Source organism: Alteromonas sp. ABH4_457 (genome assembly GCF_056160625.1).
Genome location: NZ_JBSWXN010000007.1, coordinates 346,029 through 403,699 on the forward strand (window position 1 = coordinate 346,029; position 57,671 = coordinate 403,699).

General features: G+C 49.1%; 51 protein-coding genes and 1 tRNA gene (2 of these 52 cut by a window edge). 32 read left to right on the forward strand and 20 right to left on the reverse strand.

Going from position 1 to position 57,671, the window contains the following annotated elements:
* The 8 genes from rodA to ACXAGR_RS19310 all read right to left on the reverse strand — a co-directional run.
* Positions 1 to 251, reverse strand: the beginning of a protein-coding gene (gene rodA, locus ACXAGR_RS19275; protein WP_119501118.1) for a rod shape-determining protein RodA. 865 nt of this gene lie to the left of the window's left edge; 251 of the gene's 1,116 nt are visible here — the first part of the coding sequence; the start codon lies at positions 249 to 251; its stop codon lies beyond the left edge, outside the window.
* Positions 248 to 2,161: a penicillin-binding protein 2 gene (gene mrdA / locus ACXAGR_RS19280; RefSeq protein WP_119501119.1), complete on the reverse strand. Its 1,914-nt coding sequence runs from the start codon at positions 2,159 to 2,161 to the stop codon at positions 248 to 250. The genes rodA and mrdA overlap by 4 nt, the downstream gene beginning before the upstream one ends.
* A 2-nt stretch (positions 2,162 to 2,163) precedes the next feature.
* On the reverse strand, positions 2,164 to 2,634 hold the full coding sequence (gene rlmH / locus ACXAGR_RS19285) for a 23S rRNA (pseudouridine(1915)-N(3))-methyltransferase RlmH (protein ID WP_474852002.1): 471 nt from the start codon (positions 2,632 to 2,634) through the stop codon (positions 2,164 to 2,166).
* A gap of 93 nt (positions 2,635 to 2,727) precedes the next feature.
* On the reverse strand, positions 2,728 to 3,045 hold the full coding sequence (gene rsfS, locus ACXAGR_RS19290) for a ribosome silencing factor (protein ID WP_119501121.1): 318 nt from the start codon (positions 3,043 to 3,045) through the stop codon (positions 2,728 to 2,730).
* A gap of 79 nt (positions 3,046 to 3,124) precedes the next feature.
* Positions 3,125 to 4,159, reverse strand: a complete 1,035-nt coding sequence (holA, locus tag ACXAGR_RS19295) for a DNA polymerase III subunit delta (RefSeq protein ID WP_474852004.1) — start codon at positions 4,157 to 4,159, stop codon at positions 3,125 to 3,127.
* 9 nt (positions 4,160 to 4,168) lie between these two features.
* Positions 4,169 to 4,687, reverse strand: coding sequence for an LPS-assembly lipoprotein LptE (locus ACXAGR_RS19300; RefSeq protein ID WP_119501123.1), 519 nt, complete (start codon positions 4,685 to 4,687; stop codon positions 4,169 to 4,171).
* A complete protein-coding gene (gene leuS, locus ACXAGR_RS19305) occupies positions 4,687 to 7,293 on the reverse strand; it encodes a leucine--tRNA ligase (protein ID WP_474852154.1) in 2,607 nt (868 codons plus the stop codon). Before leuS ends, ACXAGR_RS19300 begins: the two co-directional genes overlap by 1 nt.
* Before the next feature lie 117 nt (positions 7,294 to 7,410).
* Positions 7,411 to 7,938 carry an SRPBCC family protein gene (locus tag ACXAGR_RS19310; protein WP_474852006.1) on the reverse strand — a complete coding sequence of 176 codons (528 nt, stop codon included), beginning with the start codon at positions 7,936 to 7,938 and terminating at the stop codon, positions 7,411 to 7,413.
* 231 nt (positions 7,939 to 8,169) lie between these two features.
* Here ACXAGR_RS19310 and ACXAGR_RS19315 point away from each other — a divergent pair, with 231 nt between their 5' ends.
* Both ACXAGR_RS19315 and ACXAGR_RS19320 read left to right on the forward strand, forming a co-directional pair.
* Positions 8,170 to 10,575 carry a Lon protease family protein gene (locus tag ACXAGR_RS19315; RefSeq protein WP_474852008.1) on the forward strand — a complete coding sequence of 802 codons (2,406 nt, stop codon included), beginning with the start codon at positions 8,170 to 8,172 and terminating at the stop codon, positions 10,573 to 10,575.
* On the forward strand, positions 10,568 to 11,755 hold the full coding sequence (locus tag ACXAGR_RS19320; RefSeq protein ID WP_474852010.1) for a DUF2891 domain-containing protein: 1,188 nt from the start codon (positions 10,568 to 10,570) through the stop codon (positions 11,753 to 11,755). The genes ACXAGR_RS19315 and ACXAGR_RS19320 overlap by 8 nt, the downstream gene beginning before the upstream one ends.
* A gap of 5 nt (positions 11,756 to 11,760) precedes the next feature.
* On the opposite strand, the gene ACXAGR_RS19325 is transcribed toward ACXAGR_RS19320, so the two are convergent.
* Positions 11,761 to 12,552, reverse strand: a complete 792-nt coding sequence (locus tag ACXAGR_RS19325) for an SDR family NAD(P)-dependent oxidoreductase (RefSeq protein WP_474852012.1) — start codon at positions 12,550 to 12,552, stop codon at positions 11,761 to 11,763.
* A 92-nt stretch (positions 12,553 to 12,644) separates the two neighbouring features.
* Entirely contained in the window at positions 12,645 to 12,941 is a 297-nt protein-coding gene (gene yhbY, locus ACXAGR_RS19330; RefSeq protein ID WP_119501126.1) for a ribosome assembly RNA-binding protein YhbY, read from the reverse strand.
* A gap of 457 nt (positions 12,942 to 13,398) precedes the next feature.
* On the opposite strand from yhbY, the gene ftsH reads away from it, so the two are divergent.
* The 7 genes from ftsH to ACXAGR_RS19365 all read left to right on the forward strand — a co-directional run bounded on the left by ftsH (position 13,399) and on the right by ACXAGR_RS19365 (position 19,301).
* A complete protein-coding gene (gene ftsH / locus ACXAGR_RS19335) occupies positions 13,399 to 15,348 on the forward strand; it encodes an ATP-dependent zinc metalloprotease FtsH (RefSeq protein WP_119501127.1) in 1,950 nt (649 codons plus the stop codon).
* A 91-nt stretch (positions 15,349 to 15,439) separates the two neighbouring features.
* The gene (gene folP / locus ACXAGR_RS19340) at positions 15,440 to 16,282 is read left to right on the forward strand and encodes a dihydropteroate synthase (RefSeq protein ID WP_474852014.1); all 843 of its coding nucleotides are present in this window, start codon (positions 15,440 to 15,442) and stop codon (positions 16,280 to 16,282) included.
* A gap of 1 nt (position 16,283) precedes the next feature.
* Complete coding sequence (gene glmM / locus ACXAGR_RS19345; protein WP_474852016.1) at positions 16,284 to 17,627, forward strand: phosphoglucosamine mutase; 1,344 nt, start codon at positions 16,284 to 16,286, stop codon at positions 17,625 to 17,627.
* 94 nt (positions 17,628 to 17,721) lie between these two features.
* Positions 17,722 to 18,468: a triose-phosphate isomerase gene (tpiA, locus tag ACXAGR_RS19350; RefSeq protein ID WP_474845790.1), complete on the forward strand. Its 747-nt coding sequence runs from the start codon at positions 17,722 to 17,724 to the stop codon at positions 18,466 to 18,468.
* Positions 18,469 to 18,478: 10 nt separating this feature from the next.
* On the forward strand, positions 18,479 to 18,865 hold the full coding sequence (gene secG / locus ACXAGR_RS19355) for a preprotein translocase subunit SecG (RefSeq protein ID WP_119501131.1): 387 nt from the start codon (positions 18,479 to 18,481) through the stop codon (positions 18,863 to 18,865).
* Between the two features lie 7 nt (positions 18,866 to 18,872).
* A tRNA-Leu gene (locus ACXAGR_RS19360) sits at positions 18,873 to 18,957 on the forward strand.
* Positions 18,958 to 19,142: 185 nt separating this feature from the next.
* The gene (locus ACXAGR_RS19365) at positions 19,143 to 19,301 is read left to right on the forward strand and encodes a YqaE/Pmp3 family membrane protein (RefSeq protein WP_119501215.1); all 159 of its coding nucleotides are present in this window, start codon (positions 19,143 to 19,145) and stop codon (positions 19,299 to 19,301) included.
* Between the two features lie 2 nt (positions 19,302 to 19,303).
* On the opposite strand, the gene ACXAGR_RS19370 is transcribed toward ACXAGR_RS19365, so the two are convergent.
* The gene (locus ACXAGR_RS19370; RefSeq protein ID WP_474852018.1) at positions 19,304 to 20,608 is read right to left on the reverse strand and encodes a DUF2254 domain-containing protein; all 1,305 of its coding nucleotides are present in this window, start codon (positions 20,606 to 20,608) and stop codon (positions 19,304 to 19,306) included.
* Between the two features lie 28 nt (positions 20,609 to 20,636).
* Positions 20,637 to 22,256 carry a diacylglycerol kinase family protein gene (locus ACXAGR_RS19375; protein WP_474845795.1) on the reverse strand — a complete coding sequence of 540 codons (1,620 nt, stop codon included), beginning with the start codon at positions 22,254 to 22,256 and terminating at the stop codon, positions 20,637 to 20,639.
* Between the two features lie 148 nt (positions 22,257 to 22,404).
* Here ACXAGR_RS19375 and ACXAGR_RS19380 point away from each other — a divergent pair, with 148 nt between their 5' ends.
* On the forward strand, positions 22,405 to 22,935 hold the full coding sequence (locus tag ACXAGR_RS19380) for a DUF2878 domain-containing protein (RefSeq protein ID WP_474845797.1): 531 nt from the start codon (positions 22,405 to 22,407) through the stop codon (positions 22,933 to 22,935).
* 57 nt (positions 22,936 to 22,992) lie between these two features.
* On the opposite strand, the gene ACXAGR_RS19385 is transcribed toward ACXAGR_RS19380, so the two are convergent.
* Entirely contained in the window at positions 22,993 to 23,544 is a 552-nt protein-coding gene (locus ACXAGR_RS19385) for a hypothetical protein (RefSeq protein WP_474845799.1), read from the reverse strand.
* Positions 23,545 to 23,947: 403 nt separating this feature from the next.
* On the opposite strand from ACXAGR_RS19385, the gene ACXAGR_RS19390 reads away from it, so the two are divergent.
* The 5 genes from ACXAGR_RS19390 to ACXAGR_RS19410 all read left to right on the forward strand — a co-directional run bounded on the left by ACXAGR_RS19390 (position 23,948) and on the right by ACXAGR_RS19410 (position 30,157).
* Positions 23,948 to 24,946 (forward strand): DNA topoisomerase IB, encoded by a 999-nt coding sequence (locus ACXAGR_RS19390; RefSeq protein ID WP_474852020.1) that lies wholly within the window; start codon positions 23,948 to 23,950, stop codon positions 24,944 to 24,946.
* A gap of 345 nt (positions 24,947 to 25,291) precedes the next feature.
* The gene (gene putP / locus ACXAGR_RS19395) at positions 25,292 to 26,791 is read left to right on the forward strand and encodes a sodium/proline symporter PutP (protein ID WP_474852022.1); all 1,500 of its coding nucleotides are present in this window, start codon (positions 25,292 to 25,294) and stop codon (positions 26,789 to 26,791) included.
* 14 nt (positions 26,792 to 26,805) lie between these two features.
* Positions 26,806 to 27,915 (forward strand): glutamate 5-kinase, encoded by a 1,110-nt coding sequence (gene proB, locus ACXAGR_RS19400; RefSeq protein WP_474845805.1) that lies wholly within the window; start codon positions 26,806 to 26,808, stop codon positions 27,913 to 27,915.
* On the forward strand, positions 27,912 to 29,159 hold the full coding sequence (locus ACXAGR_RS19405) for a glutamate-5-semialdehyde dehydrogenase (RefSeq protein ID WP_474852024.1): 1,248 nt from the start codon (positions 27,912 to 27,914) through the stop codon (positions 29,157 to 29,159). The genes proB and ACXAGR_RS19405 overlap by 4 nt, the downstream gene beginning before the upstream one ends.
* Positions 29,160 to 29,269: 110 nt before the next feature.
* Positions 29,270 to 30,157, forward strand: a complete 888-nt coding sequence (locus ACXAGR_RS19410) for a mechanosensitive ion channel family protein (protein ID WP_442858461.1) — start codon at positions 29,270 to 29,272, stop codon at positions 30,155 to 30,157.
* A 2-nt stretch (positions 30,158 to 30,159) separates the two neighbouring features.
* Here ACXAGR_RS19410 and ACXAGR_RS19415 read toward each other — a convergent pair whose 3' ends face one another.
* Positions 30,160 to 30,714 (reverse strand): HNH endonuclease, encoded by a 555-nt coding sequence (locus ACXAGR_RS19415; RefSeq protein ID WP_303574229.1) that lies wholly within the window; start codon positions 30,712 to 30,714, stop codon positions 30,160 to 30,162.
* Between the two features lie 261 nt (positions 30,715 to 30,975).
* Between ACXAGR_RS19415 and pnp the strand changes: the two genes are divergently transcribed.
* Entirely contained in the window at positions 30,976 to 33,096 is a 2,121-nt protein-coding gene (gene pnp, locus ACXAGR_RS19420; RefSeq protein ID WP_474852026.1) for a polyribonucleotide nucleotidyltransferase, read from the forward strand.
* Positions 33,097 to 33,203: 107 nt separating this feature from the next.
* Positions 33,204 to 33,494 (forward strand): DUF1244 domain-containing protein, encoded by a 291-nt coding sequence (locus ACXAGR_RS19425; protein ID WP_119501227.1) that lies wholly within the window; start codon positions 33,204 to 33,206, stop codon positions 33,492 to 33,494.
* Between the two features lie 22 nt (positions 33,495 to 33,516).
* Here ACXAGR_RS19425 and cdd read toward each other — a convergent pair whose 3' ends face one another.
* Complete coding sequence (cdd, locus tag ACXAGR_RS19430; RefSeq protein ID WP_474852156.1) at positions 33,517 to 33,960, reverse strand: cytidine deaminase; 444 nt, start codon at positions 33,958 to 33,960, stop codon at positions 33,517 to 33,519.
* 109 nt (positions 33,961 to 34,069) lie between these two features.
* Here cdd and nlpI point away from each other — a divergent pair, with 109 nt between their 5' ends.
* Positions 34,070 to 34,960, forward strand: coding sequence for a lipoprotein NlpI (gene nlpI / locus ACXAGR_RS19435; protein WP_474852028.1), 891 nt, complete (start codon positions 34,070 to 34,072; stop codon positions 34,958 to 34,960).
* A gap of 12 nt (positions 34,961 to 34,972) precedes the next feature.
* Positions 34,973 to 36,457 (forward strand): SEL1-like repeat protein, encoded by a 1,485-nt coding sequence (locus ACXAGR_RS19440; protein ID WP_474845812.1) that lies wholly within the window; start codon positions 34,973 to 34,975, stop codon positions 36,455 to 36,457.
* Between the two features lie 8 nt (positions 36,458 to 36,465).
* Here the strand turns inward: ACXAGR_RS19440 and cysZ are convergent, their stop codons facing one another.
* Positions 36,466 to 37,209: a sulfate transporter CysZ gene (gene cysZ / locus ACXAGR_RS19445; RefSeq protein WP_474852030.1), complete on the reverse strand. Its 744-nt coding sequence runs from the start codon at positions 37,207 to 37,209 to the stop codon at positions 36,466 to 36,468.
* Positions 37,210 to 37,469: 260 nt separating this feature from the next.
* Here cysZ and smc point away from each other — a divergent pair, with 260 nt between their 5' ends.
* The 3 genes from smc to ligA are packed head-to-tail and all read left to right on the forward strand — an operon-like array spanning position 37,470 to position 44,234.
* On the forward strand, positions 37,470 to 40,940 hold the full coding sequence (smc, locus tag ACXAGR_RS19450; protein WP_474852032.1) for a chromosome segregation protein SMC: 3,471 nt from the start codon (positions 37,470 to 37,472) through the stop codon (positions 40,938 to 40,940).
* 19 nt (positions 40,941 to 40,959) lie between these two features.
* Positions 40,960 to 42,138, forward strand: coding sequence for a cell division protein ZipA (gene zipA / locus ACXAGR_RS19455; RefSeq protein WP_474852034.1), 1,179 nt, complete (start codon positions 40,960 to 40,962; stop codon positions 42,136 to 42,138).
* A gap of 50 nt (positions 42,139 to 42,188) precedes the next feature.
* Positions 42,189 to 44,234, forward strand: a complete 2,046-nt coding sequence (gene ligA / locus ACXAGR_RS19460; protein ID WP_474845820.1) for an NAD-dependent DNA ligase LigA — start codon at positions 42,189 to 42,191, stop codon at positions 44,232 to 44,234.
* A 110-nt stretch (positions 44,235 to 44,344) separates the two neighbouring features.
* Here ligA and ACXAGR_RS19465 read toward each other — a convergent pair whose 3' ends face one another.
* Positions 44,345 to 44,878 carry a DUF2062 domain-containing protein gene (locus tag ACXAGR_RS19465; RefSeq protein WP_474845822.1) on the reverse strand — a complete coding sequence of 178 codons (534 nt, stop codon included), beginning with the start codon at positions 44,876 to 44,878 and terminating at the stop codon, positions 44,345 to 44,347.
* Positions 44,879 to 44,913: 35 nt separating this feature from the next.
* Here ACXAGR_RS19465 and ACXAGR_RS19470 point away from each other — a divergent pair, with 35 nt between their 5' ends.
* From ACXAGR_RS19470 to ACXAGR_RS19500, 7 genes are all read left to right on the forward strand, one after another.
* Positions 44,914 to 47,289 (forward strand): DNA internalization-related competence protein ComEC/Rec2, encoded by a 2,376-nt coding sequence (locus ACXAGR_RS19470; protein WP_474845824.1) that lies wholly within the window; start codon positions 44,914 to 44,916, stop codon positions 47,287 to 47,289.
* Between the two features lie 110 nt (positions 47,290 to 47,399).
* Positions 47,400 to 49,148, forward strand: coding sequence for a lipid A export permease/ATP-binding protein MsbA (gene msbA / locus ACXAGR_RS19475; protein ID WP_474852036.1), 1,749 nt, complete (start codon positions 47,400 to 47,402; stop codon positions 49,146 to 49,148).
* Between the two features lie 2 nt (positions 49,149 to 49,150).
* Complete coding sequence (lpxK, locus tag ACXAGR_RS19480) at positions 49,151 to 50,167, forward strand: tetraacyldisaccharide 4'-kinase (protein WP_474852038.1); 1,017 nt, start codon at positions 49,151 to 49,153, stop codon at positions 50,165 to 50,167.
* Positions 50,157 to 50,351: a Trm112 family protein gene (locus ACXAGR_RS19485; protein ID WP_119501239.1), complete on the forward strand. Its 195-nt coding sequence runs from the start codon at positions 50,157 to 50,159 to the stop codon at positions 50,349 to 50,351. Before lpxK ends, ACXAGR_RS19485 begins: the two co-directional genes overlap by 11 nt.
* Complete coding sequence (gene kdsB / locus ACXAGR_RS19490) at positions 50,351 to 51,109, forward strand: 3-deoxy-manno-octulosonate cytidylyltransferase (RefSeq protein WP_474852040.1); 759 nt, start codon at positions 50,351 to 50,353, stop codon at positions 51,107 to 51,109. The genes ACXAGR_RS19485 and kdsB overlap by 1 nt, the downstream gene beginning before the upstream one ends.
* 3 nt (positions 51,110 to 51,112) lie before the next feature.
* Positions 51,113 to 51,772, forward strand: coding sequence for an SDR family oxidoreductase (locus ACXAGR_RS19495; RefSeq protein WP_119501241.1), 660 nt, complete (start codon positions 51,113 to 51,115; stop codon positions 51,770 to 51,772).
* Positions 51,769 to 52,764: a Kelch repeat-containing protein gene (locus tag ACXAGR_RS19500; RefSeq protein WP_474852157.1), complete on the forward strand. Its 996-nt coding sequence runs from the start codon at positions 51,769 to 51,771 to the stop codon at positions 52,762 to 52,764. The genes ACXAGR_RS19495 and ACXAGR_RS19500 overlap by 4 nt, the downstream gene beginning before the upstream one ends.
* A 17-nt stretch (positions 52,765 to 52,781) precedes the next feature.
* Here the strand turns inward: ACXAGR_RS19500 and rimO are convergent, their stop codons facing one another.
* Positions 52,782 to 54,227: a 30S ribosomal protein S12 methylthiotransferase RimO gene (gene rimO, locus ACXAGR_RS19505; RefSeq protein WP_474852042.1), complete on the reverse strand. Its 1,446-nt coding sequence runs from the start codon at positions 54,225 to 54,227 to the stop codon at positions 52,782 to 52,784.
* Positions 54,228 to 54,401: 174 nt separating this feature from the next.
* On the opposite strand from rimO, the gene ACXAGR_RS19510 reads away from it, so the two are divergent.
* Positions 54,402 to 54,947 (forward strand): DUF2919 family protein, encoded by a 546-nt coding sequence (locus tag ACXAGR_RS19510; protein ID WP_474852044.1) that lies wholly within the window; start codon positions 54,402 to 54,404, stop codon positions 54,945 to 54,947.
* Here ACXAGR_RS19510 and ACXAGR_RS19515 read toward each other — a convergent pair.
* Both ACXAGR_RS19515 and tcdA read right to left on the reverse strand, forming a co-directional pair.
* Positions 54,898 to 55,305, reverse strand: coding sequence for a hypothetical protein (locus ACXAGR_RS19515; RefSeq protein WP_349586040.1), 408 nt, complete (start codon positions 55,303 to 55,305; stop codon positions 54,898 to 54,900). The two genes, ACXAGR_RS19510 and ACXAGR_RS19515, sit on opposite strands and share 50 nt — an antisense overlap.
* A 46-nt stretch (positions 55,306 to 55,351) precedes the next feature.
* Positions 55,352 to 56,125, reverse strand: coding sequence for a tRNA cyclic N6-threonylcarbamoyladenosine(37) synthase TcdA (tcdA, locus tag ACXAGR_RS19520; protein WP_119501246.1), 774 nt, complete (start codon positions 56,123 to 56,125; stop codon positions 55,352 to 55,354).
* Positions 56,126 to 56,337: 212 nt separating this feature from the next.
* On the opposite strand from tcdA, the gene ACXAGR_RS19525 reads away from it, so the two are divergent.
* Positions 56,338 to 57,297, forward strand: a complete 960-nt coding sequence (locus ACXAGR_RS19525) for a glutathione S-transferase family protein (protein ID WP_474852046.1) — start codon at positions 56,338 to 56,340, stop codon at positions 57,295 to 57,297.
* A protein-coding gene (locus ACXAGR_RS19530) for a pirin family protein (RefSeq protein WP_474852048.1) crosses the window boundary here: on the forward strand, positions 57,297 to 57,671 show its beginning. The gene runs 459 nt beyond the window's last position; the window shows 375 of its 834 coding nt (coding positions 1-375); the start codon lies at positions 57,297 to 57,299; its stop codon lies off the right edge, out of view. The genes ACXAGR_RS19525 and ACXAGR_RS19530 overlap by 1 nt, the downstream gene beginning before the upstream one ends.

Here is a 57,671-nt window from a genome sequence, read left to right on the forward strand (position 1 = left end):
GCAATGTAAGCATAAGTGGATAACCGCCGGTAGGCCATAGGTGGTACCTGCGCCATGACGCACATTACACCCATGGCAATACCGAGACGGGCGAACTGCCGTTCCATCTGGCCGGGATCCTGACCGGAGGCCGAATAAAGGGTATACAGGCCGACCACCATTAAAACCAGCAATCCCAGCAACAGCCAGCCGTCAATATGAAGCCGTTCGAGCAGAGTAGACTGATTTTGTTTTATCGTTGTACGTTTCATTCAGCCTGTTCCTTTGATGCTTGCTCCGGCGGCACATAATCAGGCTGCATAAAGTCCCTTTCGCGGAAGAAAAAATCCATAACCTGACGGGCTACCGGCGCGGCATTGGAACTGCCGCCTCCGGCATTTTCAACCACAACCGCCACAGAGACTTCAGGTTGCTCATAAGGGGCGAAGGCTACATACATGGCATTATCACGAAGATGTTCAGAAACCTCTTCTTCGTTGTAGGACTCGTTCTGGCCTACTGAAAAAAGTTGTGCAGTACCGGATTTACCCCCGGACTGGTAAGGGGCATCAGAGAATGACTTGCGGCCTGTACCTTCATCGGAATGATTAACATCGTGCATGGCACTGAGCATTAAATCCCAGTTTTTCCTTTCTTTCACCATAATCGGACGCATGGTTTTTAAAGGCTCCTGCGAGACCTCGCCGTTTTCACTCATGAATCCCATCATAATTTGCGGAACAAACCGTTCGCCGTGGTTTATCAGTGTATTTATTGCCTGATTCAGTTGGATCGGTGTCGCTGTCCAGTAACTCTGGCCAATACCCACAGGAATCGTATCGCCGATGTACCAGGGCTGATTGAAACGGGCACGTTTCCAGCCGCGGCTTGGCATATTGGCGTCAGATTCTTCGTATAAGTCTACGCCGGTGTAATCACCGAAACCGAATTCAGACATCGCATCACTGATCCGATCGATACCGAGCTTGTAGGCAAGGTCATAGTAGAAAGTATCGCAGGACATCATAATGGCCCGTTCAACATTCACTTTCCCGTGCCCCCATTTTTTCCAGTCACGCCACACATGGCTGACGTTGGGGAGCTTGTAACGTCCGGTGTCATTGATAGTGGTCTTTGGTGTAATGACACCGTCCTCAAGGCCCACCAGACCAAGCAGTGGCTTGATAGTGGAAGCCGGCGGATATTGTCCCTGCGTAGCGCGGTTAATCAGAGGCCGGTCAGGGGAATTCAGTAAGGCACTGTAGTTTTTGCTGCTGATCCCGTGGACAAACAGGTTAGGGTCGTAACTCGGGCTGGAATACATGGCCAGTACACCGCCGGTATCAGGCGCCGAAACGACCACCGTACCCCGCTTACCATCCAGCGCTTTTTTTGCAGCCAGCTGCAGGGCAAGATCAATATTCAGCACAATGTCTTTACCGGGCACCGGCGGATCAACACTCAACGTACGGATTATCCGTCCCTGACTGTTAACTTCTACCTGCTGATAACCGACCTGGCCGTGTAATTCTTCTTCATGGTACTTTTCGATACCCAGTTTACCGATGTCGTAGGTAGCTGCGTAGTTATCTTCCTGACCGGCTTCCTGCAATTTCTGTAAATCTTTCTTATTAATTTTTGCTACGTAACCAAGTACGTGAGTAAGCGTTTCACCGTAGGGATAGTAGCGCGAAAGACGGGCTTCTACAGAAACACCCGGAAAACGGTGTTGCTGGGCAGAAAACAATGCCACTTCTTCTTCATTTAGCTGGGTACGCAGAGCAATGGGCTTAAACCGTCGTTGCCCGCGGTATATTTTTAGAAAATTGTCCCTTTCTTCCTGCGTGATCCCCATGAGTGCAGACAGGCTGTCAAGGGTGTCGTCCAGACTGTCGACTTCTTCAGGAATGACTTCCAGGCTGAATACCGGCCGGTTTTCAGCCAGCAAAATACCGTTGCGGTCGTAAATCAATCCCCGGTTGGGCGCAATGGGCAGAACCTTTATGCGGTTACCGTTGGAGCGGGTCTGATAAGCATCGTGCTGTTCCACTTGCAGTACGTAGAGGTTACTCACCACGATACCGAGCATGGCAAACACAATAAGCAGTGAAACAGCGGCGCGGCGGGCAAACAGGTTCGCTTCCGCTGTATGGTCACGAATCGCCTGACGTTTACGGGCCATGACTATTCCCGGTGATACGGATGGTTCTGGGTAACAGACCAGGCGCGATACAAGCTTTCCGCCACAATGATGCGCACCAGAGGGTGGGGTAATGTCAGATTGGAAAGTGACCAGCGCTGTTCCGATGCGGCAATACACTCAGGAGCGAGTCCTTCCGGGCCTCCGATGAGTAAACTTACGTCACGCCCGTCCATCTTCCAGGCATCGAGTTGTCTGGCAAGTTGAGGGGTATCCCATGGCTTACCGGTGACTTCCAGTGTGACGATGCGGTTTCCCTTCGGGATTGCCGCCAGCGTTGCTTCTCCTTCCTTATGAAGGATGCGCGGGATATCTGCATTTTTACCACGCTTTCCCGCGGCAATTTCAGTAAAGCTGACAGGCATGTCAGCGGGAAAACGGCGCACAAACTCATCAACACCTCTGGCAACCCAGTCAGGCATTTTAGTTCCTACCGCAACGATTTGAATTTTCACCGTTTTACAACTTCCCGGTTGAGCGATTTGAAGTGATAAGTCTTGCCGGAACGCCGCTGACAGTCAACGCCGTGGCATACTGATGGCTGATGTTCAGCCCCAGAGCTTTTCAAGCTGGTAGAAATCTCTCGCTTCATCCTGCATGACGTGCACGATGATGTCACCGAGATCAACAAGAACCCATTCACCGGTCTCTTTGCCTTCAATGCTCAGAGGCGGATGTCCGGCCTGTTTCATTTCTACATGCAGATTATCCGCGATAGACACCACGTGTCGCTTGGAATTACCCGAGCAGATAATCATCAGGTCAGTAATTGTCGACTTACCTTTTACGTCCAGTTGAATGACATCACGGGCTTTCATGTCGTCGATTTTATCTAACACGAATTGTTTGAACTGGTTACTGTCCAAAAGTTCTCCTCAAATACACAAAAAATTAACGTATAACATTTTAACTATAGCGAATTTTACCGCAATTCCCACACCGGTGTCAGTGCAGGTCCGGCATCAAAGTTAATCCGTTAAGCTCTATGCCCATGAACAACATACAAAGGTGTGCAAGCTTGATATAAGGCCTTTCCACCGTATTTTGTTTAAAAGCAAAGTCGGCCTGTTCCAGCGCCTCTCTGATATGGTCAAGGTGGGCAGCGCTCAGCCGGTTCAGTGCCGACTGATAACAGCCCTGACGATTTTTCCAGATCGCGAACTTCATCCACTGGACAGGTTGTCCGGACGATCTGACTTCGTGTAACTGGCTTAAGGTCTGCCATTCACGAATAAATGCCCAGATCAGGATATTAGGTTCAATGCCCTCACTTTCCAGACGGTACAACATGCGGATACAGCGCTGCCGGTCTCCGTTCAGCATGACATCTACCAGCTGAAATACATTGAATCTGGAATGATCGACAATGGCCGCTTCTACCTGTTCAGGTGTAATGGCCTGTCCGGCATAAACCAGCGATAACTTCTGGATTTCCTGATGAGCGGCCAGCATATTGCCCTCACACATATCTGCAATCATGCGGACACAGGCTGCATCGCCGTTAAGTCCGGCTTTTTGCATAGTCTGCTGGATCCATGTGTGAAGATTATTACCTTCCAGTGCATAGCAAATGGAATGAATGCCGGTATCGTCAAGAACCTTGAACCATTTGGCTTTTTGTACATCTTTGCCAATACGGGGACCGTGGATCAGTAACAGAATGTCGTTACCCAGATTCGCTGCTACTGATTGCAGGGTCTGACTACCCTCAGTACCGGGTTTTCCGGTAGGTAGCTCCAGTTCAATAATCTGTTGCGAAGCAAATAAAGACAAAGATTGAGTGGCCTCAATTAACTGACTCCAGTTAAAACCGCTGTCGGCAACAAATACTGTCCGCTCAGTGAAGCCCTGAGCTCTGGCTTTTTCCCGCACCGCTTCGATCATGGAAAATTTTTGCTGTGGCTCATCACCAAACAGCAAATAACAAGGCTTGAGGCCTTTATCTAGTTCCGCTTCAAAACGGTTTGGATAGATTTGCATGGCAGTTGTTTATTCCGCCACTGCCTGAGAAGACTGGCTGGCTATACGACGGATAATTTTGTCTGCCGCTTCATCCCGCATTTCGCTGAGAACCAGTTCCAGCTCCCGCGATTTTGCCAGCACCTGTTCAGGATCATCCTGGTAATCCCGCAATACTTCAAAATACGCGGGCAGGGGAGCCTTGTCAGGGAAGGTCACTGTATAACGGACACCGTAAATCAGCTCGTATTCAGCTACCTGACCGGTAGAAAACACGGACAATAAACGCCGTTCCAGTTGCTCCGGCTGAATGTTGATCAGAACCGACATGTCCGGAGACGGGCTGTCTGCCAGTGTACCGCCGTGGAGGTCATACACTGCCAGTTTTTTCTTCAACGCTCTGGCCAGTGGCGCATGGGCCTGCGCAGACGTTACCGCAACGTAATTAACTGATGGCGGCAACGCTTCATTACCGCGCAGATGAAAGCCGCAACCGGTAAGCACCAGTGCGGCTGCGCCTGCTGTTAACAGCCGGAAGAACGTCTTCATCAGTTAGCTACAATGTTAACCAGCTTACCGGGTACTACGATGATTTTGCGCACCGTTTTACCTTCGATAAACTGTTGAACATTGGCCTGGGCAAGGGCATCTGCTTCGACGGCTTCTTTTGCCGCATCTGCTGCCACGGTCATTTTAGCGCGCACTTTACCGTTAACTTGCACTACAATCAGCTTCTCATCTTCTACCAGGGCAGCAGGATCAGCTACCGGCCAGCCGGCATATTCTACAGGTGTATCATGGCCAAGTGCCTGCCACAGGTGATGACAGATATGCGGCGTGATGGGGTTTAGCAAACGCAGCACGCCTTCGACTGCTTCACGCATAATAGCGTGGTCAGTTTCAGACTCCTGAGGTGCCTTTTGCAAATGATTCAGTAATTCCATTACCGCAGCTACGGCAGTGTTGAAGGTCTGACGACGACCCAGGTCATCACTGACCTTGGCAATTGTCTTATGCACTTCACGACGTAACGCTTGCTGATCTTTATTCAGTGCTTTTGCATCAACCTTGCCCGGAGTGCCGGAAACTTCAATGTGCTCACTGACCAGTTTCCAGATACGTTTCAGGAAGCGGTTTGCCCCTTCCACGCCGGAATCAACCCATTCAAGGGTTTGCTCAGGTGGCGCGGCGAACATTGTAAACAGGCGTACAGTATCTGCACCGTACTGATCGATAACCGCCTGAGGATCGATACCATTATTTTTCGACTTTGACATTTTAGTCATGCCGCCGTGTTCTACCGGCGTACCGTCGCTGGTCAGCCAGGCTTTCGTGATTCGGCCTTTATCATCTTTCTCGGTGGAAACAGCCAGCGGCGAATACCAGGTTTTCTTACCGTTTTCATCTTCACTGAAATAGGAATCTGCCAGCACCATACCCTGACATAACAGGCGCTTAAACGGCTCATCTGACTCTACCAGACCTTCATCACGCAGCAGTTTGTGGAAGAAGCGGGAGTAGAGCAGGTGAAGAATGGCGTGTTCAATACCGCCGATGTACTGATCTACCGGCAGCCAGTAATTCGCCTGAGTTGGATCAAGCATGGCATCGCCATTTTGTGCGCAGCTGTAACGGGCATAATACCAGGATGATTCCATAAAGGTATCGAAGGTGTCGGTCTCACGCAGGGCCGGTTCACCGTTAAAGGTCGTTTTTGCCCATTCAGGATCAGCTTTGATTGGCGAAGTTACACCATTCATTTCTACGTCTTCCGGTAACACCACCGGTAATTCACTGGCGGGAACCGGCACAGACTCGCCGTTTTCCAGATTCAGCATTGGAATAGGAGCGCCCCAGTAACGCTGACGGCTTACGCCCCAGTCACGAAGACGGTAATTAACTTTCTTAGTACCCACACCTGCGGCAGATAATTTTTCTGCTATTGCATTGAAGGCGGCGTCGAAGGTTAAGCCATCAAACTCACCGGAATTAATTAAGGTGCCTTTTTCAGTGTACGCAGACGCAGTTAAGTCACAGGTTTCACTGTTACTATCTGCAGGTGTAATGACCTGTTTAACCGGCAGATTGTATTTGGTAGCAAATTCCCAGTCACGCTGGTCATGGCCGGGAACGGCCATCACAGCACCGGAGCCATAGCCCATCAATACGAAATTGGCAGCCCAAACCGGTACTTCCTCGCCGGTGAGCGGGTGAATCGCTGTTAATCCGGTATCACACCCTTTCTTTTCCATGGTGGCCAGTTCTGCTTCAGCCACTTTCGTGTTCTTACATTCTTCGATAAAGGTTGCAAGAGCAGGGTTATGTGTGGCAGCAAATTCTGCCACAGGATGCTGGGCAGCAACGCCCAGGTATGTAACACCAAAGAATGTATCAGGGCGTGTGGTGTAAACGGTCAGGGTTTCCACTTCACCGGCAGGTGTTTTCAGTTTGAAGGTAATATCTACACCTTCTGAACGGCCAATCCAGTTTGCCTGCATGGCGCGAACCTGATCAGGCCAGTCTTCCAGCTGATCCAGGTCAGATAATAATTCTTCAGCGTAGTCAGTAATTTTAATAAACCACTGAGGGATTTCTTTTTGTTCTACCAGAGCACCTGAACGCCAGCCACGACCGTCGATAACCTGTTCGTTGGCCAGTACTGTCTGGTCCACCGGATCCCAGTTAACGGTGGCGTTTTTCTTATAAACCAGCCCTTTTTCGTACAGGCGGGTGAAAAACCACTGCTCCCAGCGATAATAGTCAGGTTTACAGGTAGCGACTTCGCGATCCCAGTCATAACCGAAACCCAGCGACTTCAACTGGCCTTTCATATATTCAATGTTTGAATAGGTCCAGTTTGCCGGAGCCGTATTGTTATTGATGGCTGCGTTCTCAGCAGGTAACCCGAATGCGTCCCAACCCATTGGCTGCAGAACATTTTTACCCTGCATGCGCTGAAAACGGCTGATTACGTCACCGATGGTGTAGTTACGTACGTGTCCCATATGGAGACGGCCGCTGGGGTAAGGGAACATTGAAAGGCAGTAGAATTTTTCTTTAGACGCGTCTTCTTCTGCTTTGAAAGACTGATTGGATTCCCAGTACTGCTGGACATCCTGCTCGATTTGTTTCGGGTTGTACTGATTTTCGGCCATCGTGAATAAGGCTTCCGCGTTGGTATTAATTACTTCGTGATTAGCCGCATAGAATACCCCGGCGCGCAGTGCACTCACAATAGGCGGGGGCTACTTTTATCCTTATCTGACGGGATTTTAGTCAGTTTTGGCAGTGGTTAAAAAATCTGCCAGCGCTTTAAGTTGTAATCCCTGGACATGGTCGACAACAGGCGCGAGGTCTTTGTATCCGCTTTCGCTGTATCCCTGAACGTGATACCGAAGCGATATTCTTGTATCTGCGCCGGTTTGTTCCAGTTGCCAGTTCAGAGCGCCGGTCATGCCCATAGCTTGTAACGGCCCCAGTCCGCCGGTCATTACCAGTTGCTTTGCAGGGTCAACAAAACTTATCCGCATGTGTTCAGCACTTCGTTCACCGGCACGTTCGCAAAAACAACCGCCGGCACGGGCATCAATACTGAAGGTGCCCGTCCACCATGAGTGCTCTTTGGGCCACCACCGGTCGACATCGTTTACCAGCGCTTGCCAGACAGTGTCAGCCGCTGCGTTCACGGAAACGGTATTAAGAACAATAAAGCCGCCGTTACCACTGCTTTCCACTTTGGCGGAGGTGTTAAAGGATAAAATTAAACTCAGGAAGGTGAGTGCAGCTGTGGTTTTAGTCATGGACGCTCATAATCCTTAAAATTTTGCTGACAATACGGTTAATAATGCCCATTAAACCGTAATGTGGTGCTTTTTGATACAATTTATCAAAACAAGTGGAGAAAAATGGCTGATACAGCCTTTTTTTGGTTTGACAGTGGGAATTTTTCGCGTTTCACTTAATCTTATCTCCACAAAATCAAACCTGCCGGCTAACGGAGCAGTTTGATGATATAAGGTAAACAGGCAGTTATGACCGACCTTTCCGTTCTGCGCGCTAAATATGCTTTATCTCCCGCAGCACTGACACCGTCACTGAACCGGCGGCAGATAAACCAGGCTTTAAAAGATGAGGAAGCCGTTAACGCAACCTTTATTGGCCAGGAGCGTGCCCGTGAAGCATTGTCATTCGGCCTGGGCGTTCGCAACCGCGGATATAACCTCTATGTGATGGGGGAGCCGGCCACCGGGCGGTTCTCGCTGGTAAAAGATTACATTGAGCGTCAGGTAGCATCATTGCCATCACCGGAAGACTGGGTCTATCTGAATAACTTTGATGAAGAACGTGAACCCTTTGTTCTGCGCATGGCGCCGGGTGAAGGTAAAGATTTGGTTAAAGATATAAACGGTCTGATTGATGACTTGCTTGATACATTTCCGGCAGCTTTTGACAACCCGGGTTATCAGCGTCAGAAATCAGCCATTTCCAGAGAATTTGAGCGCCGTTATGATGAAGCCATTGATGCAGTGGAACGCTACGCGCAGGCTCATGATGTAGCCCTTTATGACGAATCTAACGCCATTACCTTCGCCCCGATAGTAAGCGGTAAACCCGTTACCGATGAAGAATTTGCCGTACTCGATGATGACAAGCGTCAGTATTTTTATGACTTGATTGCTGAACTTGAAAACCGTCTCAGTGAAAGTTTACTCGGGTTGCCGGTATGGAAACGTGAAAGTTCTGAGCGTATCAGGCAACTGAATAAGAAAACCGCAGAGCAGGGGATCAGACCCTTACTCAAAGTACTGGAACATAAATATGCCGGCCATCTCGGCGTATTGAAAACGCTGCGGCGCATGCGTTCCCATCTGGTAGACACCATCGTGTCACTGCTGGCAGAGGAGTCAAAAGAGGATAAGCCCGACGAACTCGACAGACGGCTTTATCTGGAAGAACTTTATTTGCCTAATGTGCTGGTGGGTCATCAGTTACAGGACGGCGCGCCGGTGGTGTATGAGCCGAACCCTACTTATCAGAACCTGTTTGGTAAAATTGAGTACACTAACCTGCACGGCAGTGTGTATACCAATTACAGAATGATAAGAGCAGGGGCTTTGCACCGTGCTAACGGTGGCTATCTGTTACTGGATGTTGATCAGGTCATAGAGCAGCCCTTTGTGTGGGATGCACTGAAACTGGCGATAAAATCAGGCTCATTGAAAATGGATCTTCCCCAGCAGGATGTGGGTATGGTGAACGCCATCACATTGAACCCGCAACCGGTAGACCTTGATGTGAAAGTGATACTGCTGGGCTCACGTGATCTCTATTATACCCTGCAGGATTATGATGATGAATTTGACGAACTGTTCAGAGTGCTGGTGGATTTCGATTACGAAATACCGGTAACCCGTCAGTCTACTTTTGATTTTACGGGTAAGGTGCGTCATCACCTCAGTGAATGCGGCCTGAGCGGGATTTCCTCTAAAGCCATGCAGCGGCTGGTGGAATATTCCCTGCGAATGGCGGAACATCAGCAAAAATTCTCAGCCCATTTTGCCGAAGTCATAGAGCTTATCAATGAGGCCCGGTATTTTGCGGCTCAGCAGCAAAGCACGCATCTTGAACTGGAGCACATTGAAATTGCACTGAGTGCGAAAAAACGCCGCACCGGCCGGGTGAGTCATGCACTGCTAAACGACATTAAAGAAGGTCATGTCCTAATCGCTACCGAAGGTAAGTCAGTAGGTACCGTTAATGGCCTGACCGTACTGGAAGTCGGGGGGACAGCATTCGGTACGCCGGCCCGCATTACCTCTACGGTGTATGCCGGTGCAAACGGCGTGGTGGATATTGAACGGGAAGTTGAACTGGGGCAACCCATTCACTCTAAAGGGGTTATGCTGTTAACCGGTTATCTTGGAAACAAATATGCCCAGCATTTCCCGTTGACCTTGTCAGCCAATATAGCGCTTGAACAATCCTACGGACACATTGATGGTGACAGTGCCTCGCTGGCAGAACTTATTGCACTGATATCTGCATTGACGGAAATTCCGGCTACCCAGTCTCTGGCAGTAACCGGCTCGATTAACCAGTACGGTGAGGTACAGGCAGTAGGCGGCGTGAACGAAAAAATTGAAGGCTTTTTCGATTTATGTCAGCACCGCGGGCTTACTGGTAATCAGGGTGTGATTATCCCCAAATCCAATGCCATTAACCTTGTACTGGATAAAGCAGTTATTGATGCAGTGAAAAAAGGGCTTTTCCATATTTACACTGCTGAAACCGTGGATGATGCCATTTCACTGTTGATGGAAAAAGAAGCCGGCAATATGACGTCCCGCGGGCGTTATCCGAAAAATTCGGTGAACTATCATGCCGTGAACCGCCTTTATAACATTGCACTCATTGTTAACGGAGGCGACGATGAATAAACACATAATAAGAAAACGTCAGAAGGTGGCAGAAAAGATGAAAAAGTTATCTACGGGGAGTTTATTTGCGGGGAGTGTAATTACCGGAATGGTAACGGGTAGAAAACTAACAGCTTTAGTTGCCCTGACGCTATTCAGCACGGGCGCATTCAGTTCACCTGAAACTACGGAGTTATCTCTGCAGGAAGCTGAGCGGTTGTCAGAGATGCCGCTGCATTGTGTAACAACAGAGTACCCGAACAAGTTAAATCAAACATTATTCGGTCCACAGGACTTGCAGGGGCCGGCTGCACTGCACCCCGCCTTTTACGGGTGTTTTGACTGGCACTCCAGCGTACACGGTCACTGGATGCTGGTAAATCTGCTCCGCCATTTTCCTGATCTTGCCAAAGCGACAGAAATTAAAGCAAAGCTTAAGGAAAACCTGACCGCAGATAAAATTCTTCAGGAAGTGGCATATTTTGAAAAACCACAAAATGCCAGTTTTGAGCGCACTTATGGCTGGGCCTGGTTACTGGCTCTGGCCGCAGAACTGAAGCTGTGGGATGAACCCCTGGCTGCTGAATTGAGTCAGAACCTGTCTCCCCTGACGGAACTGATTGTTGGCAAATATCATCAGTTCTTACCAAAACTGGTGTATCCGGTCCGCACCGGCGAGCATCCGAATACGGCTTTCGGAATGTCGATGGCACTGGATTATGCACGGATTGCTGATGACAAAGCATTACAGACGCTTATTACGGAGCGGGCTGTGCACTGGTTTGGCGGCGATAAACAGTGTCCGCTCTCATGGGAGCCAAACGGCTTCGATTTTCTTTCCCCTTGTTTTGAAGAACTGGATCTGATGCGAAAAGTGATGGATAAAAAGTCCTTTATGCACTGGGCGAAAGGTTTTCTGCCGGCGTTAGACAATGCTGACTTTCACATTGAAGTGGCACGGGTAAGTGACCGGACTGACGGTAAACTGGTGCATCTGGACGGGCTTAATTTCAGCCGTGCCTGGGTGATGTATGGCCTTGCAGCAGAATATCCCGATGAATTTGGTCATCTGCGGGCGCTGGCAGACACGCACGTGGCCCATTCATTGCCCGCCATCGTTGATGAAAATTATGAAGGTACACACTGGCTGGGCAGCTTTGCTGTTTATGCGTTACAACAACGTGCCCGCGCCACAGAGTAAATCATTTATTTAGGCGGCATACGGAGTGCGCCATCAAGACGGATGGTCTCACCGTTTATATAGGTGTTAAGTGCAATATGCGCCACCAGTGCTGCAAATTCCTCTGGCAGACCAAGTCGTTTAGGGAAGGGCACATTGGCGCTCAATGCTGCCTGAACGTGCTCCGGCATGGCCAGTAACATGGGAGTGCCCATTACGCCGGGCGCAATTGCATTAACACGGATCCCCACAGCGGCCAGGTCCCTGGCCATGGGCAGTGTCATACCGATAATGCCCGCCTTACTGGCCGCGTAGGCGGTCTGTCCGGTCTGCCCCTCGTAGCCGGCAATGGATGCAGTATTAATGATGACACCCCGTTCACCGTTTTCATCTGCTTGCTGTGCGGCCATGGTCTGAGCAGCAAGCCGGCTCACGTTGAAGGTACCGTTAAGATTGATATCGGTTACTTTACGGAACTGATCAAAAGAGGCAGCATTGCCTGTTTTATCAAGCGTTCTTGCAGCCGGTGCGATTCCAGCGCAGGAAACACAAAGGTTAATACGTCCGGCTTTCTCCCGGAAAGCTTGCAATGCGTCAGAAACCTCGTCTTCACTGCAAACATCGACGGGGTAGAAATGTGCATTTCCACCTGCCTCACGGACAGCCTTTTCCCCTTTTTCACGGTCTATATCAAAAAGAGCAACGGTCGCGCCACGCTGCAACAGATGCTGCGCGGTAGCAAAACCCAGTCCTGAACTGCCACCGGTAATGACGGCTGTGATGGAGGAAAGCGGAAGTGTGGTTTGTTCTGACATCATTCTCTGCCCGTTATCAGGTTTACGTTAACGTAAGTGTAACGTGGCAGAGTTTGTTAACAAAGTGATTACATAAAAGAAGATGTAAAAAGACTTTATTGTTTTGGCAACTGAATTTTACGCTCTTCGGAAGGGCGGAAGATAATCAGTGTGTGTCCGATGGACTGTACTTTTACAGATTCGGTTTCCCGCACAATAGCATCCATGATCAGTGTTTTTTCTTCACGATCATCGGTAGGCACCTTCACTTTAATCAGTTCGTGGTGTGCCAGTGCGCTGTCAATTTCAGATACAACACCCTCTGTGAGGCCGTTAGCACCTAATTGCACAACGGGTTTCAAAGAGTGGGCCAGGCCCTTAAGGAATTGTTTCTGTTTATTGGAAAGTTTCATTTCGTCGTTTTTCTTTACTATTGATAAATTTGTTTAACCTAAACGCCGGGCCACGTGGTCACTGACTGAACGTAAAACCATTTATTTTAAGTTAATGCCTTGAAATGCCATATTCTAACGCCATCTTCGTTACAATCCTAACGACATTATGTGTGAATGACAAAAAAGTCGCATGATGCCACCAATTATATAAGCAATACTGAACAGAACTACACACTTGCACGTAAAACGTTACAAGGCGTTAATTTACGTGGTAACGGGAACGTGTATTGGTGGCTACGGTCTATAATTTGTAGTAGGCTGTAATTTGACGAAGTAAGGATCGCATTTCGTACGGAAACAATGGGAGCGGAGCATGTTCCGGACGCCGGTTTCACCATAGTGAGCGGTAAATGAACATGTTGGCAGTAAATTGTCATCAATCCCGGATGTTCCGGTATTTTTAGAGGTTAGTAGCTTGAGCGATATGGCAAAAAATTTAATCTTATGGTTGGTTATCGCCGTTGTGTTGATGTCGGTGTTCCAGAGCTTTTCACCTGGTGAATCGACACGTGCACAAACGGATTACACAACATTCCTGAAAGAAGCGAATCAGGGCAATGTCCGCGAAGTTCGCATTGACAGTGAGTCCCGCGAAATCCGCGGCACGAAACGTAACGGCGAAACATTCGTTACCTATATTCCCTATTTTGATGATCAGCTCATTTCAGATTTGGTGAAGAAGGATGTACGTGTATTAGGTGAGCCGCCTGAGAAGCCGTCTATCCTGACGTCTATCTTCATTTCATGGTTCCCCATGCTGCTGTTAATTGCAGTCTGGATTTTCTTCATGCGTCAAATGCAGGGTGGCGGTGGCCGCGGAGCCATGTCTTTCGGCAAAAGCAAAGCCCGTTTGCTGGGTGAAGATCAGATTAAAACCACTTTCGCCGACGTTGCCGGTTGTGACGAAGCGAAAGAGGACGTAGTAGAACTGGTAGACTTCCTGCGCGATCCTTCAAAGTTCCAGAAGCTTGGCGGTAAGATTCCTAAAGGCGTTCTGATGGTGGGTCCGCCGGGTACAGGTAAAACATTGCTGGCTAAAGCCATTGCCGGTGAAGCAAAAGTACCGTTCTTTACTATTTCAGGTTCCGACTTTGTTGAAATGTTTGTGGGTGTGGGTGCATCCCGTGTCCGTGACATGTTCGAGCAAGCCAAAAAGGCTGCGCCTTGCATTATCTTTATCGATGAGATCGATGCAGTAGGTCGTCAGCGTGGTGCTGGTCTTGGCGGTGGTCACGATGAACGTGAACAGACACTTAACCAGATGCTGGTAGAAATGGATGGTTTTGAAGGTCACGAAGGTATTATCGTTATCGCAGCGACTAACCGTCCAGATGTCCTTGACCCGGCACTGTTACGTCCCGGCCGTTTCGACCGTCAGGTTATTGTAGGTCTGCCTGATATCCGTGGCCGTGAGCAAATCCTGAAAGTCCACATGCGCAAAGTACCGGTTGGTGACAACGTGGAAGCTTCTGTAATTGCCCGTGGTACACCCGGCTTCTCCGGTGCTGACCTTGCGAACCTGGTTAACGAAGCTGCTCTGTTCGCCGCCCGTGCTAACAAACGCCTTGTGTCGATGGAAGAGTTCGATAAAGCCAAAGACAAGATCATGATGGGTGCTGAGCGTAAGTCCATGGTGATGTCGGAAAACGAGAAAGCCATGACAGCGTATCACGAGGCCGGTCACGCAATCGTTGGCCGTCTTGTTCCTGAACATGATCCGGTTTACAAAGTGTCGATCATTCCCCGTGGTCGTGCACTGGGTGTTACCATGTATCTGCCGGAGCAGGATCGTGTGAGCCATTCCAAGCAACATCTTGAAAGTATGATTTCAAGTCTGTTTGGTGGCCGTATTGCTGAACAAATCATTTACGGCGACGACATGGTGACCACCGGCGCTTCTAATGACATTGAACGTGCAACTGAGATCGCCCGTAAGATGGTCACGCAGTGGGGCCTGTCGAGTAAAATGGGTCCGATGTTGTACGCAGAAGACGAAGGCGAAGTGTTCCTGGGCAAATCCATGTCTAAAGCTTCGCACATGTCTGACGATACTGCCCGCGCCATCGATGCAGAGATTAAATCTTTTATCGATGCAAACTATGATCGTGCTTATAAAATTCTTGAAGAGAATATTGATATTCTGCATTCGATGAAAGATGCTCTGATGAAGTACGAGACCATTGATGCGAAGCAAATTGACGATCTGATGGCACGCCGTGATGTGCGTCCGCCTGCGGACTGGGACGATCGTGCGCCGAAAGGTGGAGACAATCCTCCCGGCGGCAAGCCGGCCCGTGAGGGCGAAATTACCGACGATGGTTTGGATAAGCCACCGGTAGGTAAACCCGGCGACCTTCCGGGCTAAAATCTCCAGGCGCCAGTTTCAACTGGCGCTTTTTGTTTGTGCTTTATAAAGCCAGCTTTCCTCTCCATATTCATAAAGACAGATATACGTTATGCATTTCAAACATACCGAAATCGACCTCAATCAGGCCCGCGTTATGGGTATACTCAATGTCACACCGGATTCCTTCTCAGACGGCGGAGCCCACAATACGGTAGTTAAAGCCGTTGAACATGCCATGCGGATGGTAGAGGCCGGCGCGACATTTATTGACATAGGCGGTGAATCGACACGCCCGGGGGCGCCGGAAGTGTCTGAACAGGAAGAGTTAGACCGCGTGGTGCCGGTGGTAGAGAAACTGGCCGGTCTGGAAGGCGTAGTACTCTCTGTGGACACCAGTAAGGCCACTGTAATGCGGGAAAGCGTGAAGGCCGGAGCGGGTTTAATTAATGATGTCCGCGCCTTGCAGGAACCGGGGGCACTGGAGGCCGCAGCAGAAGCAAAGGTACCTGTGTGTCTGATGCACATGAAAGGTCAGCCGCGAACCATGCAAGCGAGCCCTGAGTATGATGATGTCGCAGACGAAGTGATTAATTTTTTGCTGTCACGCATAGATGCCTGTAAGCATGCCGGTATTGATGACAGCAGCATTCTTCTGGATCCGGGCTTTGGTTTTGGAAAGAGCCTCGACCACAATTATCAACTGCTGGTTGAAATGAGAAGGGTGCAACATCTCGGTTATCCGCTACTGGTTGGTATGTCGAGAAAATCTATGATTGGCCAACTGCTGGATAAACCTGTATCAGAGCGGCTGGCGGGCAGCATTGCCCTTGCCACTATTGCGGCGCAAATGGGCGCAAAAGTGATCCGTGTTCACGATGTGGCAGAAACAATGGATGCGATGAAAATCGTGAATAAGATTCAACAAATAAAAGACAATATTCAAGGAGCCTGAAATGGGTCAGCGCAAGTATTTTGGTACAGACGGCATCAGAGGGAAAGTAGGTGAAAGCGCTATTAATCCCGAGTTTGTCACCAAGTTGGGCTGGGCAGCCGGTAAAGTGCTGGCAGGCCATGGTACAAATAAAGTACTGATAGGGAAAGATACGCGGATTTCAGGTTATATGCTTGAGTCTGCGCTGGAAGCAGGCTTGTCCGCAGCCGGTATTAATATCGGTTTGTTAGGTCCGATGCCCACACCGGCGATTGCTTATCTTACTAAAACATTTCGCTCAGAAGCCGGTATTGTGATTTCTGCGTCTCATAATCCTTATTATGATAATGGCATTAAGTTCTTTTCATCCGATGGTTTCAAACTGGATGACGATATCGAAATTGCCATTGAGTCCATGCTTGATAAGCCAATGACATGCGTTGCTTCCAATAAGTTGGGTAAGGCAACCCGTATCAACGACGCAGCCGGACGTTATATTGAGTTCTGTAAAGGCACGTTCCCGTCAGATCTGTCGTTAAAAGGCATGAAGATTGTTGTCGACTGTGCCCACGGTGCGACGTATCACATAGCACCGAATGTGTTGTCAGAACTTGGTGCAGAAGTTATCGAAATCGGTACTAAGCCGGACGGCCTGAACATTAACGACAAAGTCGGTGCTACTTCAATGAACGCCATCGTGGAAAAAGTGCTTGAGACAGGCGCTGACATGGGGTTTGCTCTGGACGGTGACGGCGACCGAATTATGCTGGTTGATCACCTGGGGAACGTGCTGGATGGTGATCAGATTTTATATATTATCGCCCGCGATGCGCTTAAATCCGGTCGTTTATCCGGTGGTGTAGTGGGTACACTCATGAGCAATCTGGGTCTGGAAGTGGCTTTGGGCAAATTATCCATTCCGTTCGCCCGCAGTGCTGTAGGTGACCGTTACGTAATGGAGTTACTGCAGCAGAAAGGCTGGGCTATCGGTGGTGAAAATAGTGGTCACGTGCTGAACTTAAATGTGGCATCTACCGGAGACGGTATCGTCGCCGGTCTTCAGGTCATCACTGCCATGTTACGTTCGGGCATGGATTTGCACGATTTAAGCGGCGGGTTTGATAAATTTCCGCAAAAACTGATTAATGTCCGTTATGATGAGTCCTCAGATAATCCGTTGGCCATGTCTGCTGTTACAGATACAGTGAAAGAAGCTGAAAGTTCACTGGGTAAAACAGGGCGGGTATTGCTGCGTAAAAGCGGTACAGAACCGTTGATCCGGGTGATGGTAGAATCCGACGATGAAATGCAGTCTCTGAAATGGGCTGAGTTTATCGCCGATGCTGTACGCAAAGTGGCCAATTGATTGATTCGTCATAAATATTATCATTTTTAGGCTTGTATAATAGGGCGGATATCGTTAATATCACGCCCGCTTCAGGTCAGGGCAGGGATAAATTGTGGATACAGTGAGTCGTAAGCTTCTGGTTGCCGGAAACTGGAAGATGAACGGAAGTCGTTCATTGGTAGAAGAATTTGCAGCGTCTTTTGACAGGACTGCAGCAGAAAATATTGATGTTGTGATTTGTCCGCCATCAATTCTTATTCCAGCTTTCTCAGGTAAAGGTATCGCCACCGGTGCTCAGGATGTGAGTGCATGTGATAATGGTGCACATACCGGCGATTTATCCGTCACAATGCTGAAAGAGTTTGACTGCAAATATTGTATTGTCGGGCATTCAGAGCGTCGTGATGACCATGGTGAATCCAGTCAACTGGTTGCTGAAAAAGCCCTGAAGCTGATTGAAGCAGGAATTACACCGGTAATTTGTTGTGGCGAACCTCTTTCAGTAAGAGAAGCCGGACAAGTTAACGAGTTTGTTGAAGCACAGTTGAAAGCCGTATTCGATTTGATTCCGGTCTCTTCACTGAAAAATGCCGTTATAGCTTATGAGCCAATCTGGGCAATCGGTACGGGTGTTACAGCGTCGCCGCAGGAAGCTCAGGATGTTCATAAATTCATTCGTGAGTTCATTGCTTCATATGACGGTTCACTTGCTGCTTCAATGCAGATATTATACGGCGGCAGTGTGAAGCCGGATAACGCAAAAGAATTGTTCGGCCAGCCTGATATTGATGGCGGCTTAATTGGCGGAGCAAGTCTTAAAGCGTCAGATTTTAACGCAATCTGCCAGGCGGCAAATTGACGAGGTAATTATGTTATACGAAGTGCTTTTAGTCGCTTATTTGATTGTAGCGTTGATGCTTATTGGTTTTGTACTTATCCAGCAGGGTAAAGGTGCAAACATGGGCGCTTCGTTTGGTAGCGGTGGTTCTAATACCGTATTCGGTTCTTCGGGTTCTGGTAATTTTATGACCAAAACCACGTCTGTACTGGCTACCTTATTTTTTGTATTGAGTTTATTCTTAGGTAACATCACAGCGAACACAGAAAAAGCCGAAGACGGCTGGCAGGATCTTGAAGTTCCTGTAGAGCAACAGGAATTACCTGCTGCTGATGATGTTCCTGCTGCAGATGCATCTGATGTTCCGGTTTCTGACGTACCGGCAACAGATTCAGCAGAAGGTGATATTCCTAACTAAAAGTTTTGCGGAAGTGGTGGAATTGGTAGACACGCCATCTTGAGGGGGTGGTGACTTCGGTCGTGCGGGTTCAAGTCCCGCTTTCCGCACCAAACTGAAAGCCCCGGCTTAAACGCCGGGGCTTTTTTTATGTCTGTAATATTTGTCCTTCTTTGCGGTTAGCCGGAGGTAACACTCAGCGGACAGTGCGGCTTTTCATATTTGCCCTTAACATTCTGGCATCATTCTGGCTTCATCCCTTGTAACTGTATTTATTAGTCAACAGAAAGGGAAAACTATGGATATTCTTCGCATATTACTGTCAATTTTACTGCCTCCGCTGGGTGTATTTTTACAGGTTGGCATCGGGGTGCAGTTCTGGATTAATATTCTGCTGACGTTACTGGGTTACATCCCTGGAATCGTTCACGCAGTGTATATCATCGCAACCCGTTAAGTTCAGACTGTTGCGGCTGCATTCACGGCAGCCGTAACATCTTTCCTGTCTTTTTCGCAATGCAGATGTAGGGCTGCAAGGTCATTGACAGCCTCAACCTGCTTTTGAATTGTCCCTTTGTATTCTTCCGGCAACTTTTCTTTCAATGTTTTGAGACAGCCAAGGAGATGCAACATTACATCCACGTGAGATGAGCCCGCCTGCCTTATCTGGTCAAATGCAGTGTTAAGAACAGACTCAAAGGTGTAAGTCCTTCGTTGCATCCACACGTCGACATGACTGTTCATCACCGTGTCACAGGGAAATTCACATTCGGACATCAGTAAGCAAACGGCTGTGAGACGGTCTGCACAGGTCATTGCTGTTATCGGATCATTGATGCCGGGTGACAGAGCTCTGAGTGCCACTTCCACGAGTTGCGTTAATGAAAATTCCGGGTCCTGCAATGATGTTCTGCGCTTACCCGGCACAAAACACGAAAGATAAAAATCACGGCTGTCGTTGCTAAGCTTTTCACTGCTGTGCACAGTGATAATTGTTTCACCGGGTACCACATAATCACCGGCACGAACATACACTTTCACGCCGTCAATACCGTCACCGGACAACAAGCTGAGATAGTCTATGGTTTGGATATACCCGGCTTTGTCCAGCGAGAGATGCGTAGTGACAGGACTATCGTTGATCAGGGCCGGTGCAAGGCGATGGTGGCCCTTCTCCTCGTCGGTCAGTGCAAATAAATTTTTCAGATTGTCAGTGCACTCGCGGTAACAGCGGTTAATGATTTCATCCACCTGAATAAATCTGGCGATATGGTGAATGTAATAAATTAATACCAGAGTGTCAGCAATACCGATGGCAAGGACAATCAGCGAGAGTACTGAAGATATAACCAAATCGGTGTCACTGACACTGATGCGGTGGAGTGCGCTTAAGCAAAATATAAAGGTGGAGGTGAGGATCCCCAGTACGCACTGGGTACCGCGGTCGTCCATAAATGTCTGCAGCAGTCTGGGCCCGAACTGAGAAGATGCCATGGTCAGAGCGACCAGTGTCATTGAGAACGCTATGCTCGTGGCAGTAATGATAGACGTTGCAATTGCAGAGATAAGATCACTGGCTTCTTCGGCAGGTACCGGAGGGATAAGGTTTTTGAATACCGCTTCAGACACTACCTCCGGCGTATAGTAAATCAGAGTGTAACCCAGCAAAAATGCAGTAAACATCATGCATACTGGTATAAACCAGTAACTGGCACGTATTCCTTCCCATCTTGCTCTGGCAAAGCTGGTGACAGGTTTTATCATAGTCAGGCGTTCCCTTTTCCTGTTCGAACTAATCGCGGGCAGTCAGTACGGTGAGGTTGCCGGGTATCGCTTGTACTTCCAGCTTATCTGCTTCACGTATTTCTCCGTCGATGGCATAACTTGCCTGCTCAGGAAGGGTGACGGTGATACTTTTTACCTGTCTGTGTTTTATTCGCCCTGAATTTTGCTTACTGGTTTTAGTCGTGAAGATAAGTTCGGCCAGCGATAGAAACTGTGTTTCACTGTCCTCCTGTGAGGTCAGCCAGGTAATGTCCAGTTTTCCGTCGGTTACGTCCGGTTCGTCGCCGCCCTGAGCCAGTGCTGTGGTCACCGGTGCAGCATTCGCTATAACGAAGCTCGGAGTAGTAATGGTCTCAGTTTCATTATTGTCAAAACTGACCTCCAGTTTCATGTCGGTGTTTGCAGATATTGCCTGCCATAAACCGCGCAAGTAAGCCATCTGTCCGCCTTCGTTCTTCTCTTCACGGTCAGCAGACGCAATCATTTCCTGTTCAAAGCCTACGGCTGCAACCAGTAACATCAGTTCTCCGTTGCACATTGCAGTATCAACGGCCCGTGTGTGTCCGTCGATAATGACATCACAGGCCGTCTGAATGGGCATGAGTTTGCTGATGTAACCATGGAATACCTGACTGAGGGCATTTGCCGTGCCAAGAGGAATAACACCCAGCACCGCACGGTTGTCTGTGCATACACTGGCTACTTCAGTGACTGTTCCGTCACCGCCACAGGCGACAATGATATCCGTACCCTGATTGAGCGCCTTCTCAGCAAGCTCCGTTGCTGAGTATTCCGGGGTGGTTTCACTTACCGTTACCCTGAAATGAGGGTTTAGTTCTGAAAGAATATGTTCTTTTTCCTGCTCCCATTTACCGCCACCGGCGACCGGATTGGCGATGAGGCACAATGTACGTGTCAATTTGAGGCGGCCACCAGATTTAACACTCTTAAGTGCCGCCAGTTGCTTTTTGTTTAACCTGGCCGTTTGTCTGACAGACTGGATTTGATTCATGGCATCCATCACTGAGAGCGTCTGATCTTTTGCCAGTAACCAGGCTGCAACTGTCAGTACTGAACGTCCCCGTCCCAGTGCACAATGTACAACGACTTTTTTTCCTGCTGACGTTTGCTGCTGGATCCAGTTTATGGCAGTGGTAAGTTGTTCCGGTGTCGGACTGGTATGATCAAGAACAGGGATATTCAGATAAGCACAGTCATACTGGTACGCAGACCAGTCAAGGCCATCAAATTCAGCCGTGACATCAAGAATGGCATCCACGCCTTCTTCTTTCAGCGCCGCGACATCACTACCTGACAATCTGCAGGCAAGATACAACTGAGGCTCAATTCTTTGGATAGGAGGTACTTTGTCGTATTTTCTAGCCCATGCATTATAGGTTCCCGTACCGAGTAAAAAAGGGATGAATATCCACCTGATGTAGAAGGGGATAGAGCCGTCTTCACGTTTACGAAAAAGAGCAGGGTAGTTTACGATGTACGCCAGTGAAACGGCTGCCAGTGAAAATCCGCTCCACCAAAAAACAACAACTGCAGGCCACCAGGGAATAAGAAAACCCAGTGCAAATGCTAATATCGCGCCGGCCAGATAATACTTCACCATTTTCACAAAGTGTCTCCTTTCCTGTATTGAACTATGCTGCTGTCATTACGTAATGAAATACTAAAACGGTTAAAAATCCTGTTAGCAACAGGAGAAATATATTCGCTGTTGTCACTTTCATTTTATCTTTAACCTGATTACCTGAAGGAAACCTATGCCGGCCTCTGCGATAAGAAAAGTGTTGTACTTTGTCTGGTTTCAGACTATCTGGTTTCTGGCTATTCTTTACACCTCGGAGCATGTCGCCATTATCGGGCTACTTATTGCCGCGTTTTTCATCCTGTCTCCCCGTAAAAAAACGGACCTGATAATGGCTGCAGGGATTGCCATTTATGGCTGTGTCATTGATGGCGCGTTGCTCTGGTCAGGATTTTTTGCATTCAGTGACTATGAAGGTTGGCTGATACCTATATGGCTTATTTCGTTGTGGATTGCCTTTGGTTTAATGTTGCGTGTCAGCCTCGATTACTTACAGGGCAGATATGCTCTTGCTGCAGTGTTGGGCGCCGTGTCAGGTCCGCTGAGCTATTACGCCGGTGCACAGGCAGGTGCCGTTGTATTTCCGGCTGATACGGTATTAACCCTCGGCATACTCAGTGCACTATGGGCCGTTACGGTTCCGCTTGGTCTCTACGCAGATGCCTTTCTCAACGGCCGGGAAGGCAAAACCGCTGCTGGGAGCTGATTGCAGCCGGGACGACAGGGTAATGAGACCAGACATTCGTCAGTCCAGTCATCCGTACTACTGAATTGCTTCAGTGACCTTGTGTCCCCGCGAACCCAGCAACGTTTTTATGCTGTTAACTTGTTGACCCTTTTTCAGGTTCACAACAAGTGCGTACTTCTTGCGCTTTATGGCCGATCTGACAGTTTCAATAATTTCGTGCCGGTCAGGACGTAATCCTGTCAGTCCTGCGATGAACAGCCCGATAAACAGTCCCGGACTGATTAGCGCGATGTACGTGAATAAGGGATTGTTTTTAGTGAGTGCCGGTCCGAACTGGACGAGCAGAGCCGCGACAATTAAGCCGGCAACAAGCCCGGCAAAGCCCAGCTTCAGGTGAGACGACCATAATGTTTTGCCTATTTTACTACTGACTCTTTCCAGTTTCTCACTGAAATGAGGGTCCATAGGGTTTATCAAAGTAATCTGATCTTTTTCAACTGCGGTTTCAGCGATAACAGACGCTATCGAATTGAGCGCATCCTGCTGTGAATCATAGACAGCAGCTACCTGAATGTGTTCAGCATGTACAATCGCATGAATGTCAGTCAATGTAGCTTTGTTACTCATATTTCTTACCTTTACGTTCCTTTCAGAGCGGGATTAAGACAACACGTGTCACGCTTAAACTATTTCTTAACACCGGACCTGATTAATATATTCAAATACTCATGGTCAAACAGATATATTCAAACTTTATTCCTTTTTGCAGGTTCTTGTTTTTATTGTAGTTACTTAAGTGCTAGAGAGGTGAATATAAGATTTTCATGGTCTCGTCTGAATAATTTTCGTAACTACTGAAAATTATTCAGACTCATCAACCAGTGTTTCCGCAGTGTTTCCGGCGACAAAAAAACGTACGCCAGCGATATGAGTTGCCTGCAAGCATCACGAAGGGGTCTGGCTTTTTATTTGCTTAGGGTTGTTAAAGGGCGCACCAGAGCATCCATCTTTTTTTAGACCGGACTGTAACATGGAAAAAAGTGAATTAAATATTGTGCGTCAGCGCAGAGGTAAGGGCTTCAGTTATTGCTACGAGAGTGGCAGGCAACTGCAGGATAAGCGCAAGCTTAATCGCATCCGTAAAATGGTGATTCCTCCCAACTGGCGTGATGTACACATTGCGGGTGACGCTTCCGCACCTCTGCAGGCAACCGGTATCGATGCAAAGGGTCGCAAACAATATATTTATCACGACAACTGGCATAAACAACGTCAGCAGGAAAAATTTTCGAAACTCAGCGACTTTGCAGACGCTTTACCGGAATTCCGGCAATTCTGCTGGCGTGCTGTAGACACTAAAGGATGGTCCCGCGAAAAGAGTCTGGCCCTTGTTTGCCTGATGTTAGACCACACGGGTTTGAGGGCAGGTAATAAGGTCTATTCTGAGCAAAACAGTACCTTCGGATTAACCACATTACGCAGGCAGCATCTTGAGAAAGAGGGTAAAGCGGTGTCGCTGAGTTTTACCGGAAAGCACGGAAAGGAGCGTCATGTAGATATCTCAGATCCAAAATTAGCCAGCCTGGTGTGTGACAGTGCGCAGGCGCAGGGTTACGCAATTTTTCGTTACACCGGTGATGATGGCCGCTGGCAGGACGTTGACAGTGGTGACGTGAATGCCTTTATTCACTCCCGTCTTGGCGATGATTTTTCCTGCAAAGATTTCAGAACTTGGGGGGCATCCCGTTTCGGTCTTTTGTCACTGCCGGATGTGGAGAATTTGTATCTGCAAAACCAGCGCCGGCGCTGGGATACGACTTTTGTTAAGCACATTGCTTCCATGCTCGGCAATACGCCCTCAGTGTGCCGGCAATATTACATTCACCCGAAACTAATTTCTCTGTGTGAAGAGGAAGAAAATCGTCAGCAGACTCTGATGGAGATCGAAGGGATATTGGAAAAGAATAAACCAGGCAACAAGCTCATTTCGGCGATTGAACAGCGTCTTGCTCAAATTATTGTGTCATAAAACTGTCAACTTGCTGAACAGGGTAGTTTTAATCTGAAAAACAATTTTTAGCGTATAACTGGCATGAATTGCTGTGTCTGATAGCTAAGCTAATTTATTTTTCTGTTGCTTATATGTTCTAAAACAATGATTTGCATTTTCTTTTATTGTTGGAGTGTTGCTGAATCCGGTAATGAAGAAATTGGCAGCAAGAAGCCGTAAAGTCAGTGTTTCAAATAATTAGACTTGAAGGTAATTGCGTTTTTTTGCTATAGTTAGAACTCAAATTAATTGGTCAGGTAAACAAAACGGCGCATGCGGCGCCTTTTTCTTTATCTGTTTAAAGTAAGGAGCTGAATACCGGTTATGCAATTTGAAGGCTACATCTCTTTAGCCCTGTATTTTCTGGCAATGCTGGGAATTGGTTTATTTGCGTACAGGCAATCTACCAGCGATATCTCAGGATATATTCTCGGCGGCCGGCAGGTCAGCCCTCAGGTTACAGCGTTATCAGCAGGCGCCTCAGACATGAGCGGCTGGATGTTAATGGGATTACCGGGAGCGATGTATTTATCGGGATTTGATGCGCTTTACATTGCTATCGGTCTGGTTGCCGGTGCACTGGCTAATTACCTGTTGGTGGCACCCAAACTGAGGGTTTACACAGAAGTAGCAGATGACTCACTGACTGTGCCCGAATTTTTCGCGAAACGGTTCGGTAAATCCGACGCAAGAGTACGAATTGTTTCTGCTGCCATCATCGTGATGTTTTTCACGCTTTATACGTCTGCTGGTCTGGTGGCCGGGGGCAAGCTGTTTGAGAGTGCTTTCGACGTACAGTACCAGTGGGGATTATTAATCACGCTGGGCGTGGTTGTATCCTATACTCTACTTGGTGGTTTTTTAGCCGTCAGCATGACCGATTTCGTTCAGGGATGCATTATGTTTGTCGCTCTGGTACTCGTACCGGTTGTTGCATTCACAGAGTTTGACAGTATTGCACAAATGAATAATGCAGCTCATGAGTCGATACCTGGCCTGGTCGCATCCTGGGAAGGCGTCACTTTGATTGGACTGGTGTCCAGTCTGGCGTGGGGGCTGGGATATTTTGGCCAGCCGCACATTATTGTACGGTTCATGGCAATCCGGTCAGTAAAGGCAATTTCTACTGCCCGGAATATTGGTATGTCGTGGATGCTGGTAACAATCACAGGTGCACTGGGAACGGGGTTTGTCGGTATTGCTTATGCTAATCAGTTTGGCCTTGCGATTGACGATCCGGAAACAATATTTATTGTGTTTTCTCAATTATTGTTCCATCCGTTAATCAGCGGTTTTTTGATGGCAGCAATTCTCGCTGCGATCATGAGTACGATTTCATCGCAGTTGCTGGTATCGGCGAGTTCACTGACTGAAGACATTTATCGTGTGGTCAGTAAGAAACAGGTGAGTGAATCAGACACCGTGAAAATTGGACGTTTTGGTGTAGCAGGGGTTGCGATAGCAGCGTTGCTACTGGCACTGGACTCGTCGAATACAATTTTGTCTCTGGTGAGCAATGCGTGGGCAGGCTTTGGTGCAGCCTTCGGACCATTGGTATTGTTTTGTTTGTATAAACGTGACCTGACACATAACGCAGCGCTGGCTGGTATTATCAGTGGTGCGGCAACGGTATTGTTCTGGATTTATGTTCCTGTCCTGGAAGATGGGAAAACACTGAGTAGTGTTATTTACGAAATTATCCCCGGGTTTGCTGTAAGCACAGTAACACTGTGGTTGTTCTCCGCTATGGGCAAGGCCCCGTCGTCTGAAGTATCGGCGATGTTCAGCGAAGCGAACCGGGAACTGGCGAATCAACAATCTTAAGGTAAATTGATATTATGATACGTAAAAATTGGAATCGCATTGTCATTAAAGTCGGTAGTGCTTTAATTTCACCGAACCGCAAAGGCTGCAGCAGTCACTATCTGCTCAGTATTGCACAGTTCATTGTGAAATGCCGTGCGATGGGAACACAGGTTGTGCTGGTATCTTCAGGCTCAGTAGCCGCAGGTGCACATCAGTTCCCTGATGGAGAACGTACCGATATTACTGTGAAGAAGGCGATGGCCGCAGCGGGTCAGACAGAAATGATGGCTACCTGGGACCGGTTATTTGACTTTCCTTCGGCACAGATGTTGCTGACACATGCTGATTTACGTGACCGTGAGCGTTACGTGAGCATCCGGGACACGATTTTCAGTCTGCTTGATCACAACATTCTTCCTATCGTAAATGAAAACGATACGGTAACAACAGACAAGTTGAAAGTTGGCGATAATGATAACTTATCTGCGATGGTAGCAGCAGCTGCTGATGCGGATGCATTAATTATTTGTTCTGATGTGGATGGTCTTTATGATAAAAATCCGCATACCAATGATGATGCATCTTTACTGTCGGAAGTTGAGCATATCGATCAGCAAATTTATGACATGGCTGGTGGGGCTGTTGAAGGCGGTGTGGGTACTGGCGGCATGCGCACGAAAATTGAAGCAGCAGAGAAAGCGGTATCGCATGGTATAGATACTTTCATTATTAATGGTTTTACCGAGCTTTCGTTTAATATGCTGCTGGACGGAAAAAATCCGGGTACTCACTTCATTGCTCATGAGAAGCCGATGGCAGAAAACGAGCACTGGATGAGACACACAACCCGCGCGCAGGGTGAGGTGATCGTAGAAAGTGAATTTGCGCCGATCCTGTCTGAAGATGCAGAATCGTTGACCAGCAAAGAAATTGTGGACGTTAAAGGTGAGTTCTCGGTGGGAGACACCATCATCGTCAGAAAAGATGACGGGACCAAACTGGTGAAGGCACGCTCGAATTACAGCAGTTGCCTGCTTAACTTTATCGCCAATCAGGAAAATGATGAGTTTGCGTCGGAGTTTGAAGAAAAAACCGGCCCCATCATTTCGAAAAAGAATTTAGCAAATCTGGAGAAAGAATGAGTTTAATTACGACATTAGCAAAAAATGCCAAACAAGCCGCACAGAAATTAGCGGTACTGGATGAAAGCACGAAGAATGCCGTGCTTAAAGACATGGCAGCGGCTCTCCGTGCTAATACAGCGTCAATTAAACACGTCAACACTGAAGAAGTTGCACGGGCCAGAGAAAATGGTCTGGATGCAGCTATGATTGACCGTCTGACGCTGAATGATGAACGCATTGAAGCCATGGCGGAAGGCATTGAAGTGATCATTTCGCTGGACGATCCTGTCGGACAGGAACGGGTCATCGGTACCCGTCCGAATGGCATTGAAATTAAGAAAATGCGTATCCCGTTAGGCGTAGTGTGCATGATTTATGAAGCACGACCTAATGTAACGGCTGACGCTGGTGCACTGTGTTTTAAATCCGGTAACGGCGTTATCCTGCGTGGCGGTAAAGAAGCGCTGGATACCAGTCTGGCAATTGCCGGGTTATTGCAGGATGTACTTGAAAAGCACGGGTTACCGAAAGAGTTGATTAGTGTGGTTCCTGATCCGGACCGTGCGTTAATGCAGGAGTTGATGGAGCAGCGTGATTACATTGATGTCATTATTCCGCGCGGTGGTGAAGGGCTCATCAACTACGTTACAGACAATTCTAAAGTGCCGGTAATCCAGCACTTTAAAGGCGTGTGTCACTTATACGTAGATAAAGATGCTGATCTGGATAAAGCCATGGCGCTGCTGCTGAACGGTAAAACACAGCGTACCGGTGTGTGTAATGCACTGGAAGGTCTGGTGGTGCATCAGGCTGTTGCCGGTGACTTTTTACCTCAGGTAGCGAAAGCCTTTGAAGAGCACAATGTGAAAGTGCATGTAAATGACAAAGGTGCGCAGTACTTCAATAATGCAGATGTTATTGCTGATGATGCTTTTGGTGAAGAGTACCTTGGACTGGAAATCGCCGTACGTGTGGTTGAAGACTTCGATGCCGCTATTCAGCATATTGCTGATTTCGGCAGTAACCACACCGAAGTTATTTGTACCGAAAACGCTGATGCAGCGAACTACTTCCAGCGTGCTGTGGACGCCTCAGTTGTGATGGTAAACGCTTCGTCACGTTTTTCTGACGGCAGTCAGCTTGGGCTGGGAGCAGAAATTGGTATCGCAACCACTAAATTGCATGCCTATGGCCCGATGGGTCTGGAATCGCTCACCGCTGAGAAATTCCTCGTTAACGGAACAGGGCAGGTGAGATCGTAACTTTTCACTGGTCCGCATTGTACTTATAGTACTGAATTGCGATAATCCAAAGCACCGGGCAACAGCCCGGTGTTTTTTTATGTTAATCCGGTTCTTACGTAGGTTTTATGATAGACATCAGCGTTGATTTTCAAGCCTGGTGGCAACAGGTTGCCGATTTTTCCCAGTCCCACAAACTGCCGGCGTCTGCAGTCCTGATCATTGTTTTTTTGCTGACTAAACGTGCCATTTTACGTTTGCTTAAAAAACGCAGTAAAAAAACCGGCGAAGACAGACGTCATTCCATCAACATCATTGAACAGTTGGGTAACGCAACCTTACTGGTGCTGTTGATCATGGTATGGTCCACCGAAATCCAGAACCTCGCAATCTCCATTGCTGCTTTTATGGTGGCTATTGTTTTTGCTACCCGTGAATTCATTCAGTGTTTTATGGGATTTATTTATTACCTCGGCGCCCGGCCGTTTCGCGTGGGTGACTGGATTGAGATGAATAATATTCGTGGTGAAGTGGTGGAAATGGACTGGGCTAAAACCGCGCTGCTGGAAGTCGATCCCGAATCCCATACCTACACCGGTAAGCATTTGTATATTCCGAACAGCCAGCTGGTTACCCAGCCAATCAGAAATCTTAACTTCCTGCGACGCTACACCCTGCACAGTTTTACTCTGGTCATGGAGCCGGAGACGAATCCCTATGCAATTCTGCCTGCTTTTAAAACCCGGACGCTGAAGCATTGCGAACATTTCCGTGAAGTCGCCGGACGTTATAAAAGTTTAATCGAACGCCATATGGAAGCGGAGTTTATTGATATCGATCCGGATATCGCAATTGAAACCAATCAGTTTGCTAAATTGCGCATCACCGTGTCTTTGTTCTGCCCCATTGATGAAGCCCATACGTTGCAGCAAAAAATATCAGAAGACTGGATGGCGCTGTGGCACAGTGAAATTGCCACAGCCAATCGCCCGTCCGGCAAAACGGTAGCAGAGGAATAGCGCTATACGCCTTCCTGCCAGTTACGCTGTCGTGAAAAGTGACTGCTCAGAAAAGCCATCTGGTCAGCCAGAATACGCCGGTTCATCAGGTAGAAACGTTCATAAAGATTTGGCCTGAAAGGAACGGCAAGTAACGGCATGTTAGCTTCTTCCGGTGTACGGGCTCCCTTGGCGTGATTACAGCGCCCGCAGGCTGTGGCGACATTCGTCCATTTATCCTGACCACCACGGGATCGTGGAATGATATGGTCGCGGGTGAGCTGGCCGGGGCTGAAGCGCTGACCGCAATACAGGCATAAATGATCATCCCGGCGGAAAAGATAACGGTTACATAACGCAATCTTTCCGCTTACATCAGTCACTTTTCCGTCGCAGGCAATAATGCTGGATAACGTCAGTTCGCTCCGGATTCCGGCATTATTCCAGCCACCGTGCAGGGTACAGGCGGTCGCACCAAGTTCGAACAACACTTTGTCCTGACAATAAAGCCTTGCAGCCTCTTCAGGCAAAACCCATTCCTGTGGCATACCCGCTTTGTTGAGTCTTAATACCAGCATCAGGGACATCTCCTCATGTGTGACTCTTATAGCATACTGCTTTATATTTCAATATGATGAAAAAGTAATCAATTGCCAAGTTTTTTTGTTGTTTAATTCGCCTGCAAACAGCAAATCAAAAAATCTTTGCAGTTTAAGGAGATAAATCCGGCAGTCAGCGGCTTTCAGGCATTTGATAATGGCATTAGGTAATTATCGCGGCTATACTATGCGCCGCGTTCAAAAGCGAATATATATATTAAAGAAAATAAAGGACAAATAGTGACTCCTATTACTCATTCTTTTCAGTATGGTCAGCATACTGTAACTCTGGAAACTGGCGTTATCGCGCGTCAGGCAACTGCAGCCGTCATCGCCAGCATGGACGATACCTCTGTGATGGTAACTGTAGTTGGTAAAAAAGAAGCGAAAGCCGATCAGGATTTCTTCCCGTTAACGGTTAACTATCAGGAAAAAGCTTACGCTGCCGGTAAAATCCCGGGTGGCTTTTTCAAACGTGAAGGCCGTCCTTCAGAAGGCGAAACACTGACAGCCCGTCTGATTGACCGTCCAATCCGTCCACTGTTCCCGGAAGGTTTTTTCAATGAAGTACAGGTTGTTGTTACCGTACTTTCTGCGAACCCTGAAATCCCGACTGACATCATTTCACTGATTGGTACGTCTGCGGCACTGGCTATCTCCGGTATTCCTTTCAACGGTCCTGTTGGTGCAGCCCGTGTTGGTTACAAAGATGGTGAGTACATCCTGAATACACGTTTCTCTGAGCAGCCTGAAAGCCAGCTTGACCTGGTGGTTGCCGGTACTGAAAGTGCTGTTCTGATGGTTGAATCTGAAGCCAGCGTACTGTCTGAAGACGTCATGCTGGGTGCGGTAATGTTCGGTCACGAACAGTCGCAAGCGGTTGTTGAAGCTGTTAAGTCTTTTGCTGCTGAAGTAAATACTCCGGCATGGGACTGGGCGCCTAAAGCTGAAAACACCGAACTGAAAGCGAAAGTAAAAGAACTGGCTGAAAGCGGCATGACTGCGGCTTACCAGATATCTGACAAGCTTGAGCGTAAAGATGCGGTAACTAAGGTTACTGAAGAAGCGCTGGCTCAAATTCTTGAAGCGAATCCTGAACAGGACGCGAAAGAAGCGTCTGACCTGCTGCACGATCTGGAAAGTGACGTAGTACGTTCACGCATCCTGGCCGGTGAGCCACGTATTGACGGTCGTGATCCAGCTATGGTTCGTGCCCTTGACGTTGCGACTGGCGTGCTTCCACGTACTCACGGTTCTGCTGTATTCACCCGTGGTGAAACGCAGGCACTGGTTGTTGCCACTTTAGGTACAGAACGTGACGCACAGATGATTGACGAATTGCAGGGCAAGCGTGACAGCAAGTTCATGCTGCACTACAACTTCCCTCCATACTGTGTAGGTGAGACCGGCATGATCGGTTCGCCTAAGCGTCGTGAAATCGGCCACGGTCGTCTGGCGAAGCGCGGCATTCAGGCGGTTATGCCTTCTGAAGAAGAATTCCCGTATGTAGTACGTGTGGTTTCTGAAATCACTGAATCTAACGGGTCATCTTCAATGGCGTCTGTATGTGGTACGTCTCTGGCCCTGATGGATGCCGGTGTACCAATTAAAGCGTCTGTTGCGGGTATCGCAATGGGTCTGGTTAAGAGCGACGAAAACTTCGTAGTTCTGTCTGACATTTTGGGTGACGAAGATCACCTGGGTGACATGGACTTTAAAGTAGCCGGTACTAACGACGGTATCACTGCGCTGCAGATGGATATCAAGATCGAAGGTATCACCAAAGAAATTATGCAGATTGCACTTAAACAGGCAAAAGAAGCCCGTTTACACATTCTGAGCGTAATGGATAAGGCGATCACCGGTCACCGTGAAGAGCTGAGCGAATTTGCTCCGCGCATCTACACCATGAAGATTGATCAGGACAAGATCCGTGACGTAATCGGTAAAGGTGGTGCGATGATTCGTTCTATCACTGAAGCGTCTGATACCAACATCGAAATCGAAGATGACGGTACTATCAAGATCTTCGCCACAGAGCGTGCTAAAGCAGATATCGCGATCGGCATGATTGAAGGCGTAACGGCTGAAATCGAAGTAGGCAAAACCTACAACGGTAAGATCACCCGTATCGTAGACTTCGGTGCATTCGTAGAAGTACTGCCTGGTAAGGAAGGTCTGGTTCACATTTCACAAATCGCTCACGAGCGTGTGAACAAAGTGACCGACTACCTGAAAGAAGGCGAAATGGTTGACGTGAAAGTCATGGAAATTGACCGTCAGAACCGTGTACGTCTGAGCATCAAAGAGCTGCTTGAAAAGCCGGCTCCTGCAGAAGCAAAAGAAGATAAAGGCGAATAAGCTTTTATTTTCACCTTGTTAAAAAGGGCGCTTCTGGCGCCCTTTTTGTTTTTTACCTGTCCGTTGCCGGCTCGCCGGTGCACACGGATAATGATCAGGAGTGGAATATGACCAGCGATGAACAGACCAGAATTGAAGCAGCAACCTTCCGCCGGTTACTGAAACATCTGGATGATAATAAACAGGTGCAGAATATCGACCTGATGATTCTTGCGGATTTCTGTCGTAACTGTCTGGCTAAATGGTACAGCAAGGCAGCGGCAGATGAAGGTGTTGACGTAGACTACGAAGCGGCCAGGGAAGCGGTTTACGGTATGCCTTACAGCGAGTGGAAGGAAAAACACCAGCTGCCGGCTACCGCTGAGCAGCTCGCAGCCATGGAAGCGAAGAAAAAATAGAAAACGGCCGGCAGGCCGTTTTTTATGCGTGTTCTTTATCAGCCTGTAAATTACTGAAACGAAAAGCATGGGGCAGTAAATCGCCAACAGTATAGGTTTCTGTTTTACCGTCGTCAGTCACCAGAATCACCGGTGTGTCATCACCTGCAAACTCAGCTATTTTTTGCCTGCATCCGCCGCAAGGGAAGCAGAAGCTGTCATTGGGACTGGCTATTACAATGGCCTTAATTTGTCGGGCGCCTCCTGCAATCATTGCTCCGATGGCTGTGGCTTCTGCACACTGACCAAGCGGATAAGCCGCGTTCTCTACATTGCAGCCGGCAAAGATACTGTCACCGGTGGTGAGCACGGCGGCACCTACTTGAAAACCGGAGTAGGGGGCATGGGCATGTTGCTTTGCTGCCTGGGCTGTTTCTTTCAGTTGTGTTATTCTTTTATTTTCCATTACATCTCTCTGGTGGCTCAGGCTTTACTTTTTTTATCAAATCGGCGATGGTGTCAGCCATCGGATGACTGTCAGGAAGACAGTTTGCCCGCGCCACGTCATTTTCATAGCGAGTGAATCCATTTTTAACATGCGTAAAGTCATTAGTCTCATCTTTTTTTCTTATCTGGCGGTCTCTTTGTCCGGCTGTGCCAGTTCACAACAAGCGCAACCCAAAGGAGAAATGGGGAACCTGTTACTCGCAGAACCAGCGCCGGTCAATCCTCGCTCTCAAATGGCAATTGCGCGGTACAATCAGGTACTGGCGAATGCGACTATTCCCGACGGGGATCGTGCTGAGTTACTTTATCAGCGCGGTATGTTGTACGACAGTGTCGGCCTGGCAGGTCTGGCGCAGTATGATTACACGCAGGCTTTGCAACTGAAGCCGGACATGGCGGAAGCGTATAATTCAATCGGTATTCATTTTGTGCAGCAGCTGGATTTTATTCAGGCATACGAAGCATTTGATTCGACCCTTGATATCGATCCGGAATATGACTTCGCATTTTTAAACCGTGGTATTGCACTGTACTACGGCGGTCGCGCTGATTTGGCCATCGACGATCTCACTACTTTTCAGACTAAAGACGAAACAGACCCTTTCAGAGTGTTGTGGACATTCTTTGCCAAACACGATATCGATCCGGTTGATGCCAGGGCCTGGCTGGTCGCCGTGCGGCCGGGGCTTAATCCCGGACACTGGGCGGTGAAACTGGTTGATTTGTTTTTAGGCACATCCAGTGAAACGGCGTTACTCAATTCGCTTATCGAAGGCATCTCCAGCCAGAAAGAGCTGACAGATCGTCTTTGTGAGGCTTATTTCTATCTCGGTAAATACCATAGCGCGCTGGGAAACAAGGGGATCGCTTCAAATTATTTCAAGCTGGCTCTCAGTACCAATGTGTATGATTATGTGGAGCACCGTTATGCCAGAATTGAGCTGAACCGTTTGCGCCATCCCGCTGACGATACTGAATAACCCGAATCCTGTATGCGTGGATTTATCGTAGCACTGCTGGCTATATTGCTGGTAGGGTCTGACTCAGGTCGTGATACCCGTCAACTCCTTCACAATGCAGAGTCCGCATCGAACCCTGCTTCACTGTTATGGCTGGCAGCCTCAAACGGCAGCGGTGTAGCAGAAGACCGCCTTGTGGCCTGGGCCACTATGCAGGGTTCAGCGTTCTGGCTTAATAAGCTGGTTGCTCTGGATAACGCCGATGCGGCCTGGGCACTGTATCAACTGGTCGGCGATGATGCGAAAAGTGACCGGTTGATGAGTCTGGCTGCTATCGGCAATGTGCCCGAAGCTCAGCTGGCCTTCGCCATGACGACGGATGACCCGGTAAAACGGGAAACCTGGCTTAAACGGGCCGCCGGACAAGGCTATTTGCCGGGTCAGGCAGCACTTGCTGACTGGTACTTACTGCATGCCCAGCCGGAAGAAGCGAGACCGTGGCTTCGTGTAACCGCTAATGATTATCCGCAAAGTGCCTTTCAGTATGGCAGATTGCTGTGGGCAGACGGTAAACGTAAGGCTGCCGGTAAATGGATTGCTCAGGCAGCTGACAGCGGTCATGAAATGGCGGGGAAGGTCAGACGTATTCTGTCAACCTATTCGCCTTACAGCGCAGCCTCAGTGCCGGCTAAAGCCAGAACGGATGAAAGTTGCAGCCAGAAAGTAGGTCTGTTTGCTACTTCGTTATCGACCATCGTAAAAGCCGATGAAATCGTAACAGAATTCCGCAAAGACAAGCGCCTGCAGTCACTGGCAATTTGCCTGGATGCGCCGGTGTGGCTCACGGATGACAGTCTGAACTGTGGTGGCGACTGGAAAGGACAGGGACGCCTCGGCTGTGATGTAAGGCCTCTAGCCAATGCGGTGGAAAAGCGGGGATTAACCCATGCTGTGATTATTGCAGAGCAGGGTAAAGCCAACGTAAATAACGGTGTAATGTTTCTCGACCTGATTGACTCCTATGCGGTTTTTGTTCATGAGCTGGCGCACTTTGCCGGATTTGTTGATGAATATGCGCTGGGGAAAAATGCCGCCAAACGGTACTGCGGCAGTGGGGATGCACCAAATCTGATTTTCGACGGCAAAATTACCTATTCACCTCTCTCCACACTGGATAACTGGCGGGCATTGCAGCCCGGTGCCGGGATCTGGCCGGCACAAAGCTGCGCCCGTTCCGATATCCGTGCCTATAAACCTTCCGGGCATATTACCTTTCTTGAACACCATGACAGCGGGGATATTCCACCAATTTACATGGCTTTGTGGCGCCAGCAACTTACCCGCCCTGAAGCGCAGCGTCCGGTATACATGAATTTGTTTCAGTCTTTTCAAAAGGCAGGGCAAACCCGCAAGGCCGGAAAATGGCTGGATAAATACAATGACTTTCTGGGAGCAGGAAGGGGAGACCCGGAAGAAACGGTTCCTGAAGAAGACGACGAGGAACCGTTACCGTTTTAAAACTGTTTTCAGCGGCTTTGTAAATCGGGCTTCAAACGTTCAACCCACATGGCGGTGGCACCACAAATAGCCACCGGCATAACGATAAAGTTCACCAGCGGGATAAGGGAAAATAAGCTCACACCCACGCCGAAAGAGAAACACAGTGTCTTATGTTTTCCCAGGTGCGCCCGCATCACCTTAAACGGTACTTTATGGTTGTCGTAGGGATAGTCACAATACTGAATGGCCATCATCCACGCATTGAACATAAACCATAACACCTGGCCGATGACAGGGATAAGCAGAAACAGGATTAAAAACACAATGGCTCTGGGGATGTACCAGATTAATTTGGCAAATTCTCTTCCCAGCATCCGTGGTACATCTTTAATTAAGTCCAGCAGACCATCATCGCCGATTGACTGACCAGTGAGGTGACGCTCAACTTTTTCGGCCAGAATGCCGTTAAAAGGAGCCGCTATCCAGTTAGCCAGGGTACCGAAAACCAATGCAAATATCAGCAGCACTGACAAGACTGCAAGAGGCCACAGGAAAAAGCTGATCACACCACGAAGCCAGTCCAGCCATTGCGGGATTAAGCTCATCAGCCAGCTAATGCCTTCTCCTATTTCGCCGAACAGAAAGTAAAGTGCCACGGAAAAAAGCAGCAAATTAACCGTCAGCGGGATGAATACAAACCGTTTCAGGCCCTTTGTTTTAATCAGTGAAAAGCCGGTCATAAAATAACTGAGTCCGCTTTTATTTTGCATTACATCTCCTGAAGCTGCGCTTGAAATTGGGTTCTGAACCGGATTCAAATTGCCGGGCCAGTATGCACATGCAGTATACCTGTATCCGCATGCGGTGAGAAAACCCAATTGTTACAGCGTGTGAGTTTTGATAGAGTCAGCGGATAAGAATAATTTTCCTTTGCGCTGATCACCGGTAACCCGTTATTTATGCTGCAATTTCAGGCATTCTTCAGCTTGGCTGATGGCAACTTAAATCTCCTTTTCCCTGAGAGGTTTTTGTGCGCCTGAAAAAAATTAAGCTGGCCGGGTTTAAGTCCTTTGTCGATCCTACCACCATTCCTTTTCCCGGTGATATGACAGCGATAGTCGGACCGAACGGCTGCGGTAAATCCAACGTGATTGATGCGGTACGCTGGGTGCTGGGGGAAAGTTCAGCAAAAAATCTCCGTGGCGACGCCATGACGGATGTCATATTCAACGGCTCCTCAGCGCGAAAACCTGTCGGTCAGTGTTCAGTTGAACTGGTTTTCGATAACAGCAGCGGTCGAATTGGTGGTGAATTCGCTCAGTATAATGAACTGGCCGTGAAACGGCTGGTAACCCGCGATGCCCAGTCTCTGTATTTTCTTAACGGCACCCGTTGCCGCCGGCGGGATGTAACCGATTTGTTTCTGGGAACCGGTCTCGGCCCCCGCAGTTATGCCATTATCGAACAGGGCATGATTTCCCGTTTGATTGAGTCAAAGCCGCAGGAGTTGCGGGTATTTATTGAAGAAGCTGCCGGCATATCAAAATACAAAGAGCGCCGCAGGGAGACTGAAAACCGCATCCGGCACACACAGGACAATCTTGAGCGTCTGGAAGATGTGCGGGGTGAACTTGGCCGGCAACTGGAAAAGTTGCAACGTCAGGCGGCTGCCGCTCAACGCTATAAGGCCCTGAAGGCCAGTGAACGGAAATTGAAAGGTGAGCTGTCTGCCATCCGCTGGCTCAAACACACGCAGCATATTGAAAAGATCGAAGGTGAACTGGCAAAAGAACAAAATGAGCTGGATGCACTGATTGCACAGCAGCGTGGTGATGAGGCCGGTATCGAGAAATACCGCACGCAGTCGGAAGACATTAAGGCGGCACTGGATGACGTTCAGCAGGCTGTGTTCACCATTTCCACGCAAATTACCCGCATTGAACAGAACACCCTTCACAGTCAGCAGCGTGACAATCAGATTTCAGCTGAACTGGAAGAGCTTCATCAGCGCCGTGAACTGTTAGCGGCGTCGCTTCAGGAAGCTGAGCAGGCACTTGAGAAGGCTGATATGTCTCTTGAACAGTCTGAGCCTGAACTGCTGATGTTAGAAGAAACGATCTTCCAGGCTGAAGAGCGGGCTGAATCTGCGGAATCTGCGTTAAGGGACTACAACCGCAAGCGTCGTGAACAGGAACAACACTATCATTCTCTTAAGCAAAAGGTGCAGGGTTTACACAGCCAGATCCAGTCGGTGACCAGTATGCAACTGCGCACGACACAGCGCATCGGTGAATTGAATGATGAGCTGGCGGCACTGGATTATGACACGTTGAGTCAGCGTCTCGAAGAAGCGCAGGCTGAGCAGGAACTGGCCGCAGAAAAATCCGCTATTGCTGAAGATGAAGTGATTATCAGTAAAGATGCGCTTAATGTCGCATCAGAACAATATCAGACGGCAACCGCTGCTCAGGCAGGTTGTCAGCGGGAACTGGACCAGGCGGCTTCACGTTTTGCAGCCCTTGAAGCGTTGCAGGAACTGGCGGAAGCTGAAGCAGGCGAACTTCCTGAGGGTGTTGCATTACTGTGGAAAAGTATCAGCGTAAAGCCGGGGTTTGAGGCGCTGATTGAAAAAGTCACTGTGTGGTTAAACGACCCGCTGGTGGCAGCAGAGTATCCAGTGGAAACCCTCATCGCCTCAGCAGAACATTTTCCCCAGGGGCACAGGATCCTGCCACTTCATACAGACAGACCACCTGCAGAGAGTACACTGGCGTCATGTTTGAATGACGGCTATATCCCGTCATTGTTTTACCGTATCCGCCTTGTCGCCGATTTGGCGGCAGCAAGGAAGTTATTGCCGGCTCTGGCTGCCGGTGAATCGGTAGTCACTGAAACCGGAGAATGGTTATCTGCAGACTGGTTGTTAAGAGGGACCGTACAGGAAGACAGTGCAGGTGCACTGCAACGTCATGGGCAAATGGCGAAATTGCAGAGCGAAATTGACAGCCTGAGTGAACAGCTTGCAGAACTTCAGTTTCAGGCAGACAGTGCCGCCGAGGAAAAAACACAGGCGGAAGAGCATCTTGAAATCACCAGGCAGGCACAGGTGCGCTCTGCTCAGCAACAACAGCAGGCTGCACATCAGGTAGCCATGCTGAAGCAGGAAGTTGCCCAGTTAGCCTTGCGGCAGCAAAAAATCCGCGATGAACTTACCCGGCAACAGCAGACTCTGGCCGGGGATGATGAGCAACTTGATACATTGACGGCTCAGCTTGAAGTGCTGGAAATGCAGTTGATGGATGCGGAGGAAGAGGAGCAGAATGCGTCGTCAGAGCGGGAAAGGTTCGAGCACGAACAGCAGGATGCGAGGCAGTCTGCAGAGCAGCAGAAATCCCGTAAACATCAGCTTGAACTGTCTGTACAGCAGCAGCGAAATCAGCAGCAATTATACCGTGAACAGGTAACGCGTAACCAAGCGCAGCTGGCTGAGTACCGCCAGCGTGAAGACACATTAACGCTGGAAAAACAGTCCCTTAGCCAGCCTATGGCGATGCATGAAGCACAACTTGCGCAATTACTCGAAGACCGGGAAGTGCAGGAATCGTTGCGCATAGAAAAGCAGAATGCGTTAAGCGATGTGGAAGCTCTGCTGAGGGAAGCGCAGCAGGGGCATCATGGCGTTGCTGTGAAAATTCAGCAACGGAACACTGTTATAGACGGGTTAAAAATTGATATCGAAGGCGCCCGTGTAAGGGCCATGTCGGTACTCGAATTATTGCAGGAAACCGGCCAGTCTCTGAAAGAAATTTTACCGGAACTGGATGACACTGCTGATGAAAAGAGCTGGCAACAGGAACTGGAAAAAACCACCGCAGCGGTTTCCCGTCTGGGGGCGGTGAATCTGGCGGCCGTGGAAGAATATGAGACGCAGGCGGAACGGAAACAGCATCTCGATACGCAGTTTGATGACCTGGTATCTGCGCTGGATACGCTGCAAAGTGCTATCCGTAAAATAGACAAAGAAACCAAAACCCGTTTTTCAGCAACCTTTGAACAGGTAAATGAGGATCTGAAACAACTCTTTCCCAAAGTATTTGGCGGCGGCTCTGCCTATCTGGCACTGACAGATGATGATCTGCTTGAGACCGGTGTGACAATTATGGCCCGGCCGCCCGGTAAGAAAAATAGTACAATTCACCTTTTAAGCGGTGGAGAAAAAGCGTTAACCGCTTTATCATTGGTGTTTGCAATTTTCCGGTTGAATCCGGCGCCCTTCTGTTTACTTGACGAAGTGGATGCGCCGCTGGACGATGCCAACGTGGGGCGTTTCTGTAAACTGGTATCAGAAATGTCAAAGTCGGTGCAATTTATCTATATCACCCACAATAAGATTGCGATGGAAATGGCAACGCACCTCACAGGTGTCACTATGGCAGAGCCAGGGGTTTCCCGCATGGTTGCCGTAGATGTTGATGAAGCCATGGCCTTCGTCGAAGCATAACAAAGGGCGAACGAATTAAATGGATGAACTACGTTTATCACTCCTTATCCTGGGTACCTGTTTTATTATTGGCGTGCTCGCCCATGGTATCTGGAAGATAAGAAAAAATAACAATGCGACAAAGAAAGAGCGTATTGAACCCGGCCAGTGGCAGGATGACAATTCAGAAGAACAGGACGACTGGTCTGCAGAGCAGGGCGATGATCATAAAGGTTATGATGATTTAGGTCTGGGAGCGGTAAGAGTGGTTTCTTCTTCTAAACCTGTAGCAGACACCGGCGGCGATGAAGAATCTGAGCCGCCAGTCTCCCGTCCCGTTAATGAAGATGCGGACGAAAAGACGGTTTCGAAGCCGGAGCCGCAGGCGCAGGCAACCAAGCTGTATGGTTCAGTGGTGACCAACCCTAAACCTCATATGCAGGGTAGCCGGCATGTTGCGCCGGAGCAGGCAGACGACGATCCCATCCCGGATCCGCCTGAGTTTCTTATCCGTAAAGAACAAAAAGCCGTCGCAGATGAACCGCAGGCTGATGATTTTACGCTGGATGCCCAGCAAGCTGAGCCGGCAGTTAAAGACAATGCGTCTGACGAACAAAGCTCAGAGCATGACATCGATAATGACAGTAAGAAAGTTGCTAAGAAACGGGGCTTGCTGCGTCGTCGTCAGGAACCGAATTTCGGTGATGACCAGATGAGAATTGATTTTGACGACAGTCAGAGCCAGCCGGCTGCAGAGTCCGGCGCTGCTCCTTCAGAGGATGTGGAGCAGGAGGTGCTCGTTGTTAATGTGCGGGCTCAGGACGACACACCCATTTCAGGTGCCGCATTATTGCCTTTATTACTCACATTAGGGTTTAAGTTCGGTGATCAGGATATTTTCCACCGCCATGTGAATTCAAATGGTAAGGGACCTGTACTCTTCAGTCTGGCCAATATGTTCAAGCCGGGGGTTTTCGATATTGATAACCTGGAGAATTTTACCACTCAGGGTGTGTCATTATTCATGATCCTGCCCATCGACGGGGTTGATGCCCATCAGGTATTTAACATGATGCATAATGCAGCCCGGAAAATTGCTGACGAATTCAATGCGCAAATTCTGGACGGTCGCCGCAGTGTACTGACCAAACAGGGATTGCAGCAATACATGGAAAAAATCCGCGAATTTGAACGCAAGCGAATGATTACCCGCCACTGATCCATCAGCGCTGTTACCCTGCTGTAGCAGCGCTTTGCAAGAGACACTTTATGTCAACAGATAAAGCCTCCGTTGCCAGTCGTATAGAGACACTGCGCGACACTATCACCCGTTATAATACCCAGTACTATGTGGAAGATGCTCCTTCTGTACCTGATGCTGAATACGACCGGCTCATGCAGGAGTTAAAATCGCTGGAAGCCGCCCATCCTGATCTGCTGACAGCGGATTCGCCGTCACAGAAAGTAGGTGGTGCGCCTCTTGCCGCCTTTGAGCAGGTTACCCACGAAGTTCCTATGTTATCGCTGGACAATGCCTTCGATGAAGCTTCACTGAACGCCTTTGAAAAACGTATTGGTGACCGCCTGAAAGACCATTCAACACTGATGTTCAGTTGTGAGCCTAAACTGGACGGTCTGGCTGTCAGTATTCTGTATGAAGACGGTGTGCTTGTGCAGGCTGCAACACGGGGTGACGGGCAGACAGGGGAAAATATCACGCAAAACGTCAAGACCATCGGTAATGTGCCTCTCCGCCTTAAAGGTAAAGATCTCCCCGCCCGTATCGAAGTGCGAGGTGAAGTCTTTATGCCAAAGGCCGGCTTTGATGCACTTAATGAACGGCAACGTGAAAAGGGCGATAAAGTCTTTGCCAATCCCCGTAATGCCGCTGCTGGCAGTCTGAGGCAACTGGACAGCCGTATTACTGCAAAACGGCCACTGATGTTTTACGCCTATTCACTGGGTGTCGTTTCACCACAGGATTTCGGACTGGAAGATACCCACAGCGCACGGCTGAAAACACTGGGGAGCTGGGGACTGCCGTTGTGCCCTGAGGTCGATGTGGCTGAAGGCGCGAAGGGTTGTCTGGCTTATTATCAGCGTATTCTTGAGCAGCGTGAGCAGTTACCGTACGACATCGATGGGGTGGTATTCAAGGTTGACCGCATAGACTTGCAGCAAACACTGGGTTTTGTGGCCCGCGCTCCCCGCTGGGCAATTGCACAGAAGTTTCCTGCACAGGAAGAAATGACACGCTTACTGGATGTGGAGTTTCAGGTTGGCCGGACCGGCGCTATTACACCGGTGGCTCGCCTGGAACCTGTGTTTGTGGGCGGTGTTACAGTATCTAACGCCACGCTCCATAATCAGGATGAGATACAGCGTCTGGGTGTCAAAGTGGGTGATGTTGTGGTTATCCGCAGAGCCGGTGATGTGATACCACAGGTTGTTTCTGTGGTTGAGGCAAAGCGGCCTGAGGATGCTACGGATATTATATTCCCTGCCAATTGCCCCGTGTGTGATTCTCATGTGGAGAAAGCTGAGGGCGAAGCCGTAGCAAGATGTACCGGAGGACTGGTATGTGCTGCACAACGCAAACAGGCACTTAAACATTTTGCTTCACGCAAAGCTTTCGATATTGACGGCCTGGGCGATAAGCTGGTTGATCAACTGGTGGATGCCGGACTGGTGAAAAGTCCTGCTGAATTCTTTCATTTGTCGTTAGGCGATTTGGTCAGTCTTGAACGGATGGCAGAAAAGTCGGCTTCGAATTTACTGACTTCACTGGAGAAGGCTAAAACCACCACCTTGCCCAGATTTCTTTATGCTCTGGGGATCAGGGAAGTAGGAGAAGCGACAGCGTCGAATCTGGCCACACATTTTAAAGATCTGGATGCGTTGTTTGCCGCAGACATTGAAGCCCTCAAAGAAGTGCCGGATGTGGGTGAAGTGGTGGCTACACACATTTATCACTTTGTGCACGAAGATCATAACCGTGCCATTATTGATGATCTTGTCGCTGCAGGTGTGAACTGGCCGGCTATTCAGGTTGCAGATGCAGGGGACTTGCCTCTGGAGGGCCAGACCTGCGTACTGACCGGTACCATGACGGCCATGGGACGCAATGAGGCAAAAGCATTGCTACAGCAACTGGGGGCGAAAGTTGCCGGTTCGGTGTCAGCGAAAACACACTTCCTCGTAGCCGGAGAAAAAGCCGGCTCAAAACTGACCAAAGCGCAGGATTTAGGCGTTGATGTGTGGGATGAAGAAAAGCTGCTCAGTTTTCTTCGCGAACATAATCTTTCCGGCGAATAAATTAAAATCTGCCATCAGTTTGCCGGTGTTGTGATACCGGCAAGCTTTTGTGCGGACCTGATTTGCTAAAATATTTTGCCGACAGATCAGTGAAGACTGTTAATTCCGGTTTATGCTTTTGAAGCCCGTTGTTTGCGGGCTTCTTTACGTGCATTCCATGATTTTCTCACAGAAAAACGCCATATCCAGTTGAGTCCGAAATACCCCAGCAAACCAAATATGACTGAACAGATCCCGCAGCCGACGAGGAAGGCCGGGCCGATGGTGCTGATACTTTCAATTATCCATTTCCAGCTGAACTGCAATTCAAAGTGTGTGGGCTCTGTACCCAGTACCGTTGTACCTACCTTGTAAGCACCGTAAAAAATTGGCGGCATGGTAAACGGGTTCGTGATCCACACGGTTGCTACAGAGAGGGGGAGGTTTGCACGGAAGGGAATAGCAGTGGCGGCAGACAACCACATTTGAAACGGAACAGGCCAGAAAGCGAAAAACAAACCAATACCAAACGCGTTAGCTGCTGAACGACGGTTCAGATGCCACAGGTTCGGCTCATGCAAAACTGTGCCGAAGATCCGTAGCGCACGATTGTGCTTTATCGTTTGATGGTCTGGTAAAAAACGTCGTATAAATTTTTTTGGCATAAACCGTATTTCATTTCATCCGAAGTAACCAATCCATGCATCAACACGCTGCGCTATGGCTGCTGGCATTCTGCCTGACTTCGCTGTCTGCGAGGTTCTGGCCGGTGTTGCCGGGAAAAATCTGGATTGTACTTCTTGCCTGTATCGTCTCCATTATCCACACACACAATGTCAAAATGCACATCCGCACCGCCCTGAAAGCAGGATGTCGTTTATGTGGTGTTACAAACTGGTACGTGCGCAGTAAAAAACAGTTTAGTGTACTGCCGTATTTACTCAGCGGGATAATGTCCGGATTGATTTGGATGGCAAGTGTAGGGCATTGCTACCTGGCTTGGCAACTCCCTGCCGGCAAAATTCAACAAGATGTCATAGTTACGGGGCAGATAACGTTTACGCAGAGAAATGACAATGGTCAGTGGTTGCATGTTGCTCTTTCGACACTGGGTGACAGGCATTATTTCTTCCGTCCGGTCATCGGTGTTCACTTGTCGCAAAATATGGGGGAGCTGGCTATTCATCAACAGGTGAAGTTAACGGTTAATCTGAAGCCGGCTTCGCCGTTAATGAACCCGGGCGGCGACAGCCGGGCAAAAATGGTCAGCATGAAAATGATAGCCACGGGTTCAGTCAAAGCGTTCGGAAACGGTTCTCTTGTTTCTCCGGCTGACAGTCTGCATTACCGCGCAAGTCAGCGTTTGCAGAAAGCGGGTTACTCCCGCTGGCTGGTGGCTTTAATGACTGGTGACCGTTCTTTGCTGACAGACAAAGACTGGCAGTTGCTGCAAAAAACCGGAACAGGCCACCTGTTTTCAATTTCGGGTCTGCATGCAGGTATGGTGGCTTTATGGTCTGCGTTGCTGAGCAGTGCTGTGATCAGTTGTTTTGCCCGTCTTATCAATGCCGGGCACAACGGTATGAATATACGGCTTACAGTTGCTGTAGCAACACTCCTCATGACAGCCCTCTATGCGGCGCTGGCCAACTGGCAGGTACCGGTAACCCGCGCGTGGCTGCTTATTTTATTGTTCACATTGCTGCTTACTTTTAAAGTCTGCTGGAGCTGGCGGCACCGGCTGCTGGTGATGGTGTTTCTGTGTATTCTGGTTTCTCCTTTCAGTGTATTCAGTAACAGCTTTTATCTGAGTGCCGGTGCGGTGTGTGTTTTAATATTCATTGGCTGGCGGTGGAAACCTGCATCGTATTCATACTTTCACCGCATCATGTTTGTTATTCGCGCGCAGTGTCTGATTTCATTATTGTTAATGCCGTTTACGCTGATATTTTTCGGTTCAGTGTCTTTGCTGACGGCAGGCGTTAATCTCATCGCAATTCCTGTGATCACACTGCTGATGCCCGCCGGTCTGGCAGGGCTGGTACTGAACTATAACGATGGTCTCACAAACACGTTACTCGATTTGGCTGATACCATCCTGCTATGGATGACGCAGCAACTCAGCGTGATTTACCCGTATATGGCGGCCTTTGATAATACAGGCGTTAGCGGTCAGGCTGCATTCTGTCTGCTCCTGTCAATGCTGCTGTTGGCATTGCCGGTGTTTCGCTACCGGAAGCGCAGTGCCATGATGCTGGCGGTGCCGGCGATGAGTTTCTGGTTCCCGCTCAGTACAGATGCCTGGCAACTTCACGTATTTGATGTGGGCCAGGGCACGGCACTGGCAGTTTCCAGGGGAAACCGTGCAGTCATCATTGATACCGGTCCCTCATGGGAAACAGGCAACGCACTGACAAGTACGGTACTGCCGGCACTGACGGCGGCCGGTATTCATCACGTTGATCAACTGATTGTTTCTCACGGAGATGACGACCATGCCGGCGGTGTTACTGCGTGGTTAGATCGCAGGGCTGATCATCCGCTGGAGCTCAACCGGAGTTTGTCATCAAATACAAATGGCTGTCAAAGCGGAAAACGATGGCGGTGGCAAGGATTACACTTTCGTGCCATGTGGCCGGAAAAAGGCAATATGGAAGACAGCAACCGGTTATCCTGTGTTTTACTGGTATCCGGAAATGGCTATTCAGTGTTGCTCCCGGGTGATATAAACCGCAGTGCCGAATACGCACTTTTGTATAACAATGCAGCCCTTAACGCCGATATACTACTGGCACCCCATCATGGCAGCAGCACTTCATCATCAATGGCTTTCATAAAAGCAGTATCACCTTCGTTCACCGTATTTACGTCCGGCTTTTATCATCGCTGGAAATTACCTGAAGACGTTGTTGAATCCCGTTACCGTGAAGCCGGTTCAGTTATTCTGCGGACTGACCTGAACGGCTACATACAATTTACCCTGGCTGATGAGGGGATCGGCGTAAAGCGCTACAACAGAGATATCAGCCGCCGCTGGTATGACTTACGGACACAGGTATCTCTGCCTCAGCATTGAAAATACAGGCGTTAATGACCATAACAAAGGCCGGCATTAACACCGCGCATTGGGAATTTAGCCGATTCCAGTTACAATGGGCCGGTTATTCGAATAAGTGATGAAAATAAATGCAAAATTCCGACCCGGCGGCCAGTAACCAACGCCGCTTTTTTACGTATCTGCGAAACTATAAACTCGCTTTTTTCGTGGCCGTAATCGGTATGATTGGGTATTCCGCGCTGGATACCTACGTAATATCCAATCTTAAACCTCTGATAGATGACTCCCTTGGTAACGGTGATAGCGACTTTCTGCGTATAGCGGCTATTGCCATCGTACCACTGTTTGTCCTTCGCGGTATTTTCAATTTTATGGGCACCTACACCCTCAGCTGGATTGGCTCACAGGTTGTTATGACCATGCGCCAGCAGTTGTTCGAAAAGTACATGCATTTACCGGTGTCATTTCATGATCAGCAGGCTGTCGGGGCACTCATCAGTAAAGTGACCTACGACACTGAACAGGTGGCTAGTGCGGCCAGCAAGGCGCTGCTGACCATCGTTCGTGAGGGGGCGCTGGTTATTGGTCTGTTAGTCGTCATGCTGTATCAGTCCTGGCAATTGTCTCTTATTTTTCTCATTATCGGCCCGCTGGTGGCAATCATTGTTGCAGTGGTCAGCAAACGGTTCAGGAAGGTCAGCCGCAATATACAACAGTCAATGGGAAGTGTGACGGCGTCGGTTGAGCAGGCGGTAAAAGGCCATAAAGTTATCCTGATGTTCGGGGGCCAGGACTTCGAACGTAACCGCTTTGCACAGAAAAATAACCACAACCGTCAGCAAACGATGAAGCTGGCAGTGACGCAAATTTTAAGTGTGTCGTCTATCCAGATCATTGCCTCCGTCGCACTGGCTGTGGTGTTGTTCATGGCAAGTCTGCCGAATATTATGGCAAATCTGACTGCAGGCACGTTTATCAGCGTTGTGTTCTACATGGTGATGTTGCTTAAACCACTTAAACAACTGACCACTGTGAATAATGAATACCAGCGCGGCATGGCAGCCTGTAACAGTATTTTTGAAATACTGGATGAAGAGATTGAAGTGAATACCGGCACTAAAAAGTTGGAACGTGCGCAAGGTAACATCGCGTTTAATCATGTGACTTTCACCTATCCCGGCAAAGAACGTTCGGCCCTGACCGACATCAGTTTTTCAGCCAGACCGGGGGAAACCATTGCGCTGGTCGGTAAGTCCGGCAGCGGTAAATCTACCATTTCTTCTCTTCTCACCCGCTTTTACCTGCCTCAGCAGGGGGAAGTGCAGTTGGACGGTATGAATATTAATGACATTGAGCTGCGTTCGCTGCGCAAACAGTTTGCCACTGTTTCCCAGCATGTCACCTTGTTCAATGATTCCATCGCCAATAACATTGCATACGGCGTAACGGATAAAGTATCGCGGGAAGATATCGAAAAAGCGGCAAAGATGGCCCATGTTACCGAGTTTGTGGATCAGCTTGACGAAGGCCTGGATACTGTCATCGGTGAAAATGGTCTGATGCTCTCGGGTGGTCAGCGTCAGCGTATTGCCATAGCCCGTGCAATTCTCGCCAGAGCGCCGGTACTGATTTTAGATGAAGCGACATCGGCGCTGGATACGGAATCAGAAAAACTGATTCAGGATGCACTGGAACAGCTGCAAAAGTCCTGTACATCCCTGGTGGTGGCCCACCGCCTGTCAACAATTGAAAAGGCAGACCAGATCATCGTCATCGATCAGGGGCGTATCCTTGAGCAGGGACGTCACAGCGAATTGCTGGCGAAAAAAGGCCATTATGCCCAGTTGCATGCATTACAGTTTGGTGAAACTCACTGAGCATGGATATCAACAAGCTGTGGTACCAGAAATCAAAGCGGGTATGGCTGTTGTGGCCCCTGGCGTTGTTATTTACCTTTGTGAGCGCCTGCCGGCGATGGTTGTTTAAGACCGGTTTAAAAAAGCGTTCTCATCCCGGAGCGTTTGTTATTGTTGTGGGCAACATTTCTGTTGGCGGCAATGGCAAAACGCCGGTGGTGCTGGCCATCACAGAACATTTTAAAAGAAAAGGATTGAAACCCGGTGTACTCAGCCGTGGTTATGGCGGCACGATGCAGCATCATCCGTATCGTGTTATGCCCGGTGACGATGCTGCTGTTTGCGGTGATGAGCCTGCGTTAATTGCCGGACGTTCCGGCGTACCGGTTGTTATAGACCCGGTACGTGCACGCGGGGCTAAAATGCTGGCGGAAGAATTACACTGTGATGTCATTATATGCGATGACGGGCTGCAACATTATGCGTTGGAACGTGATCTTGAGCTGGTAGTCATGGACAGCAGGGGAACCGGAAACGGTCATTTGCTGCCCATGGGCCCGCTGCGGGAGAAGCCCTGGCGCCTGACGTCTGTGGACGGAATAATATTGAATGGCAACGCTGACCTAACGGCTTTGCCACAACAAATCACTTTACCGCCTGCATATAATCTGACTCTTGAGGGGCGTCACTTTTGTAATGTACGGGAGCCCGGACGCAAGACGGGTATTCAGGATTTTTGCGCAAAATCCGGTATTCATGCCCTGGCGGGCATTGGTCATCCTGAACGTTTCTTCCGTCAGTTAGAAAAGTACGGAATGACGTTAACATCAACACAACCGCTTCCCGATCATCATCATTTCTCCGCCGCAGATATTCCCCCGGGCACCGTGGTCATGACAGAGAAAGATGCTGTGAAGGCAAGGGCATTTGCCCATGAAGATTGTTGGTATTTGCCGGTGGATGCTGTATTACCTGAAGAATTTTATGACTTACTGGATACCCGGTTTGAAGCCGGAAGAAGGATAAACAATGAGCTTTGACATTAAATTATTGGATGTACTTGCATGCCCTGTATGCAAAGGTAAATTGATCCTGTCACAGGATAAGCAGGCCTTGTTGTGTCGTTTTGACCGCCTCAGTTATCCGGTGAAAGACGGTATTCCCGTGTTAATGGAAGTGAACGCCACAAAATTATCAGTAGACGACATGGATGCGGCCCGCTGATGGACTTTACCGTTATCATTCCTGCCCGATACGGCTCTTCCCGGTTTCCGGGTAAACCTCTTGCTGATATCAATGGAAAGCCAATGATTCAGCATGTGACGGAGAGGGCGGCAGAAGCGGGCGCATCGGCTGTGATTGTCGCTACTGACGATAGCCGTATAGCGGCTGTAGCGGAGGGCTTCGCACGGGTGGTGATGACGTCGGACAAACATGAATCCGGCACTGAGCGTCTTGCGGAAGTCATTCAGAAAGAGAACCTTGCGGATGATACCCTTATCGTAAACGTGCAGGGCGATGAGCCTTTCGTACCTGCTGCAAATATCCGTCAGGTTGTGGAAAACCTGTCACAGCGCTCTGATGTGGCCATGACCACACTGGGCACTGAAATGCACAGCGCAGATGATGTGCTTAACCCGAACATGGTGAAAGTTGTACGAAACGTCAAAGGTGAAGCGCTCTATTTTTCCCGTTCGGCGATCCCTTTTGAGCGTAGCAGCATGATGACCGATCCGGGCAGAACTGATCCCTCCCTTTATCTTCGCCATATTGGTTTATATGCTTACCGTGCAGGTTATGTGAATCAGTATGTCAGTTACACGCCCAGTGCGCTGGAACATACAGAGTCACTGGAGCAGTTACGGGCATTGTGGTACGGCGATAAAATCCATGTTGACGTGGCATCCGAACCACCGCCTGTGGGCATTGATACACCGCATGATCTGACACGACTTCTGGCACTGCTGAATGACGGAGAATGATTTATGAATGTGGTAATTACCGGTGGTAACCGCGGGATCGGGCTGGCGCTGACTAAAGCGTGTCTTGCCAGAGGAGATAACGTTTATGTTGCCTGCCGTAACAGTTCTGACGCGCTGAATGCTTCCGGAGCAACGGTATTGACCGGCGTGGATGTTTCTAACCCGGATGCGTTACCGGCGGCACTTGCACCTCTGCTCGATATTCACATTGACCTTCTCATCAATAATGCCGGCGTACTGGCCAGGGAAACGCTGGATGAACAAGAACCGCATACTATTGATTATCAGTTTAGAGTTAATGCTCTCGGGCCTTTGCTGGTATCGCAAATCCTGCTCCCGGCCATGGGTGAAGGCAGTAAAATCGGTCTTGTGACCAGCCGGATGGGCTCTATGGCGGATAACACATCAGGTGGATATTACGGTTACCGGATGTCAAAAGCAGCATTGAACGCTGCCGGTGTCTCCATGGCCAACGATTTGCGTACCAGAGGCATCGCAGTGGCTTTACTGCATCCGGGCTTTGTGCAGACGGAAATGGTAAACAATGCCGGTGATGTTGATGCAGATACAGCCGCAGCCGGTTTGCTGAAGCAACTTGATAGTCTTTCAATGGAGAATACCGGTAGCTTTGTTCATGCAAACGGGGAGTCACTGCCTTGGTGATTCGCCGCTCTGCAGCAGTTGCACTCCTTTTTTGCGCAGGCAATGCCGCCGCAGCCAGTAATTATCACTGGCAACACGGCCCTTCATTGCCTGCACCGGTGCAGGAAATTTACCCCGCAGTACACAAAGAGAGTATTTATGTGGCTGGTGGCCTGACATCCGGAACCCCGAATTTCACGGTATCAGATCAGGTTTTTCGTTTTCAGCAGGGCAGTAAAAACTGGCAAACACTGCCGCCTTTTCCTGTTGCTGTGCATCACGCTATGCTTGTGTCTGCGGGTGAAAAATTATGGTCCTTCGGTGGTTTCACAGAAAACGAAAACGGGCAGTGGATTAATTCCTCTGCGGTTTGGGAATTTAATGAAAGCGACGGCAGCTGGATAAAGCGTAATCCCATGCCGGTTAAATTGTCTGAAAGCATTTCTGCCGTCATAAACGGAAAAGTGCACCTCGCCGGCGGACGGACCACGACAAAAGATAACTATCACTGGCAGCATCATATGGACTCAGACTGGCACGGCGTGTTTGATCCGGAAACGTCGGTGTGGCAGTCAGCAACGCCAATTCCAACCCCGCGCAACAGTGCATGCAGTGTGGTGTATGACGATAAGTGGCATGTGATTGGTGGCCGCACAGTGGACAACGGCAACACTGCTGTGCATGAAGTATTTGATGCAGCAAAAGACATCTGGATAATCGAAAAGCCTATGCCGGAAGCAGAAGCGGGGATTGGTTGCGCGGTGCTTCACGGCAGTATTTATGTTTTTGGCGGCGAATATTTTGACGATGCCGGAGGTGGTGTATTCCACAAGGTCTGGCGATACGAAATTAATCGTAAGCGCTGGTCTGAAGCTACGGTTATGCCAGTGCCGCGACACGGGCTGGGCGTGGTGAGCTTTGAGGATGCCATCTGGTTAATTGGCGGGGCAGGTGAGGCAGGTGCGAAAGACACCCGCCATATCGTCAGTCAGTTTACGGTTGCCACTGACTGAATATGACGGCCTGTGGATCAGGCCGTTTCCATCTCTTCGTCATCGTCAGGGCTCAAAACGCCCCAGACATCGTGCTCATCAGCATGAATGATTTCTGCCCAAACACGTTCACCCGGTTTCACATCGTGCACACCATTGAGGTGAACGACGCCGTCGACTTCCGGGGCGTCGGCATAGGTACGGCCAACGGCACCTTCGGCGTCAACACTGTCAATGACCACCAGATATTCTTTACCGATACGTGACTTCAGGCGTTGTGCACTGATTTCGCTTTGCACTGCCATAAAGCGTGCAAGCCGGTCCTGCTTAACGTCTTCCGGCACCGGGTCAGGCAAATCATTGGCCTTTGCACCTTCAACCGGACTGTAAGCAAAGCAGCCAACGCGGTCCAGCTGTGCTTCGCGAAGGAAAGTCAGCAATTCTTCAAATTCTTCTTCCGTTTCTCCCGGGAATCCAACAATAAAAGTTGAGCGGATAATGAGCTCAGGACAAGCTTCACGCCAGGCTTTGACCCGCTCGATGGTGCGTTCTGCACTGCCGGGACGCTTCATCAGACGCAGGATACGTTTGCTGGCATGCTGAAAAGGGATATCAAGATACGGCAGAATACGACCTTCATTCATCAGCGGAATAAGATCATCCACATGAGGGTAGGGATAAACGTAGTGCAGACGCACCCACATATCCAGTTCACCGAGTTGTTCACACAACTGCTGCATATGTGCCTTAACCGGCATACCGTTCCAGAAACCTGTGCGGTGTTTTACATCTACACCGTATGCACTGGTGTCCTGGGAAATGACCAGTAATTCGCTGACACCTGCTGATTTCAGGCGCTTTGCTTCATCAAGTATTTCACCCACCGGACGGCTGACCAGGTCTCCCCGCATAGATGGAATAATGCAGAATGTACAGCGGTGGTTACAGCCCTCAGAGATTTTGAGATAGGCGTAATGTCTCGGAGTCAGTTTAATGCCATGATCCGGTACAAGGTGCTCGAACGGATTGTGAACCGGCTTCGGCAGATGACTGTGAACCTGTTCCACCACGCTTTCATAAGCATGGGGGCCGGTGATAGCGAGCACATTCGGATGCACCTCGCGGATTTCATCTTCTTTGATCCCAAGACAACCGGTCACAATCACTTTCCCGTTTTCTGTCAGTGCTTCACCAATCGTATCTAATGATTCCTGCACAGCAGAATCGATAAAACCGCAGGTGTTGACGATGACGAGATCGGCATCGTTGTAAGTAGGGACAACATCGTACCCTTCGGTGCGAAGCTGGGTGAGGATCCTTTCGGAATCCACGAGGTTTTTCGGGCAGCCTAAACTGACAAAACCAATTTTCGCAATGGGATTTTCCACGGTGGATGCCGGGCTGTCGCTACGCTGTGACTCAAGTACTTTGACCGGAGTACTGAGTGTGGTGGTCGCGTTCGGGGTGTATTTCTCTACGGACATGGACTTCTACTGTTAACACATTATCGGCACATTATATCAGGCTTATTGCAGAGTAATAAGATTAGCCTTCGTTCCGGCAGCGATTTCCTCTTTTTTCATTCACCTGTTAGACTGCCGAACCTGAATAATCCTGTGTGTCCGGGTGTTACCCGGAGGAAAAAGTGTTCACTCCTCATGTTATTGCCGTTACATTGCTATGATGAAGCCGGTCGCGTCAAACCGCCACTCTGGCTTTACTGGATGCTGTTAATACTTTGCAGTGACTGGATTGCATTAGTCTTTTCTCTGGTCACGTTTGGCCAGACATCAGAATTACTTTCCGTACTTTATCCTGATAAAACAGTACTTGGCTGGCGCTTGCTTGCCACCTGGCCTTTTTTAACAGTCATTTTGCTGATGGGTAACCGGGAGCGGTTGTGGAATAAGGAATTGACCGGCTGGCGACTGGGGATCATGCCGCTTATCTGGACGGGAAATATCGTCAGTATCGCAGCACAAATGCAGACCGTGCTGCACGACCAGTGGGATTTCCACTGGACGCCGGCTTGTTTTATTCTGGTCAATGTTCTGGTATTCGTCACTGTCATGCGCAGCCGGCATATACGGTTGATGGTCAGTGACTGGTGTGATCCGGCCACCGGAGACAGTGGCGGCACAGAAGATAAAAAAATTACTGACGCTGGCGTGACAAAGCCTGGTCAAAATACATCGCCACACTGACATTGCTGTCGTTTACCAGGCGCTCATAACAAATACCGGCAAACGCGTAAGAGTACTCTCCGGCGTCCAGTACAACAAAGGGCGCTTCGGGATTTGAATCGTCATATCGCCAGTCGCCGCCAGCAATCTTTCTATATGTCTCACCAAGATACGCACCGTAGACGTTACAAATGGTAAAGACGGCGGAGTCTTCCAGCGCTTTGTCGTGGTACTTGTCCAGAAAAGATAGCAGTATGTCGTCAACGCTCTTTGTGCTTTCAGGGCTGTAATCCAGTTCAATAGCGAATTCATCATGAGCCGCCCGGACAGCGTCGGCAGAGCATTCTTCCATTAATTTTTCGAGTTCAGCTTGTTGCATCGTGTTCTCCTTTTTCTTTTATTGTGCGCGTTGTAGCCCGATGTGTCTATTTCGCCGTGATTTTATTAATCACACTGGCCGCTGCAAACATGCCAAATGTTGCGGTTACCGTTACCACTGCACCAAAACCGCCGGCGCAATCGAGTCGCGTACCGCCTTCAAGTGCAGATTTACTGTGACACACTGAACCGTCCGGTTGGGGGTAGCGTAACTGTTCCGTCGAATAGATGCACTCCACGCCAAACCGGCGTTTCGGATTTTTCGTGAAGTTATAAAAGCGTCTTAATTCACTGCGAACCTTTGCCGCCAGCGGATCCTGAATAGTTCTGGCGAGGTCGCCCCGTGTTATCTGCGTGGGATCAATTTGACCGCCGGCACCGCCAACGGTCACAACATGGCACTTGTTACGCTTGCACCAGGCAATGATAGCCGCTTTGGCCTTCACACTGTCGGTGGCTTCAATCACACTGTCCATATCTGTATGCAACACTTCACGGACATTCTCAGGTGTCACAAAGTCTTCTACCGTAATTACCCTGCAGGCCGGATTAATTAACTTAATACGTTCAGCCAGCACGTCGACTTTAGCCTGACCTACCGTGTTGTCCAGCGCATGGATCTGACGGTTGATGTTGGTCGTACACACATCATCAAGGTCAATCAGAGTAATCGTACCCACACCGCTTCGTGCCAGCGCTTCAGCACTCCACGCGCCAACGCCCCCTACACCTGTTACACAAACGTGGGCTGCTGCCAGTTTTTCAGTGCCATCAACGCCGTACAGCCGGCTTATTCCGCCAAATCGTTGTTTTTCGCTCATAGTTCCTGCTGATTTAATATAAAACCTGCGTCGCTGAAGGTAATTCAGGCGACAGGCAGTATTTTACAGGGAATTTCTTGTTAATGCAGTGCGCAGTGCGGATTTGACGGGGATTATTCTAATTATCCGGATAATCAATCCTTGAATTGTCAAAATACGTTAAACGAAAGGTGTGGTTAAATTTCAACAATCCAATTTAACAGGAGCTTTCCATGGGACTACTGGTTGACGGTAAATGGCAGGACAAATGGTACGATACTGATGGCAACGGCGGGAAATTCAAACGGGAACAGTCTGTGTTCCGTCATCATGTTGAGAATTCAGATAACGCGAAATTTACTCCTGAAAGCGGGCGATATCACCTTTATGTGTCGCTTGCCTGTCCGTGGGCACACAGAACCCTGATTTTCCGGAAAATTAAAGGACTGGAACCGCACATCAGTGTTTCCGTTGTATCGCCGGATATGCTGGATAATGGCTGGACCTTTGATAAATCCGCAGGTAGCAGTGGCGATGATCTTTATGATTTTGACTTCATGCATCAGCTATACACCAAAGCTGAGTGGGGCGTAACAACGCGGGTTACGGTACCTGTGCTCTGGGATAAGAAAACCGCATCTATTGTCAGTAACGAATCGGCGGATATTATCAGAATGTTCAATACGGCATTCAATGACATAACCGGTGATACGACGGACTATTATCCTCCGGCGTTACGGGAAGACATCGATAATATCAATGAACTGGTTTATCACAACATTAACAACGGTGTGTATAAATGTGGTTTTGCTACTACCCAGAATGCTTACGAAGAGGCATTTGAAGCCCTGGTTAACGCCATGAACTCTGTTGAATCCAGATTGAGTCATCAACGATATTTGTGCGGTGAAAAACTTACTGAAGCAGACTGGCGTTTGTTTACCACGCTTATCCGCTTTGATCCTGTCTATCACGGTCATTTTAAATGCAATCATAAACGGGTCACGGATTATCCCAATCTATACAATTATATGCGGGAGCTGTATCAATTTCCCGGTGTGGCTGACACAGTGGATTTTGCTCATATCAAACGCCATTACTACTGCAGTCATACCATGATTAATCCGACACAGGTAGTGCCGGCGGGTCCGGCACAGCAACTGGATGTGCCCCATACCAGAGAAAACAAATAATGAGCACTAAAACTGTATTGTCACTTCATCAGGGAAAACCCACGCAGGATGGTGCGGGCGTGTCGCTGACCCGCATAATAGGACAGCCGTCGCTTCCCCGTCTTGATCCCTTTCTGATGCTGGATTTTTTCGGTTCTGATAATCCGGGTGAATACATCGCCGGTTTTCCTCCTCATCCCCACAGGGGATTTCAAACGGTGACTTATATGCTGGCAGGTAAAATGCGTCACCGGGATTCCGTAGGCAATGAAGGCGTCATTGAGGCTGGTGGCATCCAGTGGATGAATGCGGGCAGGGGACTCATTCATGAAGAAATGCCGGAACAAGAATCGGGGTTGTTGCAAGGCTTTCAGTTGTGGGTGAATTTACCGGCA

Coding starts and splice junctions, on each gene's coding strand:
- mrdA (WP_119501119.1), bottom strand. CDS start 2,161: ATGGCCCGTAAACGTCAGGCGATTCGTGACCATACAGCGGAAGCGAAC.
- holA (WP_474852004.1), bottom strand. CDS start 4,159: ATGCAAATCTATCCAAACCGTTTTGAAGCGGAACTAGATAAAGGCCTC.
- ACXAGR_RS19300 (WP_119501123.1), bottom strand. CDS start 4,687: ATGAAGACGTTCTTCCGGCTGTTAACAGCAGGCGCAGCCGCACTGGTG.
- leuS (WP_474852154.1), bottom strand. CDS start 7,293: ATGGCCGAAAATCAGTACAACCCGAAACAAATCGAGCAGGATGTCCAG.
- ACXAGR_RS19310 (WP_474852006.1), bottom strand. CDS start 7,938: ATGACTAAAACCACAGCTGCACTCACCTTCCTGAGTTTAATTTTATCC.
- ACXAGR_RS19315 (WP_474852008.1), top strand. CDS start 8,170: ATGACCGACCTTTCCGTTCTGCGCGCTAAATATGCTTTATCTCCCGCA.
- ACXAGR_RS19320 (WP_474852010.1), top strand. CDS start 10,568: ATGAATAAACACATAATAAGAAAACGTCAGAAGGTGGCAGAAAAGATG.
- ACXAGR_RS19325 (WP_474852012.1), bottom strand. CDS start 12,552: ATGATGTCAGAACAAACCACACTTCCGCTTTCCTCCATCACAGCCGTC.
- yhbY (WP_119501126.1), bottom strand. CDS start 12,941: ATGAAACTTTCCAATAAACAGAAACAATTCCTTAAGGGCCTGGCCCAC.
- folP (WP_474852014.1), top strand. CDS start 15,440: ATGCATTTCAAACATACCGAAATCGACCTCAATCAGGCCCGCGTTATG.
- glmM (WP_474852016.1), top strand. CDS start 16,284: ATGGGTCAGCGCAAGTATTTTGGTACAGACGGCATCAGAGGGAAAGTA.
- secG (WP_119501131.1), top strand. CDS start 18,479: ATGTTATACGAAGTGCTTTTAGTCGCTTATTTGATTGTAGCGTTGATG.
- ACXAGR_RS19365 (WP_119501215.1), top strand. CDS start 19,143: ATGGATATTCTTCGCATATTACTGTCAATTTTACTGCCTCCGCTGGGT.
- ACXAGR_RS19370 (WP_474852018.1), bottom strand. CDS start 20,608: ATGATAAAACCTGTCACCAGCTTTGCCAGAGCAAGATGGGAAGGAATA.
- ACXAGR_RS19380 (WP_474845797.1), top strand. CDS start 22,405: ATGCCGGCCTCTGCGATAAGAAAAGTGTTGTACTTTGTCTGGTTTCAG.
- ACXAGR_RS19385 (WP_474845799.1), bottom strand. CDS start 23,544: ATGAGTAACAAAGCTACATTGACTGACATTCATGCGATTGTACATGCT.
- ACXAGR_RS19390 (WP_474852020.1), top strand. CDS start 23,948: ATGGAAAAAAGTGAATTAAATATTGTGCGTCAGCGCAGAGGTAAGGGC.
- putP (WP_474852022.1), top strand. CDS start 25,292: ATGCAATTTGAAGGCTACATCTCTTTAGCCCTGTATTTTCTGGCAATG.
- proB (WP_474845805.1), top strand. CDS start 26,806: ATGATACGTAAAAATTGGAATCGCATTGTCATTAAAGTCGGTAGTGCT.
- ACXAGR_RS19405 (WP_474852024.1), top strand. CDS start 27,912: ATGAGTTTAATTACGACATTAGCAAAAAATGCCAAACAAGCCGCACAG.
- ACXAGR_RS19415 (WP_303574229.1), bottom strand. CDS start 30,714: ATGCTGGTATTAAGACTCAACAAAGCGGGTATGCCACAGGAATGGGTT.
- ACXAGR_RS19425 (WP_119501227.1), top strand. CDS start 33,204: ATGACCAGCGATGAACAGACCAGAATTGAAGCAGCAACCTTCCGCCGG.
- nlpI (WP_474852028.1), top strand. CDS start 34,070: ATGCGTAAAGTCATTAGTCTCATCTTTTTTTCTTATCTGGCGGTCTCT.
- ACXAGR_RS19440 (WP_474845812.1), top strand. CDS start 34,973: ATGCGTGGATTTATCGTAGCACTGCTGGCTATATTGCTGGTAGGGTCT.
- cysZ (WP_474852030.1), bottom strand. CDS start 37,209: ATGCAAAATAAAAGCGGACTCAGTTATTTTATGACCGGCTTTTCACTG.
- zipA (WP_474852034.1), top strand. CDS start 40,960: ATGGATGAACTACGTTTATCACTCCTTATCCTGGGTACCTGTTTTATT.
- ligA (WP_474845820.1), top strand. CDS start 42,189: ATGTCAACAGATAAAGCCTCCGTTGCCAGTCGTATAGAGACACTGCGC.
- ACXAGR_RS19465 (WP_474845822.1), bottom strand. CDS start 44,878: ATGCCAAAAAAATTTATACGACGTTTTTTACCAGACCATCAAACGATA.
- ACXAGR_RS19470 (WP_474845824.1), top strand. CDS start 44,914: ATGCATCAACACGCTGCGCTATGGCTGCTGGCATTCTGCCTGACTTCG.
- msbA (WP_474852036.1), top strand. CDS start 47,400: ATGCAAAATTCCGACCCGGCGGCCAGTAACCAACGCCGCTTTTTTACG.
- lpxK (WP_474852038.1), top strand. CDS start 49,151: ATGGATATCAACAAGCTGTGGTACCAGAAATCAAAGCGGGTATGGCTG.
- ACXAGR_RS19485 (WP_119501239.1), top strand. CDS start 50,157: ATGAGCTTTGACATTAAATTATTGGATGTACTTGCATGCCCTGTATGC.
- kdsB (WP_474852040.1), top strand. CDS start 50,351: ATGGACTTTACCGTTATCATTCCTGCCCGATACGGCTCTTCCCGGTTT.
- ACXAGR_RS19495 (WP_119501241.1), top strand. CDS start 51,113: ATGAATGTGGTAATTACCGGTGGTAACCGCGGGATCGGGCTGGCGCTG.
- rimO (WP_474852042.1), bottom strand. CDS start 54,227: ATGTCCGTAGAGAAATACACCCCGAACGCGACCACCACACTCAGTACT.
- ACXAGR_RS19510 (WP_474852044.1), top strand. CDS start 54,402: ATGTTATTGCCGTTACATTGCTATGATGAAGCCGGTCGCGTCAAACCG.
- ACXAGR_RS19515 (WP_349586040.1), bottom strand. CDS start 55,305: ATGCAACAAGCTGAACTCGAAAAATTAATGGAAGAATGCTCTGCCGAC.
- tcdA (WP_119501246.1), bottom strand. CDS start 56,125: ATGAGCGAAAAACAACGATTTGGCGGAATAAGCCGGCTGTACGGCGTT.
- ACXAGR_RS19525 (WP_474852046.1), top strand. CDS start 56,338: ATGGGACTACTGGTTGACGGTAAATGGCAGGACAAATGGTACGATACT.